General features: G+C 34.4%; 52 protein-coding genes (2 of these 52 cut by a window edge). 20 read left to right on the top strand and 32 right to left on the bottom strand.

The features are described from left to right. On the top strand, positions 1-756 hold the 3' portion of the coding sequence (locus AACZ41_RS05215) for a DUF481 domain-containing protein (RefSeq protein WP_339627295.1). Its footprint begins 15 nt before the window's first position; 756 of the gene's 771 nt are visible here — the last part of the coding sequence; the start codon falls outside the window, past its left edge; the stop codon is at positions 754-756. Positions 757-946: 190 nt separating this feature from the next. Next, on the top strand, positions 947-1,504 hold the full coding sequence (locus AACZ41_RS05210) for a DUF4494 domain-containing protein (protein WP_339627294.1): 558 nt from the start codon (positions 947-949) through the stop codon (positions 1,502-1,504). 2 nt (positions 1,505-1,506) lie between these two features. Here AACZ41_RS05210 and AACZ41_RS05205 read toward each other — a convergent pair whose 3' ends face one another. Continuing rightward, positions 1,507-2,340: an AraC family transcriptional regulator gene (locus tag AACZ41_RS05205; RefSeq protein WP_339627293.1), complete on the bottom strand. Its 834-nt coding sequence runs from the start codon at positions 2,338-2,340 to the stop codon at positions 1,507-1,509. A 131-nt stretch (positions 2,341-2,471) separates the two neighbouring features. On the opposite strand from AACZ41_RS05205, the gene AACZ41_RS05200 reads away from it, so the two are divergent. From AACZ41_RS05200 to AACZ41_RS05190, 3 genes are all read left to right on the top strand, one after another. Continuing rightward, positions 2,472-3,278, top strand: coding sequence for a phytanoyl-CoA dioxygenase family protein (locus tag AACZ41_RS05200; protein ID WP_339627292.1), 807 nt, complete (start codon positions 2,472-2,474; stop codon positions 3,276-3,278). Next, the gene (locus AACZ41_RS05195; RefSeq protein ID WP_339627291.1) at positions 3,279-4,109 is read left to right on the top strand and encodes a sugar phosphate isomerase/epimerase; all 831 of its coding nucleotides are present in this window, start codon (positions 3,279-3,281) and stop codon (positions 4,107-4,109) included. It abuts the gene before it with no gap. Between the two features lie 123 nt (positions 4,110-4,232). Then, on the top strand, positions 4,233-5,339 hold the full coding sequence (locus AACZ41_RS05190) for a Gfo/Idh/MocA family oxidoreductase (protein WP_339627290.1): 1,107 nt from the start codon (positions 4,233-4,235) through the stop codon (positions 5,337-5,339). A gap of 24 nt (positions 5,340-5,363) precedes the next feature. Here AACZ41_RS05190 and AACZ41_RS05185 read toward each other — a convergent pair whose 3' ends face one another. From AACZ41_RS05185 to AACZ41_RS05155, 7 genes are all read right to left on the bottom strand, one after another. Next, positions 5,364-6,164, bottom strand: a complete 801-nt coding sequence (locus tag AACZ41_RS05185) for a DUF1080 domain-containing protein (RefSeq protein WP_339627289.1) — start codon at positions 6,162-6,164, stop codon at positions 5,364-5,366. Between the two features lie 408 nt (positions 6,165-6,572). Then, positions 6,573-9,572, bottom strand: coding sequence for a hypothetical protein (locus tag AACZ41_RS05180; RefSeq protein ID WP_339627288.1), 3,000 nt, complete (start codon positions 9,570-9,572; stop codon positions 6,573-6,575). 195 nt (positions 9,573-9,767) lie between these two features. Then, on the bottom strand, positions 9,768-11,318 hold the full coding sequence (locus tag AACZ41_RS05175) for an SDR family oxidoreductase (RefSeq protein ID WP_339627287.1): 1,551 nt from the start codon (positions 11,316-11,318) through the stop codon (positions 9,768-9,770). 35 nt (positions 11,319-11,353) lie between these two features. Then, complete coding sequence (locus AACZ41_RS05170; RefSeq protein WP_339627285.1) at positions 11,354-12,655, bottom strand: DEAD/DEAH box helicase; 1,302 nt, start codon at positions 12,653-12,655, stop codon at positions 11,354-11,356. 34 nt (positions 12,656-12,689) lie between these two features. Further along, complete coding sequence (locus AACZ41_RS05165; protein ID WP_339627284.1) at positions 12,690-13,139, bottom strand: KTSC domain-containing protein; 450 nt, start codon at positions 13,137-13,139, stop codon at positions 12,690-12,692. A gap of 121 nt (positions 13,140-13,260) precedes the next feature. Continuing rightward, positions 13,261-13,452, bottom strand: coding sequence for a cold-shock protein (locus AACZ41_RS05160; protein WP_027067037.1), 192 nt, complete (start codon positions 13,450-13,452; stop codon positions 13,261-13,263). Between the two features lie 145 nt (positions 13,453-13,597). Next, positions 13,598-14,908, bottom strand: a complete 1,311-nt coding sequence (locus AACZ41_RS05155; protein WP_339627281.1) for a prolyl oligopeptidase family serine peptidase — start codon at positions 14,906-14,908, stop codon at positions 13,598-13,600. Between the two features lie 150 nt (positions 14,909-15,058). Here AACZ41_RS05155 and AACZ41_RS05150 point away from each other — a divergent pair, with 150 nt between their 5' ends. Both AACZ41_RS05150 and AACZ41_RS05145 read left to right on the top strand, forming a co-directional pair. Then, entirely contained in the window at positions 15,059-15,226 is a 168-nt protein-coding gene (locus tag AACZ41_RS05150; RefSeq protein WP_339627280.1) for a Lacal_2735 family protein, read from the top strand. Positions 15,227-15,296: 70 nt separating this feature from the next. Next, positions 15,297-16,154, top strand: a complete 858-nt coding sequence (locus tag AACZ41_RS05145; protein WP_339627279.1) for a hypothetical protein — start codon at positions 15,297-15,299, stop codon at positions 16,152-16,154. Here AACZ41_RS05145 and AACZ41_RS05140 read toward each other — a convergent pair. The 6 genes from AACZ41_RS05140 to AACZ41_RS05115 form a co-directional block, all read right to left on the bottom strand. Further along, entirely contained in the window at positions 16,141-16,995 is an 855-nt protein-coding gene (locus AACZ41_RS05140) for an aminotransferase class IV (protein ID WP_339627278.1), read from the bottom strand. The genes AACZ41_RS05145 and AACZ41_RS05140 overlap by 14 nt on opposite strands. A 3-nt stretch (positions 16,996-16,998) precedes the next feature. Beyond that, a complete protein-coding gene (locus AACZ41_RS05135) occupies positions 16,999-17,898 on the bottom strand; it encodes a sugar phosphate isomerase/epimerase (protein ID WP_339627277.1) in 900 nt (299 codons plus the stop codon). A 126-nt stretch (positions 17,899-18,024) separates the two neighbouring features. Continuing rightward, positions 18,025-19,215 carry a PQQ-dependent sugar dehydrogenase gene (locus tag AACZ41_RS05130; RefSeq protein ID WP_339627276.1) on the bottom strand — a complete coding sequence of 397 codons (1,191 nt, stop codon included), beginning with the start codon at positions 19,213-19,215 and terminating at the stop codon, positions 18,025-18,027. A 137-nt stretch (positions 19,216-19,352) separates the two neighbouring features. Beyond that, the gene (locus AACZ41_RS05125; RefSeq protein ID WP_339627275.1) at positions 19,353-19,982 is read right to left on the bottom strand and encodes an SDR family oxidoreductase; all 630 of its coding nucleotides are present in this window, start codon (positions 19,980-19,982) and stop codon (positions 19,353-19,355) included. Between the two features lie 203 nt (positions 19,983-20,185). Further along, positions 20,186-20,602 (bottom strand): OsmC family protein, encoded by a 417-nt coding sequence (locus AACZ41_RS05120; RefSeq protein WP_339627274.1) that lies wholly within the window; start codon positions 20,600-20,602, stop codon positions 20,186-20,188. A gap of 64 nt (positions 20,603-20,666) precedes the next feature. After that, a complete protein-coding gene (locus AACZ41_RS05115; protein ID WP_339627273.1) occupies positions 20,667-21,758 on the bottom strand; it encodes an alkene reductase in 1,092 nt (363 codons plus the stop codon). A 231-nt stretch (positions 21,759-21,989) separates the two neighbouring features. Here AACZ41_RS05115 and AACZ41_RS05110 point away from each other — a divergent pair, with 231 nt between their 5' ends. Beyond that, a complete protein-coding gene (locus AACZ41_RS05110; protein WP_339627272.1) occupies positions 21,990-24,242 on the top strand; it encodes a TonB-dependent receptor plug domain-containing protein in 2,253 nt (750 codons plus the stop codon). Positions 24,243-24,360: 118 nt separating this feature from the next. Next, positions 24,361-26,538 carry a DUF5916 domain-containing protein gene (locus AACZ41_RS05105; RefSeq protein ID WP_339627271.1) on the top strand — a complete coding sequence of 726 codons (2,178 nt, stop codon included), beginning with the start codon at positions 24,361-24,363 and terminating at the stop codon, positions 26,536-26,538. Positions 26,539-26,542: 4 nt separating this feature from the next. Here the strand turns inward: AACZ41_RS05105 and AACZ41_RS05100 are convergent, their stop codons facing one another. The 5 genes from AACZ41_RS05100 to AACZ41_RS05080 all read right to left on the bottom strand — a co-directional run bounded on the left by AACZ41_RS05100 (position 26,543) and on the right by AACZ41_RS05080 (position 35,539). Continuing rightward, positions 26,543-27,790 (bottom strand): NAD(P)/FAD-dependent oxidoreductase, encoded by a 1,248-nt coding sequence (locus AACZ41_RS05100; protein ID WP_339627270.1) that lies wholly within the window; start codon positions 27,788-27,790, stop codon positions 26,543-26,545. A gap of 54 nt (positions 27,791-27,844) precedes the next feature. After that, on the bottom strand, positions 27,845-28,546 hold the full coding sequence (locus AACZ41_RS05095; protein ID WP_339627269.1) for a hypothetical protein: 702 nt from the start codon (positions 28,544-28,546) through the stop codon (positions 27,845-27,847). Next, entirely contained in the window at positions 28,543-32,070 is a 3,528-nt protein-coding gene (locus tag AACZ41_RS05090) for a BspA family leucine-rich repeat surface protein (protein WP_339627268.1), read from the bottom strand. Before AACZ41_RS05090 ends, AACZ41_RS05095 begins: the two co-directional genes overlap by 4 nt. 163 nt (positions 32,071-32,233) lie before the next feature. Next, on the bottom strand, positions 32,234-33,871 hold the full coding sequence (locus AACZ41_RS05085) for a D-aminoacylase (RefSeq protein WP_339627267.1): 1,638 nt from the start codon (positions 33,869-33,871) through the stop codon (positions 32,234-32,236). 114 nt (positions 33,872-33,985) lie between these two features. Then, on the bottom strand, positions 33,986-35,539 hold the full coding sequence (locus AACZ41_RS05080) for a DEAD/DEAH box helicase family protein (RefSeq protein ID WP_091625547.1): 1,554 nt from the start codon (positions 35,537-35,539) through the stop codon (positions 33,986-33,988). Positions 35,540-35,658: 119 nt separating this feature from the next. Here AACZ41_RS05080 and AACZ41_RS05075 point away from each other — a divergent pair, with 119 nt between their 5' ends. After that, positions 35,659-36,243 (top strand): pseudouridine synthase, encoded by a 585-nt coding sequence (locus AACZ41_RS05075; RefSeq protein ID WP_339627266.1) that lies wholly within the window; start codon positions 35,659-35,661, stop codon positions 36,241-36,243. Here the strand turns inward: AACZ41_RS05075 and AACZ41_RS05070 are convergent. The 3 genes from AACZ41_RS05070 to AACZ41_RS05060 form a co-directional block, all read right to left on the bottom strand. Then, complete coding sequence (locus AACZ41_RS05070; protein WP_339627265.1) at positions 36,236-37,171, bottom strand: EamA family transporter; 936 nt, start codon at positions 37,169-37,171, stop codon at positions 36,236-36,238. The two genes, AACZ41_RS05075 and AACZ41_RS05070, sit on opposite strands and share 8 nt — an antisense overlap. A gap of 16 nt (positions 37,172-37,187) precedes the next feature. Then, complete coding sequence (locus AACZ41_RS05065; protein WP_339627263.1) at positions 37,188-37,646, bottom strand: cold shock domain-containing protein; 459 nt, start codon at positions 37,644-37,646, stop codon at positions 37,188-37,190. Positions 37,647-38,857: 1,211 nt separating this feature from the next. After that, positions 38,858-39,640 carry a hypothetical protein gene (locus AACZ41_RS05060; RefSeq protein ID WP_339627261.1) on the bottom strand — a complete coding sequence of 261 codons (783 nt, stop codon included), beginning with the start codon at positions 39,638-39,640 and terminating at the stop codon, positions 38,858-38,860. A gap of 154 nt (positions 39,641-39,794) precedes the next feature. Here AACZ41_RS05060 and AACZ41_RS05055 point away from each other — a divergent pair, with 154 nt between their 5' ends. After that, a complete protein-coding gene (locus AACZ41_RS05055; RefSeq protein WP_339627259.1) occupies positions 39,795-40,424 on the top strand; it encodes a GntR family transcriptional regulator in 630 nt (209 codons plus the stop codon). An 8-nt stretch (positions 40,425-40,432) separates the two neighbouring features. Here the strand turns inward: AACZ41_RS05055 and AACZ41_RS05050 are convergent, their stop codons facing one another. Continuing rightward, entirely contained in the window at positions 40,433-41,032 is a 600-nt protein-coding gene (locus tag AACZ41_RS05050; protein WP_339627257.1) for a hypothetical protein, read from the bottom strand. 3 nt (positions 41,033-41,035) lie between these two features. Continuing rightward, positions 41,036-41,524, bottom strand: coding sequence for a sigma-70 family RNA polymerase sigma factor (locus AACZ41_RS05045; RefSeq protein WP_339627255.1), 489 nt, complete (start codon positions 41,522-41,524; stop codon positions 41,036-41,038). Between the two features lie 143 nt (positions 41,525-41,667). On the opposite strand from AACZ41_RS05045, the gene AACZ41_RS05040 reads away from it, so the two are divergent. Further along, positions 41,668-41,814, top strand: a complete 147-nt coding sequence (locus AACZ41_RS05040; RefSeq protein WP_177170977.1) for a hypothetical protein — start codon at positions 41,668-41,670, stop codon at positions 41,812-41,814. 2 nt (positions 41,815-41,816) lie between these two features. Here AACZ41_RS05040 and AACZ41_RS05035 read toward each other — a convergent pair whose 3' ends face one another. Both AACZ41_RS05035 and AACZ41_RS05030 read right to left on the bottom strand, forming a co-directional pair. Next, a complete protein-coding gene (locus AACZ41_RS05035) occupies positions 41,817-42,920 on the bottom strand; it encodes an amidohydrolase family protein (protein ID WP_339627252.1) in 1,104 nt (367 codons plus the stop codon). Continuing rightward, entirely contained in the window at positions 42,910-43,536 is a 627-nt protein-coding gene (locus AACZ41_RS05030) for a nucleotidyltransferase family protein (protein ID WP_339627250.1), read from the bottom strand. Before AACZ41_RS05030 ends, AACZ41_RS05035 begins: the two co-directional genes overlap by 11 nt. A gap of 222 nt (positions 43,537-43,758) precedes the next feature. Here AACZ41_RS05030 and AACZ41_RS05025 point away from each other — a divergent pair, with 222 nt between their 5' ends. Next, positions 43,759-44,850: a VWA domain-containing protein gene (locus tag AACZ41_RS05025; protein WP_339627248.1), complete on the top strand. Its 1,092-nt coding sequence runs from the start codon at positions 43,759-43,761 to the stop codon at positions 44,848-44,850. A 205-nt stretch (positions 44,851-45,055) separates the two neighbouring features. Further along, positions 45,056-45,886, top strand: a complete 831-nt coding sequence (locus AACZ41_RS05020) for an OmpA family protein (RefSeq protein WP_339627246.1) — start codon at positions 45,056-45,058, stop codon at positions 45,884-45,886. A gap of 67 nt (positions 45,887-45,953) precedes the next feature. Here the strand turns inward: AACZ41_RS05020 and AACZ41_RS05015 are convergent, their stop codons facing one another. The 4 genes from AACZ41_RS05015 to AACZ41_RS05000 are packed head-to-tail and all read right to left on the bottom strand — an operon-like array spanning position 45,954 to position 50,049. Further along, positions 45,954-47,417, bottom strand: coding sequence for a M14 metallopeptidase family protein (locus AACZ41_RS05015; RefSeq protein ID WP_339627244.1), 1,464 nt, complete (start codon positions 47,415-47,417; stop codon positions 45,954-45,956). A gap of 22 nt (positions 47,418-47,439) precedes the next feature. Beyond that, positions 47,440-48,111 (bottom strand): peptidoglycan recognition family protein, encoded by a 672-nt coding sequence (locus AACZ41_RS05010; RefSeq protein WP_339627242.1) that lies wholly within the window; start codon positions 48,109-48,111, stop codon positions 47,440-47,442. Positions 48,112-48,121: 10 nt separating this feature from the next. Then, complete coding sequence (locus AACZ41_RS05005; RefSeq protein WP_339627240.1) at positions 48,122-48,505, bottom strand: hypothetical protein; 384 nt, start codon at positions 48,503-48,505, stop codon at positions 48,122-48,124. Between the two features lie 32 nt (positions 48,506-48,537). Next, a complete protein-coding gene (locus AACZ41_RS05000; protein WP_339627238.1) occupies positions 48,538-50,049 on the bottom strand; it encodes an FG-GAP-like repeat-containing protein in 1,512 nt (503 codons plus the stop codon). Positions 50,050-50,154: 105 nt separating this feature from the next. Here AACZ41_RS05000 and AACZ41_RS04995 point away from each other — a divergent pair, with 105 nt between their 5' ends. Continuing rightward, the gene (locus tag AACZ41_RS04995; protein ID WP_339627236.1) at positions 50,155-50,556 is read left to right on the top strand and encodes a DUF2452 domain-containing protein; all 402 of its coding nucleotides are present in this window, start codon (positions 50,155-50,157) and stop codon (positions 50,554-50,556) included. 85 nt (positions 50,557-50,641) lie between these two features. Continuing rightward, positions 50,642-51,976 carry a serine hydrolase gene (locus AACZ41_RS04990; RefSeq protein ID WP_339627234.1) on the top strand — a complete coding sequence of 445 codons (1,335 nt, stop codon included), beginning with the start codon at positions 50,642-50,644 and terminating at the stop codon, positions 51,974-51,976. 360 nt (positions 51,977-52,336) lie between these two features. On the opposite strand, the gene AACZ41_RS04985 is transcribed toward AACZ41_RS04990, so the two are convergent. Continuing rightward, complete coding sequence (locus tag AACZ41_RS04985; RefSeq protein ID WP_339627232.1) at positions 52,337-53,179, bottom strand: 1,4-dihydroxy-2-naphthoyl-CoA synthase; 843 nt, start codon at positions 53,177-53,179, stop codon at positions 52,337-52,339. 186 nt (positions 53,180-53,365) lie between these two features. Between AACZ41_RS04985 and AACZ41_RS04980 the strand changes: the two genes are divergently transcribed. The 4 genes from AACZ41_RS04980 to AACZ41_RS04965 all read left to right on the top strand — a co-directional run bounded on the left by AACZ41_RS04980 (position 53,366) and on the right by AACZ41_RS04965 (position 57,225). Further along, positions 53,366-54,094, top strand: coding sequence for a phosphatase PAP2 family protein (locus tag AACZ41_RS04980; RefSeq protein WP_339627230.1), 729 nt, complete (start codon positions 53,366-53,368; stop codon positions 54,092-54,094). 114 nt (positions 54,095-54,208) lie between these two features. Then, positions 54,209-54,973, top strand: coding sequence for an SDR family oxidoreductase (locus AACZ41_RS04975; protein ID WP_339627228.1), 765 nt, complete (start codon positions 54,209-54,211; stop codon positions 54,971-54,973). Between the two features lie 108 nt (positions 54,974-55,081). Beyond that, positions 55,082-55,636, top strand: coding sequence for a hypothetical protein (locus tag AACZ41_RS04970; RefSeq protein ID WP_339627227.1), 555 nt, complete (start codon positions 55,082-55,084; stop codon positions 55,634-55,636). A gap of 404 nt (positions 55,637-56,040) precedes the next feature. Then, the gene (locus tag AACZ41_RS04965; protein WP_339627226.1) at positions 56,041-57,225 is read left to right on the top strand and encodes an MFS transporter; all 1,185 of its coding nucleotides are present in this window, start codon (positions 56,041-56,043) and stop codon (positions 57,223-57,225) included. 186 nt (positions 57,226-57,411) lie between these two features. On the opposite strand, the gene AACZ41_RS04960 is transcribed toward AACZ41_RS04965, so the two are convergent. Then, positions 57,412-57,671, bottom strand: the final stretch of a protein-coding gene (locus AACZ41_RS04960) for a glycosyltransferase (protein ID WP_339627225.1). The gene runs 904 nt beyond the window's last position; only the last 260 of its 1,164 coding nucleotides appear in the window; its start codon lies beyond the right edge, outside the window — the gene reads right to left on this strand; its stop codon occupies positions 57,412-57,414.

Genomic DNA, 57,671 nt, shown 5'->3' with positions numbered 1-57,671 from the left:
ACCCTATTTTTCTTTTTCATTTTTCAAACGTTTAGTCAAAATACATATGGACAATTGGTGAATATTGAGTCGAAAAGAATGCAGAAAGATTCTACCCGGTTTGCACTAAAAAGTGATGTCTTAGCTAATTATACAGATAATAATGGAGACTATATTTTTCAAATAGGTTCAAACATTACCACTCAATTAAAGTCTAAAGATTTAAAGAAAATATACTTTTTCATTGGTAACTATAATCTTATTAGAAGTCAAGATCAAGATTTTCAGAACTCATGGTTTTTTCATTTTCGCTACAATCAAAAAATATCTGAACTATTTAGATTAGAAGCATTCATTCAAAACCAGAATAACAAATTATTGACTATTACCAGTAGAAATTTAATCGGTGCGGGCATTCGTTTAAAAATGATTTCAACTGAAAATACAAAGGCTTATTTTGGAAATGCATATATGTACGAAATTGAAAGGATTGATGTTAGCAATGAACTTTTTTATAATCACAGAAACAGTAGTTACCTATCAATAAATCAATCATTTAAAAAAACACGATTAGATCTAACGGGAACAATATACTTTCAACCGTTATATCAACAAATCGCTAATCATCGCATATTGTGTCAATTAAAGGCCGAATTACCAATAACAGAAGTAATAAGTTTATCTGCACTTTATAATTATTTCTATAGCAGTTTTTCGCCTACGGCGGAAAATGACCGCTCTTCTAACTTGAGTTTCGGCTTCACATTTACTATGTAAATTGATTTTTTCAATCAATTTTAGTATGATTAAAAGTAATCTTAAAATTGAAACTCACCATTAAGATTTATAACCCCCTAAGGATAAAAGTAATATGTATTTAATTGAAATTTTGTGAATATCTATCTTCTTTTTTAACCGTAAGAACTATGGCTAAAACTTATATTTGACACCCCTAAAACAAAATAAGATGAGCGCCACTTGGTACGAGTGTAAAGTAAAATATAGAAAACTTGATGAAGCTTCAGGTACACAAAAAGTAAAAACAGAACCTTTTTTGGTCGATGCAATTTCCTATACTGAGGCCGAAAGCAGAATTACCGAAGAAATGGCGGCTTATTTAAGCGATAGTGATGAAATTAAAATCACTAATATTAAAGTAGCTAACTATGCCGAAATTCATCCTTTTGAAAATTCAGACCGATGGTTTAAATCTAGAGTTTCTTTAATTGCCTTTGATGAAGAAAGCGGTAAAGAACGTAAGACGAATATGTATTTGCTGATACAGGCAAATGATGTTAAAGAAGCTTATGACAATACCATTAGTATTATGAAAGATACTATGGGTGAGTATACTGTACCTGCCATTTCAGAATCACCTATTATGGATGTATTTCCATATTTTTCAGGTGAAGAGGATGATATGGCACGTGTAGAAAAATTTAATAGTTTGAAAGATTCAGTACCTGCAGTGGCAGAAGTTATAGAAGAAGAACCTATTGAAGCTGAAACTGAGGCAGAAGTCTAAGCTTAAACTCTAAATTCTCTCGGACTTTTTCCTTTCAATTTTTTGAAAGTGCGATTAAAGTGAGACACACTTTCAAAACCACAGTCAAAAGCAATGGCCTGTATATATTTATCTGTAGTTGATAAATACATACAGGCCTGTTCAATTCTAGATGAATTTAAAAATGTGACGAATGAATGTCCTACAGCTTTTTTAAACCATCTACAAAAAGACTGTTCTACCATATTGGTTCTCTCTGCCATTTCTTTTACGGTAAGCTTTTTATCTAAATTTTCAAGTATATAACAGATAATAGTTTTTATTTTATCTTGAGATTCAGCACTTATTATTTGATGATCATATAATGAGGAAGCGAGATACTTTCTATTTTTATGATGAAATAATTGATCCAATATTTGAAGCAAAACCGCTACCTGTACTGTTGGGGTTACACTTTCAAAATCATGTATCAATTGAAGAGTAGTTGCTTTTGGTTCAATAAATTGAATTCCTCTTTCCGCTTCTTTGTATAAGATATGCAGTAGTTCACATTCCTTAATCGAATTAAATATATGGGATGGAAATTGAAGTACTATAGCTCCTTGCCGTTCCTGTCCATCATATTTTAAAGATGCGTAATTATGAGGAAGATTCGCTCCCATAAGAACCAAATCATTTTTAGAATAGGGAAGAATACTATTTCCAACAAAACGAGTACCACAACCTTTAGTAATAAGGGTAAGTTCTAACTCTGGATGATAATGCCAAAATGGTTTAAACTGAGTTTCTTCCAATTTAAAAAAACGGAAAGATATATTTGATTCTTGTAAACCGATATTTTCGACAACAGGCTTCATAATAACTTATATAAACATTTATTTATGATAAATTAAGTAATAAAAGTTTAGATATACATAGCATTGGTTAAAATCGAAAAACTTTTAACGAGGTTAACTTCCTAATTTTACATATCTAAATCGTATTTATTATGAAAAAGCATGAATTAATTGATAAACCATATATCCTAACCAAAGATCAGATTGATTTTTACAGTACATACCGTTACATTAAATTGAAAGATGTTTTTGATGCAGAAACGCTTTCATATTATAATGAGCATATTTCAAAAAAAGTGACAGAAATGAATGCAGATTCAAAACCTTTAGAAAAAAGAGATACCTATGGTAAGGCCTTTGTACAGTTATTCAATTTGTGGAAGGAAGACGGAGCCATAAAGACACTAATATTTTCAAAAAGATTGGCACAAATAGCCACAGACCTTATGCAAGTTAAGGGTGTGCGACTATACCATGATCAAGCTTTATTTAAGGAAGCAGGCGGCGGTATTACTCCTTGGCACGCCGATCAGTATTATTGGCCATTGCAAACTGATAAAACTGTTACCGCTTGGATACCTTTACAAGAAACCCCATTAACTATGGGGCCTTTAGAGTTTAGTGCTGGAAGCCATGAAATTATTGATGGTAGAGACCTTTCTATAAGTGATGAAAGTGAAAAGGCCATACAAAATAGATTGAGAGTAACCGATTTTAAACATGTTGTCGAGCCTTTTGATGTTGGTGAGGTCAGTTTTCATTCCGGTTGGGTATTTCACCGTGCAGGAGCGAATACAACTCAAGAAATGCGTAAGGTAATGACCGTCATTTATATGGATAAGGATATGAAATTAAAAAAGCCAAGTAATGATGGTCAACAGAATGATTGGGATACTTGGTGTCCTGGTGTCCAAATTGGAGAAACCATTAATTCACCCTTGAACCCTGTTCTATATTAAATGAAGAAAATTAACTATCTATATCCGCATTGGGGAAGTGATGATTTATCTGTCTCAGATTTTTTTGAACTTATACAGATTCAAGGTTTTCAAGGAGTTGAAATTAATCTTCCTAATAATAAAACCTTCGAAATAGAATTTTTGAGAGGTTTGGAAAAATCACGAGAACAAAATCCAAATTTTGTTTGCGTTTTACAGCAAGTATTACCTGTAAAATTGGAAACGGTGGAAGCATATATTATAGATGTTTTGACTCAGCTAGAACGTATGTTGCCTTACCATCCAAATTTTATTAATTCCCATACCGGAAAAGACCACTTTTCATTTAAAGATAATTGCTTGGTAATCGAAGCAATAGAAAGCTTTTCTAAGCTAAACAATATTCCTGTTTATCATGAAATTCACAGGGGTCGCTTTACTTTTCATTCCGCCACTACCCTTTGTTATTTAGATAAATATCCTCAATTACAGCTAGTAGGAGATTTATCTCATTGGTGTGTAGTTTCAGAAAGTATGCTACAAGATCAAGAACATATATTTGAAAAGATTATTCCACATATTAAACATATTCATGCACGAGTCGGTTTTGAACAGGCACCACAGGTTAACAATCCTTTTGCTCCAGAATGGAAAACGTATCTAGAACAATATCTGCACTGGTGGCAACGTGTAATAAATGAGCATTTAGCTTTGGATACTTTTTCGATAACTCCTGAATTTGGACCCTATCCTTATATGCCTCAAGCTCCATTTAGTAAAGAGCCACTGGCTAATCAACAAGAATTAAATGTAACTATGAAAGCCTATTTAGAAAGTCGATTGAAATTTTAAAGAACGAATTATAAATAGCCAAAGTTAGATTGCTAAGATTATATAAGGTAAAATGGATTCATGGATTTCAAAACAAGTTTACCTATATTTATATACAAATAAATCAACCTAATACACAATCTTATGTCTTCAAGAAGAGAATTTATAGAGAAACTTTCGATTACAGCTATCAGTGTGCCCTTAATATACAGTCCTGCACAACTGTTCGCCGCAAGTTCAGAACCTTATGAAGGACCTATTTTAAAAGTTGCCATTATGGGCTTAGGTAGCTATGGTACACGAGTGGCTGAGGCTATGCAATCATGTACACGTGCTAAATTAGTAGGTGTAATTAGTGGTACACCTAGCAAAATAAAAAAGTGGCAATCGAAATATGGCATTCCAGAAAAGAATTGCTACAACTACGAAAATTTTGATGCGATAAAAGATAATCCAGATATTGATGCCGTATATATTATTACCCCAAATGGATTGCACAAGGACCAAACTATTCAAGTAGCAAAAGCAGGTAAACATGTTATCAGTGAAAAGCCGATGGGTATCAACGCCCAAGAAGGGCAAGAAATGGTAGACGCCTGTAAAGCCGCCAATGTAAAGCTATTGATTGGCTATCGTATGCATTTTGAACCTAAAACTGTAGCCGTAATTCAAATGCGTAAAGATGGGGTATTCGGGGATACTAAATTCTTTCAAGGCCAATCTGGTTTTACCATCGGTGATCCTACTCAATGGCGTTTAAACAAAGAACTGTCTGGTGGTGGTGCCATGATGGACATCGGAATCTATTCTATTAATGGTGCACGCTATATGCTAGGTGAAGAACCAGTTTGGGTAACGGCACAAGAAACAAAGACCGACCCCGAAAAATTCAAAGAGGGCATCGATGAAACTATACAATTTCAAATGGGTTTCCCTAGTGGTGCAGTAGCCAATTGCCTTTCTACGTACAGTATGAATAATTTAGACAGATTTTATATGACTGGTTCTAAGGGATTTGTAGAAATGCAGCCTTCTACAGGTTATGGTCCAATTGAAGGGAGAACGCATAAAGGTCCTTTGACCCAACCTCACATCACACACCAAACCTTACAAATGGATGGTATGGCCGCACTCATTTTTGATGGTGTACAGCCCATTGTTCCTGTAGATGGCGAGGAAGGTGTAAAGGATATGAAAATTATTGATGCAATCTTTAAAGCTGCTAAAACCGGACAGAAAGTTACATTATAAAAGTATAATTGAACTACTAGAAACTTAATACTCTAGAAGTTCAATTTTTCTAAAATCTATGGGGTGGCTGTTGGACTGTAAGGAAATATAGCCGCCCTTTACTTTGGTATACTCACCATCCATCAGCATTTTAGCCATTTCATTCTCCGGATTGTATGTAGGATTTGCGTAGCTTAAAATTTCTTCCCCATTTACATAATGGGTAATCTTACCATTTTTCACTTCAATTTCAGCCGTGACCCATTGGTTTCCATGAAAGGTTCTGCCTACTTCTGCAGGGATACACGTAGTGGTATTCTTTTCTCCCATGTATTCTATAAACATACCGTTGGTACAGGCGGCACCTAATGGTCTTTCTTCTGTTCCATTACCACCATGGAAATTATATTCCAAACAAACGGGAAAGGCATCGTCTAGTTTTTGAGTAGTAGGGGGCTGTCCCTGAAATTGAATACCACTATCACGATAACCCCAAGTTGGTGCCCCTGGAGCCGTTTCACCTACAAACCTATATTCTACTTTTAATCTATAGTTAGTCAAATATTTATCAAAATAAACCGTACCGAAACGGTCATTGAAATTTGAACCATAGGCATCATATCGTATTTTTAAGATACTATCTTCAACTCGCAATGTATTCCCGAAATTCTCACCTAAGGGATAGCCTCTAATTTTTATGGTCCAACCTGTTAAATCGGTTCCATTAAAAATAGAGGTCCATTTTGGCTGATCATCAACTGAGACCACATCAGATAAAGTATCAGCACTTTTAACTGCTTTTATATTTCCGCAGGATACAAAGGTTACGAGTATTATAAAACTCATTACCATTATGGTTAGGGAGCGTGAATTCATTTTCGGGCAAATTTATAATGTTAGTCCTAATGTACACAAAAATTAAGAGAATAATACCTTTGCTAAGGTTAGCATCATTAACGGTAAAATTATTTATTATGGCATATCTAATACATTCTTGTAAAGACCATATTTTGTTTTCTGCTTTTGTTCCGAACTCTTGGGTTAAAGTAAGCTGAGCAAATAATATACTTACGATCAGGATATAAAGTTTCATTCCATACGTGTATTTTAATTAACGCGTATGGAATGAAACTTTATATCTAAATATTAAAAGAGAATAGAAGTCTGCTAATTATACCTTTACAGAAAGGGTAGTTTTATCGACGAGATTTTTAAGGCAAGTCGAAATAATAGTATATCAACTAGCCTAAATTTTTAACCATTGATTTTTTGCTTGATTTCATTTAATTGAACCCTAAGCTCTTTTAAACGTTCAATTTCTTCTTGACCTGGTTTTTTATCAGAACCACCTACTATGTATGATAAATAAGCTATTTGGGCTACAAGCATTTGTCGCGGATATGCACCATCATCATTTTTAAGTGCTTTTAAAAGTAACTCTAAATCTGATTTTTTTGAACCTTGTGCTTTCTTGATATCAGCTTCTATAGATGCTTGTAATTTTCTGGCCTCGGTCAATAAATCTAAAACTTCATCTTCCAAAATCAATTGCTCTTTAATGGTTGTGCTTGTAACCCCTTCCGATTCTAAACGAGGATCTATAAGAACTTCAAAAGATTGTTCTATAGTTTCATTGCCTGCAGTAAGTTTAACAGTGTATAAACCTGGTGGCACCATTGGTCCGTTTTTATAACTACGAGATTTCTTATCGCTCCATGCACCTTTTTGGTTTAAGTCCCAATGGAATCGATTTAATCCTTTTTTTGTTTCCAGTTTAGTGTCATTATATGAAAAGGTCATACTTAAGCCCATGTCTTCAACGGCTTCAGATGATGACTTTAATTGTGTAGAATCACTAACAATAGTAACAATAGATTTTTTGTTTGAATCTAATATTTCAAGCTGAACATTTTTTTTATAGTCCTTTGGAAGGTAATAATCGATAATGACACTAGTTGATGGGTAATTTGGAAAATCTGAAGATCTTCTTGGTGTTCGATAACGAATCGTATTATCTGGCTTAAACAATACAGCTTTATTATTTAATTTACCTACTTCTGGGTTTCTTAATGATGTAATATTGTCTAAAATCCAAAAACCACGGCCCATTGTACTCAATACCAAGTCGCCTCGATTTATAATTATATCCGTTATTGGTGTTACAGGTAAGTTTTGTTGAAATGTCTTCCAATTTTTACCATCATCAAAAGAAACGAACATTCCGTATTCTGTTCCGGCATATAGCAATCCAACTGTTTCGGGGTCTTCTCTTAATACCTTACTTGTATAATCTGAAGGAATTCCATTTGTTGCAGTACTTAATAGTTCCCAACTTTTCCCGAAATCTTCAGTTTTGTAGAAATAAGGTGTAGTATCACCTAATAGGTGTCTATCCACAGAAATGTATGCTTTAGCGGCATTGTATTGAGATGGTTCTATCGACTCTACCCTACCACCTTTCGGTAATTTTTTGGGTGTTACAATTTCCCAAGTTTGGCCACCATTTTTAGTAACTGAAATTACTCCGTCATTAGAGCCTGTCCATATTAAGTCTTTTTGAATTTTAGATTCTCTAATCGAGTATAATGTGCTGTAGTATTCTTCACCTGTAATATCACGTGTAATTATATCTCCGGAAATTACTTGCTTGTCTTCCTCAAAGGCAGTTAAGTCTGGCGATATTGTTTCCCAAATTTCACCATTATTTCTGGTTTTGTGCACATACTGTGACCCCATATATACCACGTCTGGGTCATGAGGAGATACGTGTACCGGTGCCACACGTTGAAACCTATACTTTAAGTCTTTTGGGTTATGTCCATAAATGTTAGATGCCCCAATAGAATACTCGCGATTAGTACCCGTTAGCTTACTGTAAACACTAAACCGCCCTTTACAGTTGTTGTAAACCGTATTATGGTCACCGGGCTTTGGTATTGCTGGTCCTGTTTCACAACCACCAACATCTATCATTACCTGTGTACCCTGAGCTAAAGTGGCACTTGGTGATGAACTAGGTATAGCAATCGTTGTGTTATCTTGTTGTGCACCGTATACCCAATAAGGATATTGGTCATCAACCGCGACTTGATAAATTTCTGCGGTAGGTTGATTGAATTGTGAAGACCAAGTTTTACCTCCATTATGTGAAATATTGGCACCACCATCGTTACACTGTATTAATAAATCGGGATTATTAGGATTCATCCATATATCATGGTTGTCTCCATGTGGTACATCCATTTCATTCCATGTTTTTCCACCATCTGTAGATTTCAATAAAGGATTTGCATTTGAATAAACAATATCACCATTGGTAGGATCTACTTCTATATTTGTATAATAAAATGGTCTGTTCACCAATCCTTTTTCGCTTGATGTTTGCGTAAATGAATTGCCTTGATCTACAGATTTGTAAACTCCGCCTTCGTCACCTGGTGCTTCAATTATAGCATATAAAATTTTCGAATCAGATGCCGTGACTCCTAAATCAATTTTTCCTATTAATCCTTCTGGTAATCCTTTTTCAAGTTTCACCCAATCTTTTCCGGCATTGACAGATTTGTAAATGCCACCATCTTTATTCTCGCCACCTGAATCTATAGTCCATGGTTTACGCTGTGCTTTCCAAGCTGCTGCAAAAACAACATTTGGGTTTCCAGGTAATAGTTCTAAATCTGCAAAGCCAGTTTTGTTTGAAACAAATAGAACCTTCTCCCAAGTTACACCACCATCAATAGTTTTATATACTCCACGCTCTTCATTGTCTTTAAAAGCATTACCAATTGCAGCTACCCATACGATATTACTGTTAGTTGGGTCTATTTCAACAGCACCTATTTGACCTACATTATCAAGGCCGATATGCGACCATGTTTTTCCTGCATCTATTGATTTATAGACTCCTTTACCATGGATGATATTACTACGAAGTCCGTCTGAACCTGTGCCGACATAAACAATATTTGGATCATTGGCCGCTATTTCTATAGCGCCAATTGATGGAGTATTGAAAAAACCATCGGAAACATTGTTCCAAGTGGTTCCATAATCTTCCGTTTTCCATACCCCTGCCCCGGAAGCTCCCAAATAAAAAGTGCCTGGTTCAGTTGGTGTTCCTGTTACCGTGGTTACACGACCACCTCTTAAGGGGCCAATAGTTCGGTATTCAAAAGCTGAAAAATCTTGAGAAAAAAGTGTTGTTGAAATAAATAAACAAGTGATAAAAGCAAGGTTCCGGAATAATCTATTCATTGGTATTTTATAATTGATTGGTCAGAACCTAAAGTTAGTTAAACCAAAAATTATAACATAGCTTTCGCTTCATTTTTGCAATTATCTTATTTTCATGAATATATATTACGTATTATAATAAAGAAGGTTAATTTAAACCTATTCTTATCAATACTTGATCATCAATTGTAGTTTTTGTATTAAGATTGAATACGTTTACCAATCTATAGGAAAGTAATCTTTTAAGAATTTTCCACACCAGTGCTTTCCTGTATTGATACCGTCAAATAAGGGGTCCATCACTCTTGCCGCTCCATCAACAATATCTAATGGTGGTTGAAAATCGTGTACTTCTTGCTTCTTTTTAGCTAATTCAGCAGGGTCTTCATCGGTAACCCAACCGGTATCGACAGCATTCATGAAAATTCCGTCTTTGGCCAATTCACCTGAAGCGGTATGCGTCAACATATTAAGTGCCGCCTTTGCCATATTGGTATGTGGGTGACGTGATTCTTTAAAAAAACGGTGAAATTTACCTTCCATTGCCGTAACGTTAATAATATGCTTTTGACCAGTGTTCTCTTTTTTCATGAGCTCGGCCAAACGGTTGCATAAAACGAACGGAGCAACAGAATTAACCAATTGAACCTCAATCATTTCAGTGGTTTCTATTTCGCCTAGTTTTAATCGCCAGCTATTTGTTTTACGCAAATCAACTTGTTGTAAATCTGCATCTAATTCTCCCGTTGGAAAAACCTCTTGAGCCACCAAAGCATTATCAAAACTATACGGAATTTGAGATAATTTGGCTGATTCTCGCAAACCGATACCAGGCTCTGGTCCGTGCCAAGTAACCGGCATATTTTGATTCGGGGAAGCTTTAGTGCTAAACGATTTCAATTCATCAAGACAACTTTCATGATCACTTAAAACCATTTGAGCAAACTTGGGCAATGAAGAAAATTCGCGTTCTTCATTCTCCATTAAATGATGGTAAAAACCTGCTGGTCTACGAACGGTTTGTGCAGCATTATTAATTAGAATATCTAGCTTGACATACTGCTGCTCAATAAAATTGCAGAAAATTTCAACACTGGGTATATGACGTAAGTCAAGTCCGTGAATTTTTAGTCGATGACCCCATTCCATAAAATCCTCTTCTTTAGAAAAGCGGAGAGCAGAATCGACAGGAAAACGTGTGGTTGCAATAACCGTAGCACCACCACGTAAAAGCATTAAAGTAATATGGTAACCTATTTTTAATCTAGATCCAGTAATAACAGCGATTTGACCTTTGACATTGGCGTTCTGAAATCGTTTAGCATAATTGAAATCGCCACAGTCAGAACACATGGTGTCATAAAAATGATGAAGTTTAGTAAACTCGGTCTTACATACATAGCAATTACGTGGTGTAGTAAGTTCTGGTAAATCCTTACTTTCTAATTCTGCTGCAGGTAATAATTTTGGGGCTACAAAAACATGGGCTTCCCGAGCACTTCTAATACCCGTTTCTTTTCTTGCATGCTTATCTCGAACAGCCTGCTTACGTTTTTCATTTCGTTTAGCATCCTTTACCCTTTTAGCAAATTCTTGTTTGTTAGGGCGCGATAGCTGACCAGCTACTTTAATAAGGGCTATTCTTCTATCTTCTGGAATTTCGAAAATTTGGTTCGTATCGGTAACTAAACGATTTAAAATTTCAATACAATTTTCAATCTCTAATAAATCTATATCAGACCCGTTTTCGTGTTGCTTCTCCTTCATTTTTACCTATAAAAACGCTAAAATACTAACAATGACTAAAGTACGGTAATGCGCACTTTTTTCTTTTTTAATCTCGAATTATTCAATTGAGTCGATAATTCAATTGCCTTGGTTTTTGGTACGGCAACAAATGCACAATCTTGCTTTAACTCAATATCGCCCAATTGGTCTTGGTTCAGTCCGCCTTGTTTAAAGAAAAGTCCTGCAATATCCCCTTTTGATATTTTATCTTTTCGTCCTCCTGATATGAATAACGTTTCCCAATACAGTTCACCAATAACTTTCTTTTTGGCAATATCAATTCCTTTTGATCTAGGGATAAATTCAGGCAAAGATTCTTTCTCCCATTTTAAAACATAAGCGGTACCGGATGCATTTACTCGAGCAGTTCTACCATTACGATGTGTAAATTCTTCTGAGTGATGTGGTAGCTCAAAATGAATAATAAATTTTAATTCAGGTATATCTATACCCCTAGCTGCCAAATCGGTGGCCACTAATACTCTACTACTACCATTTCTGAATTTTATCAGAGCACGTTCACGGTCTTTTTGTTCCATGCCACCAGAAAAGCATACATGCTGTAAACGATGTTTATCTAAGTAAGTGCTAATTTGCTCAATACTATCTTTATAATTACAGAAGATAATCCCTGGTTCTTCTCCGATAAATTTTAGGAGCTGAACTAACATATTCAGTTTGTCCTTATCTGGCGATACAACTGTCTTTATTGTTAATTGTGACTGTGTAGCTGCCTTTAAATAATTAATTCTCCTAGGATTTTCCATCCCAACGAACTTAGGGATTTTAACACCTTCGGTTGCCGAGGTTAATATCCGTTTCTTAAGGTTAGTCAATTCACTAAGAATTTCAGTCATTTCCTCTTCAAAGCCAACTTCTAACGATTTGTCAAACTCATCAAGTATTAAAGTAGTAATACTGTCTTTTGTAAATCGGTCCGCAATAAAATGGTCTAAAATTCTACCAGGAGTACCTACCAAAATTGCAGGAGTGTGTTTTAGTTCAATCTTATCTTTTGACATCGGTCTACCACCATAAATGGCGTTTACCTTGAAACCAGACCCCATATTGCGAATAACCTGTTCAATTTGAATAGCCAATTCTCGCGAAGGCACTAAAATCAGTACTTGAACCTCAAAATTATTGTAATCTAATGCCTCTAAAACAGGAAGTAAAAAAGCCAACGTTTTTCCAGTACCGGTTGGTGATAATAGAATTGTGTTGGCTGTAGATGAAATCACAGTTATCGCCTCCTCTTGCATAGGATTCAACGCATCAATATTCAATTTCGATAAAATCTCTTCTTGATTTTTCATGCGATATCTGTGATTCTTTATTTTATATAAAATTCTAAGCCTCTTGAAGGTCTCTTTTTGATTTTCTATAAATATAATTTGGATAGATACTTCTTTTTGCAAATCTGTTCAACTTGTTAGAGTTGATCATCTTTTGAAAAATAGGTTTAGTAACTCCGAAATACTCATAAGTAGAACCATCTAAAAATGTAATTTCTAGTACAAGACCGTTGTGTTGGTAATCTGATATACCAGAATTATTTATAGTTTCTTGGTAAACATCATTGTTTGCCTCTAAAGTTTCAGGAGCTATACTTACTAAAAAATGGTAACCGTCAATGATACGACGACTCTGTATTTCAGCCTCTTCACGTTTTTCATCACCTTCTTGAAATTTATCTGGATGCCATTCTTTTACCAAATTCCTATAAGTAGATTTTAGAGTTTTAAGCTCAATTTCCTTTTCAACCCCAAAGAGTTTTTTGTATTCATTGATACGCTTCATAATACGACTTTTTTGCGGGTGCAAAATTACGTCTTTATTTTGACCTAGAAGCTTGAAAATGAGTAATAAAAAAACCCTTCACTATGGAAGGGCTTTTTCTTAAACTTGAAAGTATATATGTTTAGATAACTTTTACGTTCACTGCGTTTAATCCTTTGTTACCTTCTTTTAGTTCGAATTCAACTTCATCGCCTTCACGAATTTCGTCGATTAAACCTGAAATGTGCACAAAGTGGTCTTTTTCAACACCTTCTTCAGTGATAAAACCGAAACCTTTTGTGTCGTTGAAAAATTTTACTGTTCCTTTACTCATTGTAATGTAATTTAATTTATAATACTATTTAGTAAGCAAAGATGACGCCAAAACTTGACAAACAAAGTATTAAGTACATTTAAATACATTTTTTTGGCAAACATTTAAGAGTTTTTAGACTTTTAAACCTAAATAAAGAAAAATTCTACCTTTTTTGAGAAGCTAACCACTCCATAATTGTAACTACTCTGCCATTTAATAGTACAGGTTTTTGGTTAAAATCAAAATTAGCATCATTTGCATGTGAATATATCCAAGACCAATGACCTGGGAAATAATAATCCTTTCCACCATAAAAACCCGTTAAATCAACGACATGTTCATAATAAGAGAAATGTACATTAGGTGAACCTGCAGCAATCAACCTATTATATAAGGGCACAACAGTCTCATCTGGTACTGTAGTAGTATCATCTTCGGAATGTACGAACCATATAGGCACATTTTTAATTCGTTCTATTTCTTTATCGGTTATGTATTTATTTTGATATGCCAAGGCACTTATATAACCCGCTGCAAAATAATTGGGATGTTCAAGTATTAATTTGAGGCTCATATAGCCACCATTTGAACAACCACCTATATAAATTCTATCAGTATCTATTTTTGGGTGTTTTGCTACATAACTTTCAATCAAATTAAATAAAGCTTTGTTATAAATATCATCAGTATCTCCCCTAGTATAATTTCCAGATTCGCTTTGCATCCAAAAAGTAGGTGTTTGTGGTACCAAAACATAAGCTTTACCAAAATACGCTTGTATTTCATCAGTAGCATAATTTGTGGCCTTGTTTGCAATTAAGGCTATGCTCGGATCAGTGCCACCTTCACCACCACCATGTAACCAAATGATCAGTGGCGTTTTACTAGAAATACTCTCAGGCTCAAAAGAACCATAAGATAAAGTTGAACCATTACTTGTATGTGTTCCTTTTAGATCAAACCTATCTAACTCCGGATAAATTCTACCGGCTTCTGTATCCCAAACCTTGGATGTTGGTGTATGTGTTATATTCAAACTATAGTCAATCCATTGATTACTACCTCTACCCTCTTTAAAAATATATTTGATAGGTGAATCTAATGGATTGTTAGGATGTACTAATAAAACTAAAGTAGCATGATTACCTTCAGTGAGTCTATTGCCGGTTTCATCAGATACATAAGCAAACAAGACTTCCCTGTCCCCTTTTGATTCTGCCGGTTGCATTTCTACACCTTCTTTACTGCGCATAACTGAAACCGTAAAATCAGATGTATTCACCTCGGTCACTAAATCGGCCATTGGTATTACAACTTTTTTAACCGTAGGTCCCCAATCGTACCCTTCTATAATTAGAGTATAGTTTCCTTCTGTATAACTAGATTCTTGCGAAACTTTAGCAACAGCAGCATTTATTGGTAATTGTTGTAATGTTAGTAAGATTAATAGTAATGGTAGGATAGTTTTTTTCATGGTACTATAAATTTAAATTTACCATAGTAAGGTACTAGTTTTTACTATAAATTCAAGACTATTAAAATTCATATTCTAATTACAGTTGTTATATTTTAATTAAAATAGATTCAAAAAATCTTCTAAAGTGGTAACTTCAAAATAAAAACTATGTTCGGTCTATTTAAAAAGAAAACACAAAAGGAAAAGCTACAAGAACAATATGAAAAATTGCTAAGGGAATCTTATGAATTGTCTACTCAAAATCGTTCAAAAAGTGATGATAAGGCTGCGGAAGCAGATAAAATTTTGAAACAAATAGAAGCTATGGACAATTAAGTTACCTACATATGATATTTATATGTTGGATAAATTTTATTTAATAGTTTAGTACTACCAATAAAAGAGTATGTTCGAAATACCTATTTTAAAAAGTTTTATTCATAGATTTAAGGCTTTAACAGTTATAGGTATATTGCTGTTAGGCATAAATATATATGCTCAAAAGCCCGATTTTAATATATCAAAAGATTTATTATTGGTTCAATTTGACTGTAAAACCGATATTGATGATTTACATACAGCTGCTGGTCTAAGAACACTTTTGCATCATCCAGATTATAAAGATTTGAACTATTTTGCTATTGCAGGCACCTATGGTGTACAAGAAGGATTATATGTGCCCCCCAATGAATTAATGAAATTGGCTTTCGGTATAAATTGGGCAAATGCTCATAATAAAAGAGATAAGTCGATAAAACAAGTTGTTAATAAGGTTGAGAAAACGATAAAAAGAGGTGGTTCTGTATGGGTTGCTGAAGCAGGTCAATCTGATTTCACTGCAGATTGGGTACAAAAATTAGTTGAAACAAATCAGTACTTAAATGTAAAAGAAAAAATTCATGTGGTTCAGCATAGCGATTGGAATGAATCGGTTACTGAACCGATCAAGCTTAAATATGCCCAATCAATTACTGATTATCACAAAATAGCTGACGGTAATGCAGTTGGTAATGGTACACCTGGCTTAAAATCTGACGGAATTGTAAATTGGGAGAGCAAATTGAACGATAATCATTTAACACTGGTATGGAATACTGCTATACGATTAGGAAATCAGTATAACGGAAAAGAGGGTCGATATATAAATGAAAGTGTAGCCGAAGGTGGGTTAGATTTTTCAGATTTATCTGAAGTTTGCTACATACTGAATCTTATGACCATAAAAGACGCAGATGACTTTTTTACTTATTTTAAGGTTGATTAATAGATTTAATTTTCAAAAAAGCCTCCTGTAATTTTTGAGTTACGGGTCCTATTTTATTCTCTTTATAAAGAATGTGATTATCTATTTGTTGAATAGATGCTATTTGGGTACTGGTGCCTGTTAAAAATGCTTCATCTATCTCAGAAATATCATTAATGGAGACCGGTGTTTCTCGAATTTCTATATCGAGAGATTTACAAAGTTCAAAAACTACTTGTCTAGTTATGCCATTTAAAATTAGCTCATTGGCAGGATGAGTTAAAACAACCCTGTCTTTTACAAAGAACACATTACAATGAGAAGCTTCAGTAAAAAAGCCATCACGATGTAAAATGGTTTCAAGGCACTGGTGTTGCATAGCCTCTTCATTCAACATAACATTTCCTAAAAGTGACGTCATTTTAATATCGCAACGAGACCATCTGAAATCTTCCCTTGTTATAACTTTTGCATTGACAGTATTAATTTGGGGTAATACTTTAGGTACCGCATACATCATTACCGTAGGTACTATATCTATTGGGTACGAATGTTGCCTTGGTGCGACACCTCGCGTTATTTGAATATATAGAAGACAATCCTTACCAACTAATTCGGTAACGTTTAATAGTTTTTCTATTTCAATCGGTAAGCTACTTGACTCAAAAGCGATATTTATCTTATTTAACCCTTCTTGCAAGCGATTTAAGTGTGCTTGTTCATAGAAGAATTTCCCGTCAATTTGTACCATAACTTCATAGATACCATCACCAAAAATAAAACCACGGTCAAAAACCGATATTTTAGCATCTTCGTGAGGTACTATGTTGCCATTTAAATAAACCTTTTCCGGGTATTTCATACCTTATAAATACCTTTGAAGATTTTTTTTAAAATATTCAGCGCTATCGGTAATACTCTTCATTGAGCTTTCGGCAAAATTTCCACCCTGCTCAATATAATAGTATTGCAAATCTTCTTTCGCGATTGTAGATAATAAAGTCTTATAATCTATGGAACCATTACCCATTTCAGAATAATCTCGGGTAACTTTGTCCATGTCTTTAATATGCCACATAACAAAACGGCCAGGGTTATCAGCAATCAACTCACTCGGACTTTTTTTAGAAGAATGTTCAACCCAATACATATCCATTTGTAATTTCACCAAGCTGGGGTCAGTACCTGCTAGAATAATATCATAGCCTTGTTGCCCATTGTGATCAGTAAATTCAAAATCATGATTATGATACGCAAATTCTAGTCCGGCATTGGTCACCTGTCCCCCTATTTTGTTCAATTTATCGGTTAATATTTTGAAATTTTCAATATCACGAAATTCTGGTGCTAACCATGGCCATGTAATATAATTGCTATCGATATTATGAGACCCTTCAATACATTGATCAACATAGCGCTCAAGATTTTCCATAGGTTCATTAAATCGACTTGAAAAATCATAATGCCCGCTTGAAATGGTAAAATCTAAATCAATTAAGTTCTTTTTAAATTCCTTTGATTTAATTCCGTAGTACCTATCATTATCTCCATCATAACCATAAATTTCTCCATCTTCATACCCTAAGCTTCTGGCATATTTAATGCTCTCTATTGGATCTTTGGCCATTGCATCACGTATAGTGAATAACTGTAAACCCATTTTAAATCGAGAATCTAGAGGTAATACCGACAAGGGTAACATTGAACTTACAGAAAGCACACCGGTCTGTTTTAGAAACGTTCTACGCGTAGTTGAATTAAACATGATTCTTAGAGATTGAATTGATATTTATGAAGTATAAATATAAGGTTTGGAAACTGAACTAATGAATTTAGAAACCAAAAAAAGCAGCCCGAATGAGCTGCTTTTTGAGAATATTTTATTTTTATATTAATTACTTGTAAGTGCAGTATCATCAAATGAAACACGATAAATAGCATCACCATAATCATCAGAAATAAGCATTGAACCATCTTTCAACCATAATATATCAACTGGTCTGCCAGATGCTTCTTGTGTCGATTCATTTAACCAGCCATCAATAAATGGTACGTAATCGATAACTTCTCCATCCTTAATATCTGCCATCATAATTCTATAACCAACCTTTTTACTTCTGTTCCAAGAACCATGCTCGGCAATAAATGCTTTGTCTTTGTAATTAGGAGGAAACATATCACCGGTATAAAATTTTATAGCCAAAGGTGCTACGTGAGCTCCTAATTGTAAGGCGGGAGAAACAAAATCTGAACACGGATGCTCTTCGCCAAACTCTGGGTCTTTTACTATACCACCATGGCAGAAAGGATATCCAAAATGCTGCCTTGCTTCAGTAATATGGTTTAACTCGCAAGGTGGTATGTCATCACCCAGCATGTCGCGGCCATTATCTGTAAACCACATATCACCAGTTTCTGGGTGCCATGTAAAACCTACGGTGTTTCTAATACCTCTAGCATAAATTTCACGATTGCTTCCGTCCGGGTCCATTCTAGAAATTGTAGCGAAACGTTCGTCTTCATTTGTACGATTACAAATATTACAAGGCGCACCCACGGGTACATACAATTTATCATCAGGTCCGAATGCGATATATTTCCATCCATGGTGAAACTCCGTTGGAAAATCATCATAAATCAACTCCTTATTTAGCGTACCACCCAATTGCTCTTCTATATTAGGATACTTCCATAAACTACCCACTTGGGCAACATATAAATCCCCATTCCTCATAGCAATTCCGTTAGGCACTTCCATCGTATCTAATACTATCACATTATCAGCCTTAAAATCACCATCAGTATCTTGAATGGCATAAACCGTGTTTTCTGTTCGGGTGCCTACAAATAAGGTTCCATTATCTCCCATAGCCATTGATCGTGCACCATCTACTCCCCTAGCATAGACTTCAATTTTAAATCCTTCAGGAAGATCAAGCTCCAATAATGCTAAATCCGTACTATCCAACTGTACATCATCTGATACATTTTCAGCATCTTTATTCTTTTGATTTTCTTTACAGGATATTGTGGAAATGACCAAAGCGAATACCAGGGACAATTTTAGTAATGAAATTTTCATATTCAATAGATTTAGTTTTTCACGAAGATACACAAGAACGGGTAGTTTTAAAACTACTTAAAAAGAGTAATAATTACTAAAGGCCAAATCTAATGAATACAGTATTCGGTTTTTAATCATGAGATTTTTAATGATATTTATGCAATTTTATCCATTGCTTTACCGATGAGAGTATCTCCTTGAATGATTTCAAAAGTTTGATTTATTGCTGCATTATCATGAAGTGAACGCACCAAAGTCTGAGCTACATCATCTCGGGTAATAGCTCCTTGTTTGCCTAACTTAGACTTAAGTTCAATTTTTCCTGTTCCCGCATCGTTTGTTAATGATCCTGGGCGTACAATAGCATAAGTCAACTCTGATGATTTTAAATACTCATCTGCATTATGTTTCGCCTCTAAATATTCCTGTAAATCTTTTGAGCTTTTAGGATTGTCAGCGCCCATTGAACTTAGCATTACAAATTTCTTGATATTTGCTTTTTTAGAAGCCTTCATTAAATTTTTAGCGCCCTCTTGATCTACAGCTATAACTTTTTTACCACCTGAACCAGCTGCGAAAATCACCTTATCTATATTCTCAACAGTATGGGACAAATCTTTTTCAAGGTCACCTAAAACTGTACTTATATTCTCTTTTTTAAACTGCTCTTTTTGCTCCTCTATACGAACCATTGCTATTGGGTTAAAGTACTGTGAAGCCTTTAAAAGATTTACTATTTTTTTTCCTGTGGTGCCATTCGCACCTACTACCAATACATTTTCCATAGTCATCATATTTTTTTAAAGATCATGATAAAGTGGGTATCTACTTAGTTCGTATCCTATAATAATTAACGCGAAACCACAATTATTATAACCATACTTATTGGCTATCATATTGCTATTATCAAACGAGATACAAACGATTATAAAACTGAAAAGCTGCCTGAGTAGGCAGCTTTTCCATTATAAATACTCTTCATTAAAATTTACAAAAGACTAGCATTCAATACGATTTCCGCATTCAGTAATTTTGAAACTGGACAAACTTCCTTTGCTTTTTGAGCAATTTTATTGAATTCATCAGCCTTAATGTTTGGCACATCTCCTTTTAAATCTAGAGTCACTTTTACGATTTCTCCATCCTTAAATTCAACCTTTGCATCTACATCTAAAGTCGTTGGCGTAAAACCTGCTTCGCCAAGTAAAAAACTAAGTTGCATTGAAAAACAACCGGCATGTGCTGCACCGATTAACTCCTCTGGGTTTGTACCTTTTCCATCTTCAAACCTTGTATTAAAAGAATATTGAGCATTTTGTAAAACGGTACTCTCGGTTGACATTGTTCCTTTACCATCTTTTCCACTTCCCTTCCATTGTGCTTTCGCGCTTCTTGTAAAATTCATATGTTTTCTTTTTTAATTAATAGTTATTTAATTACGTTTCTATTTTTTAGGCATGTTTAGCTTTCTATTTGTAAGTCGGATAATCTATATATCCTTCTTTACCAGGTGTATAAAACGTATCATTATCCCACTCTGCTAATTCATAATTATGTTCAAATCGCTCTACTAAATCAGGGTTTGAGATAAACAATTTGCCGAATGCTACTAAATCGGCATCACCTTCTTCAATAACTTTATTACCGGATTTTTGGTCAAATCCGCCATTTATCATCAATGTACCATTATATAATGGTCTAAAGTGTTTTGCAATATGTTGCACAGCAAAAGAGATTTCAGATACATCAGTAAAAGGTTCGGATAAATGAACGTAAGCTAAGTTGTAGTCATTCAATTTTTTAATGATGTATTCAAATGTAGGTATTGTATCCTTATCCATAGTAATTCCAAAAAGGCCATGTAATGAGGGGTTAAATCGTACTCCTATTTTTTCTTGAGGCATAACTTCTTTCATGGCATCTAAAACTTCAAAAAAGAAGCGAGTTCTATTTTCTATACTACCGCCATATTCATCTGTTCTTGTGTTTGATGTACCATTGAAAAATTGATGAAACAAATATCCATTTGATGAATGTATTTCAACACCATCGAAGCCGGCCTCAACCGCATTTTTTGCTGCATTTACAAAATCTTCAATCGTTTGTTCAATATCCTCCTTTGTCATTGCTTTCGGAGTCACGGTGTCTTTAAACCCCTCTGGAGTATATGATTGTGCATTGGGGTTAATGGCCGAGGGTGCTAAGGGTAATTCCCCATTATGAAAATCAGGATGAGACATTCGCCCTACGTGCCATAATTGGATAAAAATCTTCCCACCTTCATTATGTACAGCTTCAGTGACTTTTTTCCAACCTTCAACTTGAGCCTTTGAATAAATACCTGGTGTATTTACATAACCAACCGCATCTTTAGATACTTGCGAACCTTCTGTAATTATTAATCCTGCTGAAGCTCTCTGCTTATAGTATTCAACGTGCAATTCTTCAATAGGTTTATTCTCAGCATTCGCAGCACGACTTCGAGTCATCGGAGCCATAACGATACGGTTTTTTAATTGTAAATTTTTATGAAATGAAGTCAATAATGATTGCTTGCCCATTTATAGTAGAAATAAATTATTTTAATTTTCATTACAAAGTTCATACAATTAATGCTCAATAATTAACTCATCTAGTTAAAACATTGTTATAAATGCAAAAGGGAGTTATATAATAATACACTTATTATGTATCAAAACTGGAAATTAAGTTAATTTTTAAAATATCTAAAACCTTCAGCAGTTTTTACCGTAAGTACCGCCAAAGACATTCTATATTTTAAAATATTAATTATGAACTATAACTGTAAGTGGGCACTTAAGCTGTTAACAGGGTTTACATTTTTTTTCTGTATTAAAACGATCAATGCTCAAAACCTAAAGGGAATTATAACTGATGAAAGACTGGTTCCATTAGAAAACGTTGGTATTTTTAATCAAACTTCTGGGCAACATAGTCACACTAATTTATCAGGAGCTTTTTCATTACCTGCTACCAAAGTACATGATTCAGTATACTTTTCCAATTTGGGTTTTAAAACTTTTGTTTTAGTTGTTGAAGAAAAGCACTTCACAAATGGAATTAAAATTTCATTACAAGAATCTAGTATAAATTTGGACCAAGTTGTTGTAGTATCTAAAGTGGATGCTATGAGTAGGATTGTTAATGTTGATGTACAAAAAGACCCCGTCAAATCATCACAAGAAATTCTACGTAAAGTTCCCGGATTAATGATAGGTCAGCATGCTGGTGGCGGTAAAGCAGAACAAATATTTTTACGAGGTTTTGATATTGACCATGGTACAGATGTAGCTATAAGTGTTGACGGTATGCCAGTAAATATGGTTTCACATGCACATGGACAAGGTTATGCGGATTTACATTTTGTTATTCCAGAAACTATAGAGAATATAAATTTTGGTAAAGGTCCGTATTACGCCGATAAGGGAGATTTTAATACCGCAGGGTATGTTGATTTAAATCTTAAAAAGAAAGTTGACAAAAACATGATTTCATATGAAACAGGCCAGTTTAACACCAATAGGTTTGTTGGTTTATTCAATGTTTTGGAAACTGGAAAAAGTGATGCCTATATAGCGTCTGAAGTATACCTTACGGACGGACCTTTTCAATCTTCCCAGAATTTTAATCGTATCAACCTTTTAGGACGATATCATTATAAAGACATAGGTATAGAGGAATTAACTATTACAGCTTCACATTTTCAAAGTAAATGGGATGCATCTGGTCAAATTCCACAGCGCGCGGTAAGCCAAAATATAATAGGTCGTTTTGGAGCTATTGACGATACTGAAGGTGGCGAAACAAGCAGAACTAATCTTATGGTTGACCATATCTCATTTTTAGGTGAAGATCAGTTCATAAAAACAAGGGCATTTCTCAGTACATATGATTTTGAGCTATTCTCGAACTTTACATTCTTTTTGGATGACCCCGAAAATGGAGATCAAATTCGACAGTACGAAAACAGAACGGTTTTTGGTGCGGAAACTGTTTTTGAACAAATTGATATAAATGTAGGAACAGATGACCACTTAAAATATTCAGGCGGTGTTGGGTTTAGAAATGACAATAGCAATGATGTTTCGCTTGCACATACATTGAACAGAAAAACAATACTAGAACAATACGCCCTTGGAGATATAGATGAAACCAATATTTTCAGCTTTATTAATGCGGAATATAAAACAGGAAATTGGACATTTAATCCTTCTATTCGATTAGACTATTTTAAGTTTGATTATGAAAATAAATTATCTGCGAATTACGATCGTAAGAGTGAAAGCAAGTCAATAATAAGTCCCAAATTAAATACATTATTCACTGTAAACAGAAACTGGCAATTGTTTCTAAAAACAGGTATCGGCTTTCATTCTAATGATGCAAGGGTGGTAACGGCAAATGAAGGTCAAGATATTTTGCCAAAAGCTTATGGCATTGATTTCGGCACCATAATAAAACCAATGGATAAGATGGTATTAAACGCTACCCTTTGGAGTTTATTTTTAGACCAAGAATTTGTATACGTAGGCGATGCTGGTATTGTAGAACCAAGTGGTAAAACTAGAAGATTAGGTCTTGAACTAGGTGTTCGATATCAGGTTTGGGATTGGTTATATCTTAATACTGATGTCAATTATACCTACGGTAGAAGTATTGAAGAACTTGATGGTCAAGATTACATTCCGTTAGCTCCAGATTTTACGGCTGTAGGTGGTCTAGCATTTACAGATATAGGTGATTTTTCAGGAGGTTTAAATTGTAGATACCTTGGTGATAGGGCCGCAAATGAAGATTATAGCATTACCGCAGAGGGATATTTTGTAACTGATTTTAACATTAACTATAAGTATGAAAATTGGACTCTAGGAGTAATTATTGAAAACCTTTTTGACTCTCAATGGAATGAAACCCAATTTGCGACTGAAAGTAGATTGTTCAATGAGACAGCTTCAGTAGAAGAAATTCATTTTACACCTGGTACTCCTTTCTTTCTAAAAGGAAAAATCTCTGTACAGTTTTAGAGAATTGTAATATTTCAATAGCCGCTGAAAGGGTACGAAATTATTCTTTTGATTAAAGTTTAGACAATGATTGGTAACAATTTATTTTTTAAGTAAGTTGTGCTACCAATAAAGAACAATGAAGTCTTCTGTCCTGTTTTATATTTTTACTTTTCTATTAATAGTAAAAGCAAATTCTCAAAAAAAAAATCAAGATTATAAATTACATATTCACAAAGCCACCAGTTCAATTATAATAGACGGTATTGGTGATGACGAGGCTTGGAGCATGGCCGAAGAAGCGAATGATTTCTTTATGGTACTTCCTATGGATGACCGTAAAGCTACTGAGCCTACGACCATAAAAATGACCTATGATGATACTAATTTATACCTATTAGCTACCTTTTACAATGCAACTAAAGCCAACTATTTTGTGGAGTCTCTACGACGCGATTTTTCATTTGGCAAAAATGACAACTTCCTACTTTTTCTAGACCCTTTTAATAATCAAACAACAGGCTTTTCATTTGGTTCGAATGCATACGGTGCACAATGGGACGGTACTATGTATGATGGTTCAAAAATAGACTTGAATTGGGATAGTAAATGGATATCTAAAGTTACCCGTGATGACAAAAAATGGATTTTTGAAATGGCAGTACCTTTTAAATCAATTAGATATGAAGAGGGAGTAAAAGAATGGGGTATAAATTTCAGCCGTTTAGATTTAAAATCGAGTGAAAAATCTAGTTGGACACCTATTCCTCGTCAATTTCCAACTGCTTCCCTTGCTTATTCAGGTACTTTGGTATGGGACGCTCCACCACCAGCTCCAGGAACAAATTTCTCCATTATTCCTTATGTACTAGGCGATGTAAAACAAAATCAGGAAGTAGATGGAGATGTCAAAACTAACGGAAAAATTGGAGGGGATGTAAAGTTTAGCCTAACCTCTTCTTTAAATCTTGATTTAACCGTAAATCCCGATTTTTCACAAGTTGAAGTCGACCGCCAGGTAACCAATCTAGATCGTTTCGAATTGTTTTTTCCAGAACGTAGACAATTCTTTTTAGAAAACGGTGATTTGTTTGCCAATTTTGGATATGAGACCATAAGACCTTTCTTCTCACGTAGAATTGGGCTGAACGTACCTATTCAAGCAGGTGCCCGAATAAGTGGCAACCTTAATGATAAATGGCGTTTGGGCGTAATGGATATGCAAACAGCACCAATTGAAGAATCTGGGCAACCAAGTCAAAACTTTGCGGTAATGTCTTTGCAAAGGAAAATATTTGGCCGTAGTAGCATAGGTATGATGTTCGTGAACAAACAATCTATAAACTACCCACAAGAAAATGATTCTCTAACTGATATCTATTCTAAATACAATAGAAACCTTGGTGTAGAATACAATCTAGCCTCTGCCAATAATGCATGGAATGGTAAGGCGTTTTTTCTAAAATCTTTTGCCCCTACGGATGAGGATAGCGGTTTTACACAAGGTGCTCATTTAGCGTATACTAGTCGAAAATGGAATTTACGTTTACAACAAGAATGGGTAAGTAATGATTATTCTGCTGAAGTGGGTTTCGTAAGGAGAAGAGGCTATAAAAATTTGTCTGGAAAAGCAGGGCATTTATTTTTTCCGAAAGCGGGACCTATACTTAGCCACGGACCAGAATTAAACGGATTCTATTACTTCAATGAACAATTAAAAGAGACGGATCATACGGCCTATATGGCCTATAAATTTGATTTTAGAAAACGAAGCAGTTTGCTGTTTTTTTTATCGGATGATTATGTAGAATTACTTTCTCCATTCGACCCTAGTGGACTTGGAATTTCAAATTTAGCAGCTGGGAGTAAACACAATTGGAATGCGTTGGGTTGGGAATATCTTTCCAAGCCTCAAAGTTTAATAACCTACGCCCTAGAAGGTCGGTTAGGAGGTTATTATCAAGATGGTAGTAGAACTAGTTTAACCGGTGAAGTCGGTTATAGATTTCAACCTTATGTTAGTCTAAAAGCTAATCTTAACTACAATCATATTAATTTACCTGCACCATGGTATACCAATGAATTTTGGTTGATAGGTGCCGAGGCAGATATCACGTTGACCAATAAACTCTTTTTTGCCAACTTGCTGCAGTATAATGAACAAAGCAATAATTTTAATATCAATTCGCGGTTTCAATGGCGCTACAGTCCCGCTTCTGATTTGTTTATTGTCTATACCAACAATTATTTCATAGAACCCTACCAAAGTCGTAACTGGGGACTAACATTAAAATTCACCTATTGGTTGAATAATTGATATGCTAAGATTTTTCTATGGTATGAATTACACCAATAGCGGCCATTTCACCAGAAATCATTGCAGCATTCAAAGAACCATTTAGTAAATAATCGCCTGCTAAAAATATACGCTCTGTAAGTCTCGTTTCAGAAGGCATTAATGAATACCGAAGATTATTCAATTTTGGTAAAGCCATTTTAATAGGATAATGTTTTAAGTAGCGTTCAGTAGTAATACCGCAGAATGTTTTTAAATCCTCTTTTACTTTCTGTATGAGTTCGTACTCACTTAACTCATGTTCTTTTACCACAGTAACGGATAGAATTTCTTCAGACCCTCTACGTTCGGTATCAATAGACGTATGATAAAAGATATTATTGATTAGTGCTTCCTTATCTGAAATTAAACCGATTAAGGATTTTTCGATTTTCCTTGTTTTACAAGTGAAGTATAAGGTATCAGATGAATACCAGTCTAATTGCTGTTTTCGTAAGTTAGGTACTAATGGAGAAGCATCTGTGGCAATAATTACATAGTCTGGATGTACCTCCTTCTTATCAGTAAATCTAATTCCATTATCCGTTACACTTTCAACAGCAGTATTAAATTTTATTATAGTTCGTTTAAGTTGCTGTTCCAGTTGTTTCGGAATCGCCTCAATACCTGCTTTAGGTACTACTGCATTTCCTGTTCCGAACATTTTATAGACAAATTGAAACATTCTAGAAGAGGTTTCTAAGTTATGTTCTAAAAATATACCTGAAAAAAAAGGTCTAAAAAACTGTTCAATTATTTCATTAGAGAACCCTTTTGATTTTAAGAAATCAAGTGTTGTTGTTTCATCTTCGTTAAAAATGTCTTCAAGCGATTTTTTCTTTAAAGTTGAATTTAATTTGAAAATTTTCAACTTATCTGAAAAATCCCCGATAGTTGATAAAAGTGTGGGTAGTAAAAGTTGCAGGCTTCGCAACGGATCACCGAGAACGGTGCTTTTACCCTGATTAAAAATTTGTGCTCCTGGTAAAAATTGCTGAAGTTCTAAGTCCGTATAATCAAGATATTCTTGCGCCTTAGGGTAGGCCTCTAACAATACTTGAAATCCGCGGTCTAATTGATAACCATCAACAATATCTGTTTTTACTCGGCCTCCAGCCCTATCGCTTTTTTCGTAAATAATAGGTGAAAATCCATCTTTCTCAAGCCTTAAAGCAGCAATAAGTCCGCTTATTCCTGCTCCTATAATTGCAATTTTGGTATTTTTCTTTTCCATTAGCATAAAAATAGGAAAAGTAGATGGCTTATTCAGCTATGTCATTTTAAGAATCTATTCCGGAGAATTTACAATCACTTCGGATACTGAAAAATTACCTGTACCATCTTTAGAAATAATGTTTATCGTATAATTGGTATTATTAGTATATCCAATTCCGGATATGGATGTATTTACAACGTCTATTTCTTCTAAAATGACAGTTTCATTTTCGGTTATAATTACGTCATAGGTTAGACTATCACCATCTTCATCAGTTGCTGTCCAATTAACAGTTAGCAACTGTGCTACAGGTTCAAATTCAGTTAAAATTTCAGCTGAGTATGGGGCATAATTACCTTCTGAAAGACCGGGTGTAGTAAATGAATAGGTATCGCTTACCGTACTCCCAGATTCATTCTTAGAAGTCACGGTCCATGTATACGTTTTTCCTCTATCTAAGTTAACGGCAGCTTCTTGACCACCTACAGTAGTTGTCGCAGCTTGCTCGTTGCCTAACAAAACCTTCAGTTCATAATTAACTGTATTCTGAGCAGCATTCCATTTAAATAAGATAGAGACTTTAGTATCATCATTTGGTATTGGTTCAAATTCTGAGCAAGGTTCACCATTAGCAGGTAAAGTACCTGTTGCTTTAGTAGGAACCGGTTTGTCTACCTGTTTTTCTGTATCTGTGGGAGTACTTTTATCGCAGGAATTTAAGCATACAAAAACCAATGCAAGACCAGTAAAATATTTTAATGTTTTATATATCATTGTTTAATAATCTTAAAAGTTTTTGAAAGTTCTTTTGATTGAATTACTGTAGGATAAATTCCAGATTCTAATACTTGAAAGTCTATTGAATTTGAGCCTAGTTCTGAAAGTTCTTTAATTAATACAAGTCTACCTGATAAATCGTAGACCAATACTGTGCTTGATTCTTCAAAACCTTCTACAAATACTTCACCAGTAGTAATTGTGGGATACATAATTATTCTATCTGAAAAAGCAAATGAATCGGTAACCTTCCCTTGGCAATCACTTTCTCCGCTTATAGAAATAGCATTGAATTCTGCTAAATCTGTTAATTGTATTTCATTTTTTCCATTAGATGTAAAGTTGTAGTTTTTCAATTCCCCGTTTACATCAACAGTATACGTATAGCTTCCTTCTACATTGTAGGATGCCGTTTTAGTTGTGGTATTCAAACTTTCTCGCTTTCCTGAGATTGAGCCAACTTCGTTGATTTGGATGCCGTAGGTTTGAGAATACGAAATATCTGGAATGGAAACCGTAACTGTATAAAGACCCGTAGAAAGATTCGATACTTCTAGATTTTCATTTAACGAAATTCCATTAAAATCTGATGAAGCCGGACCTTCAATGGATACGTTAAAATAATAATCGCTTAGAGCACTCGAAATTGAGATGCTACCATTTGCTTCTCCCGGGCATGTTGGTGTAGCGCCATAAACCAAAATTGCATCTGCGGCAATTATTTCGCAACCATTGTCGTTCACTGTTACATTTGGTTTTGTCTCTAAACAAGTATCTAAATAGTCCAATACACCATCTAAATCATTGTCTTCGTTACAAAGTGGGGCTTTGCCACCATCGGTGATTGTCCAACCATATGTAGCTATAAGGTATTGACGCGCCTGTTCGGATTCACAATATTGGATAGTCTCAGCATTAAAGATTACATTACTTTGTAGAGAAGTTAAATTACTCCAACCTATTAGAGTTTTGTCGTAATTTTTTAAAGAAATCCCCGATTCATATAACATATTTACCATAGCTTCTACTTTAGAAATGTTCCAATCACCAATATTCTGGTCAAAAGATTCTGCTTTAAAAAACATTGCCCCCATATCTTGGACATTTGAGACGTCCCATTCAGATAGGTTTTGATTAAAGTCAGGTGTAAATGCAAACATGGTTAACATATTGTCAACATTTGAAACATCCCAAGAACCAATGTCTTGATTAAAATTTGAGGCCTGATAAAACATTTGAAGCATATTGGTGACATTTGAAACATTCCATGAACCAATATCTTGATTAAAAACTGATGTCTCGAACATACTGGACATATTGTTAACTTTACTTACATCCCAATTGATCAAAGGCTGGTTAAAGCTAAAAGTAGTGGAAAACATTCCGCTCATGTCAATTACGTTTGAGGTATTCCAATTATCCAAGGGTTGGTTAAATTCTTTGGTTCTTGCGAACATACCTGACATACTTTGAACATTTTCTGTATTCCATGAGTTAATAGATTGATTAAAATGTTCTGTATCAGCAAACAAAGCTGTCATATTAGTAACATTTTGAGTATCCCATCTATTTAATGGCTGGTTAAACAGCTTAGCATTATAAAACATAGTTCCAATATTTGTTACATTAGATATGTCCCATTGATTAATAGATTCGTTAAATTCAAGATTTATACAATCTACAAACATTGCTGCCATTGAACTTACATGACTTAAATCAGGAATATCTTGAGCACTAACATCAAGATTTGAACAACCAGTAAATGCTGTTACCATTGATGACCAATTTATTGAACCCCATTGCTCTATTGAAATGATTTTATCACTGTCATTATTTGTTTGATCGGCAAAATAATCATGGAAGTATATTCTAGGAAACTCACCCGAAATAGAAACTTGGTAAGTTCCAGAAGTTGAATACGTATGAGTAGCATCACCTGTAAAATTAGATTCTGTGATTCCATCACCCCAATCAACCGTATAGTCATAAATTTCCCCAGGGAACGTTGGTATAGTTATTTGATTATCTTCAGAAATGCCAGGGTTATCAGTTTTCCAAGTGGTGATAAATGGGCAGTTGGCCCTTCCTCCATCTGAAATTTCCCAACCATATTCGTTTATCAATTTTAACTTCGCAGATTCTCCAAAACAGTAAGTACTAACACCAGCGTCAAAAAGCACATTGTCTTGTATAAAGGGTAAATTTGCCCAACCAATTAAAGTTTCATCATAGTTTTCTTGTGAAATACCGGCATCATTAAACATATTAGCTAAAGTATTTACTTGACTAATATTCCAATTACCCAAATTTTGAGAAAAGCCAGTAGCTCGTTCAAACATAGATGACATATCAGTAACGTTCGACACATTCCAATTACCAATACTTTGATTGAACAAATCAGCCCCAAAAAACATTGCTCGTAAATTTGTGACGTTACTTATATCCCACTCTCCAATAGGCTGATTAAAACTATCAGCCTCAAAGAGCATTCCGTTCATATTATTAACACTACTTGTATCCCAAGAAGCTAAACTTTTATTAAATGCACTGCACCCCGCGAACATTCCTTGCATATTAGTGACATTACTTACATTCCAACTATTCAATTCTTGATTAAAAATTGAGCTTCCTGAAAACATTTCTTTCATATTAATGACATTCGAAACGTTCCAGTTTTCAAGAGGTAAGTTAAAATTTACCGTATTCCAGAACATCGATTCCATATTTACGACGTTTAAAACATTCCAATTACCGATGGGTTGATTGAAAAGCGTAGCGCTCGAAAAAGTTCTAAACATATTTTCAACGTTTCCGACATCCCAACTACCAATGTTCTGATTAAAACTGCTTGCTCCTTCGAACATTGCTTGCATATTATTAACCTGACTTACATTCCAATTCCCTATATTTTGATTGAATAAATAATTATATTGAAACATATTGGCCATATAGATCACAGAAGAAACATCCCAATCACTAATGTTAGCATTGAAATTATTGGCACCTGAAAACATCGCTGACGTATTAGTAACAGAACTAACATCCCAGTCATTAAAAGATGCTGTTCCAATAAGTGAAGAACATTTGTAAAACATTAGTTCCAAAGAAGAAACTTTAGATAGATTAGGCGTGTCTAATGCTAAAACATCTAAATTGTTACAACCTGAAAAAGCAGCTCCAAAGGAAACCCATTCTATACTTCCCCATTGGTCTACAGAAATAATTTTTTGTTTATCACCGTTATCATTAAAAACTATTCCTGGAAACTCTCCTGAAATTGATACTTGATAAATTCCGGGTATGTCATAAGTATGGATTGCATCTCCGCTAACATTTTGTTCTATCGTACCATCACCCCAATCAATTGTATAGTCATAAGTTTCCCCAGGGAATGTTGGTATTCTAATCTGATTATCCTCAGAAACCCCAGGATTATCAGTCTTCCACGTAGTTATAAATTCAGATTGAGCGTATGAAAATGAAAGGAATAAACAGAAAATACTGGTAAGTAGGTATCTCATTAAATAGTTCTAAAATTGAGTTTTTAAAACTACTATTTAAAATCAATGTTCAAAGAATTATTCGTTTAATTGTAATATTTTTCCTTCATACGTTTCCCTTTTAAATAACAGCACTTATAATGATAATACTTCTATTTGACATAACCACTTGTTTTCTAGGTAATTACTTAAAAATAAACCCTGGACCTTTCACAAACCGACCTGGTGTGGCACCGGTATGTTCACCATTCTCTAAAACGGCTGTACCATTTACAAATACATGAATCACCCCTTCTGCATATTGATGTGGATCGGTAAAGGTGGCTTTATCGGTTACTTGATCCGGATCAAAGACTACGATATCTGCAAAATTACCAGAAATTAAGCTTCCCCGTTTTTTAAGCTTTAAGTTTTCTGCGGGTAAGGCAGACAGTTTTCGTATACCTTCAGCCAAGGTGATGACTTGCTCGTCACGAGCGAATTTTCCTAATACACGAATAAAGGAACCATAGGCCCTAGGGTGTGTACTTTGCTTTAAGAAAACTCCTTCATTGGTATAAGAGCCCGCATCGGAACAAAAACTGATCCATGGTATGGCAATTTTTTTCTGTATGTTTTCTTCAGACATTGAAAAATAGACCACTTGAATGCGACTTCCATCTTCAATAATTAGATCAACCAAGGTTTCCTCCACACTTTTGCCCAATTCCTGAGCCACTTCAGGTAAGTACTTGCCCATATACTTACGTAACGCCTCATTTTTAAAACCTACAAAAAGAATGGTTTCTGGTGCATTTCTAAATTCCAGTTCTTTAATAGCTCGTTTTCTATTCTCAGAATCTTGTAATCGCTCTAACATAGCATCGATACCGCCTTCTCGGACCCAATCGGGTAATTGCACGTGTAAACCTGTTGAACTGGCATTATAGGTGTAGATATCAGCGGTAATAGGGAGTCCGGCATTGCGAGCAGAGTCAATTTTCGCCAATGCCAAATCTAATTTGTACCAGTTAGGCTTGGCAGAAGCTTTTAGATGATAAACCTCTGCAGCAATGTTGGCTTCTTTACTTATTTGAATTAACTCATCAAGACTTTCCAATAATTTATTTCCTTCATCACGAATATGGGAAATATACATACCATTATATTTGCCTGCTATTTTAGCAAGCTCAATTAACTCTTCCGTATTCGCATAACTGCTGGGAGCATATAGTAAGGAACTAGAAATACCTACGGCACCTTGTTCCATTGCTTCCTGCGTCAATTGCTTCATCTGTTCCAATTCACTTGATGTCGCGGGTCTATTTTCAAAACCAATAACATGTTGTCGTAGGGTACCATTACCTACAAATGAAGCTACATTAGTAGAAACTCCTTTTTGTTCCAAATATGTTAAATACTCCCCTAGTGTAGTCCACGGAATATCAAAATTTATATCCACCTGGCCCTCTTTCATAGCCTCTTTCATTTCTTCCGTTAAAGGGCCCATTGAACTACCTTCACCCATAACTTCCAGTGTAACCCCTTGGCGTATGTCGCTTTGAGATGTTCCGTCCTCCAGTAAGGCTACATTGGCCCAACTTAGCATGTTGATAAAACCGGGAGCCGTTGCCAATCCATCAAGGACTACATGTTTTTTACCTTTTAAACTATTTGGTTTTCCAATGGCGGCAATTGTATCGGCATTTATACCTATATCACCTAGATAGGGTACTTCTCCACTTCCATCGTAGATGGTGGTGTTTTGAAGTACAACATCATATGCTATGGGTGATTGGCAATTTAGTAATGGTAGCAAAAAAAATAGGCATAGGTATCTCATCTTAAGGTGGTTTTGAAGGTCTTACTGGTTAAATATATAATAATATTTAAACCAATGTTAGCATCAAAGCCTAACTAGTGCGAGATAAAAAATAAATATTTAGTTTGTGATAATTTAGTCTTCTGGTGGATGCCCATGAATTTCTTCAAAAACGGTATCGAAGTTTTCACGTAAATAGGCATTTAATTTCTTTTGGTAATCATCTTTTAACCAGCTTAAGAAATTATAAGTGCTCTTGCTGATACATTTACCATAGACATGTATACGGTTGTCAATATCCTCTTTTAATAATTTGGCCAGTGCCAAAGCATCATAAACATCTTCACTGTTCTCAATACAAATATATGCATGATGTGCAATTGATCGTTCTAACACCACTTTAGAAGATTCACCAGCAAATGTTGCGGTTTCATAAATGTCTTTAATGTCAAAATATGTTTCCTTCGAATTTTTAAATTCCTCTTTTACTTCGTCGGATAAATCAAGTTTAAAATCGCTTTCGATATCCTCATCATCACGAATACGGTCCATATAGAAATTAGGCGACTTAAAGATAGCGCCCCAGTCTAAATCGGCACCCCATGGTCCAAAACGATATTTATTGTTACCTAAATCGATTACAGTAAATTTCGATTTGTTATTTAAAACCCTAGAACCTCTACCTATCATTTGATAATACAGAGTAAGAGATTTTGTTGCTCTATTTAGAATTATAGTATCGATAGTAGGTTCATCGAAACCCGTAGTTAAGATACTTACCGATGTTAAAATAGCATCTGGCGTTTCTTTAAACCACTTTAATATTTGCTTACGCTGTTTTTTAGTAGCTGTATTATCAAGGTGCATTATCGGGAGACCCGCTGCTTGAAATGTATGATAAACCTGTATCGATGTTTCAATGCCATTATTAAAAATCAAGGTCTTTTTACCTTTAGAGTGCTTTGTATAAGCTTCTAAAAGTTTGTTCAACATCGCTGGGCTCGTATACAAATCTGAAGATGATTTTACAGTATAATCACCGTTAGAGCCTATTTCTAAAGAGGTTAGACCCATGTCATATTGAAAAACTTCTGCCCTTGCCAAGAAATCATTTGCAATTAAATTCTCTATAGACTCACCTGGTATAAGCTCATCATAGTTTTTGTTCATTGGCAAATCTTTGTTCGAACTTAACGGAGTTGCCGTTACACCTAAAACAAAGGAATTTTCAAAAAATTTAAATAGTTTGGTAAATGAGTTATAATGTGCTTCATCAATAATTACGAGTCCGACATCAGAAATATCCAAATGGCCATCGTTCAACCTATTATTCAATGTTTCAACCATGGCTACATAGCAGCTATAGCGCTCTTGATCATCTAAATTGGCTTTGCTGTTCACCACCTTATTTACAACTCCAAAGCTCGTAAGCATCTTTGATGTTTGGTTGCAAAGTTCAATACGGTGAGTCATAACCAGAACCTTTTTATTATGGTTCTTTAAATATTGCCGTACCATTTCAGAAAAAATCACTGTTTTACCACCACCTGTAGGTAATTGGTATAAAAGGTGGTAATCATCTCGTTCTGAATCGAACTTGTCAAAAATTTGTTGAATTGCTCCTTGTTGATAACTATAAAGTTCCTTATCGGTCTTTCTATCCTGTAATTCAAAAACAGTCTCTTGCATAAAATCTTTTCTGGATTTGCAAAGGTAACATTCTCCGTAGTACATTACTAATACATGGGTTAAAAAGGGTATCTTTTGCGACCATTGGTAACCGATTATAGACAGATTATAGCATAATAATGAAACATTGCCATTTTATTGTAAACAAACCATTTGGCATGTTGAGTCAAATGACCTCAGGGGAAGATCGCCAATTACGAAGAAAACGGTTTTTAAGTGAGCTTTATGATTTTCCTGAAGGAATAATGCCAATAGGTAGATTGGATGAAAAATCGGAAGGTCTTTTACTAATGACTACAGATGGAAAATTAAGTGATACCATAAATAGTTCAGGAATTGAAAAGGAATATTTAGTACAGCTAGATGGATTAATTTCTTCTCAGGAATTAAAGAAGATATCTGAAGGAGTAAGCATAGGAATTTTTGGTGATAAATATATCACTAAACCATGTTTTGTCAGGTTTTTAAAAATTGCTCCCACCTTACCTGATGCTCATTCATCTTTACGAATAGGAAGGCACAGACCAACCTCTTGGATTAGTATAACTTTAAAGGAAGGAAAATTTAGGCAAATCAGAAAAATGACCGCTGCAGTGGGTTTTCCAACGTTACGATTAGTTAGAATTCGTATTGGAAAAATTAATATGCCAACGATGATAACCGGAGAGGTAATACCAACAACTTTAAATTTAGAATCTATTTAGGGATTCTTTTCCCTGAGAAACGTGAAAATATGGTTAGACTCTTTTTGGTATTAATAAAATAGACTCCCGTCAACAAGATTACAGAAGCAATAGCAGACTGAAAGGTAATAGCTTCATTCAAAAAATACCATCCTAAGAGCATTGCAATTATCGGATTTACGTAAGATGAAGTAGCCACCTTTTCTGGCGATACAATTCTTAACAAATAATTGAATGCGGTAAAAGTTACGATACTTCCAAAAATAATTAATAGTAACATAGACCAGATTACAGGTGTGCTCCATTGTGTAGGTGAAGACCAAATGTCACCCAATAAAGTACTTATTACCAGTAATGATAGTCCACTTGAAAGCATTTGGTATCCTGTGTTTACAAAGAAATTAGCTGGTAAATCAGCTTTACCGACAAAAAGGCTACCGTAAGACCAACTTAACATACATATAAAAATAAGGACCATTCCTAAAATTGCTCCATCTTGAGCAATAATTTCCTGCTGACCTACCAAAAGAAAAATACCGGTTATGCCTAAAATTACACCGATGACAGACATAGGCTGTATTTTTTTTCCTTGTAACACTCGCATCATTAACAAAACTACTAGAGGTTGTGCTGACACTTCTAGAGCTGCAAAGCCACTATCAACATATTTTAAGGCCCAAACTACTACTCCATTACCAAAGGTTAGGAACAAAAAACCTGCAATAAATGTATTTTTAAATTGCTTTTTGGTGATTTTTAAAGGAAGTCCTAAAATTTTAGATAGTATGAAAATTAAACTACCGGCTACCACAAAACGAATACCCGCCAACATAAAAGCAGGTAATTCGGTAACTGCAATTTTATTCCATAAATATGTAGATCCCCAAATGAAGTAAATGGCAAAAAATGACAATACGACCAAAATGGTGTTGCGTTGCATTTTTGCCATTAGAAATCTTTATAGACTATATCTTCTTAACACGAACTGCATTCATGCCTTTCATACCTCTTTCAAGCTCGTAAGCTACTTTGTCATTTTCCATAATCTCATCAATAAGACCACTAACATGAACAAAATATTTTTCGTTGTTTTCAGAATCAATAATGAATCCGAAACCTTTTGAAGTATCGAAAAATGAAACTTTACCGTTTCTTACTGGATCAAATTCTTCAACATCTCCTTCTTCCTTTTTAGGAATACCTAGGATAATATCTTCAGCATCAACTTCAACTTTCATTGAAGGATCTGGCGGAGTGTCTACCAAATTACCATTGTAATCAACATAAGCAAGTGGAATACCAGAAGTACCACTTTCTTTTGATGCTGCTTTACGGGCAAGCATTTTTTTCTTTTTTTCTTCACGCTTCTTTAAGCGTTTTTTTTCTTTTTCAGTTTTATTAAAAGTCTGTTGTGATTTTGCCATTCGAAATTTTAATGATAATACTTGATTTTACTGTAAAGGAATTGAAATACGTGGTGACTTGTATAACGAATGGTAGGTTTCTTGAGTAATCTATGACTTCATTCGTTGTAAGGCCATTGCAAGAATCATCTGCATCCCTTTATAAGTTCTACAAAGATAAGATTTGTATTCGGAATATGAAGTATATCAATGAATCAAACTATCAATGTAATGATAGAAATATCTTATTCCTTAAAGATGCTTTAGATTACAACTGATAGTAAGGTTGAAAATCATGTTGTTTTATGTACAATTAGCTTCACAATTTCTCTACTCCTTCACACCATAATTAGTATAACGCTGTCAATTCACAAAGCATAACTGTTAAATTTAAAATTTTCAAAATACCTATACACCTCTATAAATCAATAACTTAACGATAATCTCATCTAAACAAATAATAAAATATGTTAAAAATAGTACCTTTTTATGCATAGTACTGTAACAAAATTCATTTGCCGTCGTCTAGTTAGTATAAGAAAATTATTAATCATCAATTAAAAATAAATATCATGAGAACTTTTATCAGAAATACACCGACAGAATCAAGAAGAAATACATTTTTTTCTAGTTTCAAGGATAGTAAAAGGGTGCAATGGGCAGCCTCTAGAAACCATACCCATTAAAACAGCAATCAAAAAACAATCATTAACCATTCGGCCAATCACCGATATAAAAACGGACATCATGAGAACTTTTATCAGAAACACACCGACAGAATCGAGAAGAAATACATTTTTTTCAAGTTTCAAGGATAGTAAAAGGGTGCAATGGGCAGCCTCTAGAAGCCATACCCATTAAAGCAGCAATCAAAAAACAATCATTAATCTTTCGGCCAATCACCGATATAAAAACGGACATCATGATAACTTTTATCAGAAACACACCGACTGAATCGAGAAGAAATACATTCTTTTCAAGTTTCAAGAATAGTAAAAGGGTGCAATGGGTAGCTTCAAGACACCATACGCATTAAACCATATTACGACCAAAATTGGGCGCCAACCTATTAACAACTCAAAATATTTCTGCTAATTTATTTTAGTAATTAAAGGATTGGAATTGGAATTGGGAAACAACAGTATAAGTTTCCAATAATTCATAAAAAAAAGGATAAGATTCAACGATCTTATCCTTTCTATTGTTTATCTAAATTCGATTTTTTTTACTTTTTAGTCCCTAATGATAATTTCTTCCTCTACTCCATTTGGATAGGTTAGCATAGCTAGGTCATCACAAGTGCCATCTCCAAAATCAACATTTACAGAAAGTCCATTCTTTGATATATTCATATCTCCGCTAGAAATATAGTTACAGCCAATATCACTTGTTAAAGAAGAGTTAACCGTAACATTATAAGTATTTCCTTCATAAACAACTGTCCAAGTACCATCGATACTATAGGTAAGTGTATCTTCAAATGTTATTGTAATAGATTTGGTGCCGTTATCAGATATAATAGAACCATCTTCCATTTCTACCATCATATTACTTGTTACCTCAAAAGTGATAGAACTTTGGTCTGTGTTCGTGCTGAAAACATATGACCTTGATCCATTAATTTTAGTCTCGCCAACATAAAAATCAACATAACTTGCAGTAAAAGAACCCGCTTCTCCTTGTTGGTCATACATAACAGTCAATGTTCCGTTTACACTTGCGGTTCCGTTTAAAACACAATTATTAAAGGTTGCCGTATAGCCAGTATCAGAATATACAGCGCTATAGCATTCTTCATTCGTAGATTTTCCAGTAGAATATTGATTCGAGAATAAATTGTACAGCGCAATATCAACGCCACCGGTAATATCATCGGTTTCTAAAACGGCTTTTAATTCCGTTTCGGTAAAAACAACTTCTTCATTTGCACTTTCATCATCACTACAACTATATGTGAGAAATAATACGGGTAAGACAAAACATAACTTTTTAAAAATTAATTTTAAATTTTTCATATTAATTACTTGTAGGGTTGAGTCTTTTAAACGAAAAATAGTTTTTTTAAGTATTGACCTTAGAATATTTAACAATAGTAATCGATAAGGATTATTTTATACTAAAGCATTTAGAATTATAGTTATAATCGTATATGATATATTATATTTGATTATGCTGACAAAGATAAATTTAAGGGACCAAGTACGTGATTATCTATTAGCTGAAATGATTACGGGAAATCTAAGAACAGGCAAAACCATTAATTTAGCTGCACTTTCAAGAGATTTAAATATTAGCGTTACGCCTATTCGAGAAGCATTGACACAGTTACAGCAGGCACATATAATAAAGGCCGTACCCAATAGAGGTTTTATCATTGCTGAATTAGATGTCAAAGAAGCGGAAGATTTATATGACTTAGTAGCCAATATAGAGGTAATGGCTATTGAAAATTCAGAGTTCAATGAAGAGCATATAGCCAACTTAAGAAAACAGCAAGAGGTTTTTGAAAATGCGAAAGACGCAATTACCAGAATTCAAGCAGATTTAGAGTTTCATAGATTGCTTACTAAGGGGTATAAAAATGATTTGGCACTTCAAATTTTAAATGATTTAAAAACTCGTATTTTCTTTTATGAAAAGGCTTTTACCAATGATGATTCATTCTATAATAAATCTAACAATCAACATGAATCAATAATTGCTGCAATAGCCGACGATAATGTGCCAACAGCCTCACTGCTATTAAAAATGAATTGGATGTTGATTTTGAATTATATTCAAAAAAAGCTTACCGAGTAAAATTGTCATTATTCCAAATCCTTTAGTAATTCTTGTGCAGACAATGTCAATCTTTTATATCCTTTATATGCCCCTTTTGATACAAAATATACAAATATCAAGGCGACCCCAATTGCTACAATTTGTTCTGTTTTAAGACTTGTAAGAAAAACATCTTTATTTGAGATAATTTTAGTTGCGACGGGCACAATAAAAAAAAGTCCAAAAAAACCAGTACCGATTGCTAATTTTTGCAATATTAAAAGTCTATTTTTTGTTTTTAAGAATTGACTTAAATTTTCTTTATATGAACCTTTAGAAATATCAATCATCTTCAATTTATTTAAGGTTTTTAATATAAGAACAGGTAGCACAATCAAAAATGTAAGTGTTAAAAGTCCGCAAATTTTTAAATACCAGGTATCTAAGCTTTTAAATTTAATTAGCACTAATAATGCAACACTAAAACATACAATTGCACCTATAGCTTCATAAGTACTTATCTTTTTAAATTTATTTTGATATTTTTCCTTAGTCATACTCAATATGATATCATCGGTTAATTTTTTTTGTTTTTTTAACTCAGTACTCATTTGTAACCAAGCAGCTTGTAATTCTTCTATTTCCATGATTTAATTTTTAGTCATGTTAGTTCTTAATTTCTTCTTTATCCTTGAGATACGGGTTCCTACATTACTAGATTGCAACCCAGTTATCACGGCTATTTCATTATAACTTTTCCCTTCTAGTAGTAGAAAAATCAATCCTTTGTCCAGGGTGTTTAAATGATGTAAATGCTTATAAAGAAGACGTAAACGTTCTTCATAAACTTCATCAATAGAATCAATTTGTTTTATAAGCACCTCTGCAATAGGCAGTACATCGGGTCTTCTCTTTTTCTTTTTCAAGTGGGTTATTGCTGTATTCATCGCCACACGATACATCCAAGTAGTGATTTTTGAATCTTGCCGAAAAGAATCGAAGTATTTCCAGAGTTGATAGACCACTTCTTGAAATAAGTCTTCTTGATCTTGTTTGTTGTCGGTATAAACAGAAGTCACTTTGTACAATAGTGCTTGGTGCTCGCGAATTAAATTAGTAAAGACTGTTTCTTTTGACATATTTAATCTACTCGTTTATCCATTAGTATAAGACAATTCAATTTCGTCACACTATTTGTGTATAGTTTTTAACTTACGGTAAAAAATATATAACTCATACAACATGAGGTATTTATATACGTTTGATTAAAAAATATTCTGATATGCAATTTTTAAACAAAGAGATCGAGGCATTGACTAAAAGAAAAAATACCCCAGCACTTGCTAAAAAGCAAGTATCATGCGGTATTTTTCAAGATATTAAAGATATTCCGGTCGTTGAAGAACCAGTTGTCATTAAAACGGTATAGTTCTAACTTTTAAAGAGCGAAGTATCTAAACCAGGAATTAGGTTCAAAGCATTTTGATAATATAGTTTTTTCAACACATTGTCAGGCAGGTTTAGTCCGTACATAGACCAAAATGCATGGTATTTTTTATAATAAGGAAAGTATTCATCATTACTTTCTAGAACCCTGAAATAGGTGGGAAACTCTTCTGGTTTCCAACTATCCTTTCCAAAAAGTACTCTATCTTGATATTTTATAAAGAACGCCCTAGCGTTTTGTGGTTGTCTACCCAATTCTGCAATTACAGCAGAAATACCCACATTCATATTTGGCATTTCATCTAATAGTTCTCCTAATTTTTTAAGGTTATTAGCGTGCCATCCCATATGAGCATTAATGAATTTTGTATTAGGGTGCTTTTTAAACACATTATGTTGCTCTTGTATAATCTGTTCAAACGGTGCTGGGTCTGTAGCGGTTCGCTTTCTACGTGGGTGAGTCTTTAATTCTAACCAACGCTCGTTATCAGAATCCATTTTATCCCAAAAAGATTTTGGATCTGCAGCATGTATCAATACAGGCACACCCATTTCGGCACATTTCGCCCAAATAGGATCTAGCCGTGGGTCGTCGATAGCCAAGCGCTTTCCATCTGCATCCTTATTTCTTAGTCCTAGACTTTTAAAAATTTTTAATCCCTTTGCGCCATTATTAATATCTTCTTCTAATTGTGAAGCGGCCTTTCTACCCCATTCTAAATCTTTAGCTCCTTCAAAATCTACATTAGCAAAAACTGCAAATCTATTCGGATAACTTTTATTAATGTTATCAATTTTCTCTTTAAGACTTTGGCCCGATCCACCACTTAAGTTTACCATAATAGCTTCGTTCATCACATCCATATCTGCGACTAAATCGGTAAGTGCTTGAATTGACATATCTCTCTGATGGCTATGAACATCTATAAATGGAAACTTTGCGCTAGTTATTTCTTCCCCGGGAACTACAAGTGTTGAAGTAGGATTATATTCTTCAAAACCCATTTCTTGTGCCATAATTGGTAGGGCCGTTAAAAATAGTACTGCAGTGAATATTACAAGTTGAACTTTATTTAGGCTATTCTTCATTCTTAATTTTGGTTTGTATAATTAATTTATGGTATTCTTCTTCAGTATCGATATCTATTTGTTGATTTTCTGCGTCTAAAGAAATGATATTTTTTATATGATTTTTTAAAAGGTCCCTTGCGCCTTGATCTCCATTTAAACACTCTAATTCATTAAATAGAAATTTAGGAAATAATGCGGGCACTCCTACCCGTTTCCCATAGTTTGTTGCCACTATTTTAGAGGTATCTTTTTTAAATTGGTATATAAGGGAATCGAAATAATCTGAGGTCAAAAGTGGTTGGTCTGCAAGACAGATTAAAATACCATCAAGGTCATGAATTTTTTTAAGTATTTCTTTTACACCTATCGCGATACTATTACCCAATCCTTCATCCCAATTGGGATTCAATATCACGTCTACCCCTATTTGAGTTAAATTGCACTCCCTTTTTATTCTTTCGGCATGGGAGCCTAATACAACTGAAACTGTTCTTGCTTTACTTTTTTGAACCGTTTTAATGGTTTCCGTCAAAAAGTTGGAGTTTTTCCAGGGTAGTAATTGTTTTACCCCCTTCATACGTCTAGAAGCTCCCGCAGCCATTATAAGCACCACTACATGTAGATTTTCGTTCAATGAGAGATGCTTTTTCTTTAATTATTTAATCTAACGGTATCAGTTTTGGATTTAAAAATAGGTATTGTAATAAACATATAAATCCTAAGGAAATATAATGCTTTTAGCCCTTTCAACATCTGTGAAACATCTGCTTTAACAATCTTTAACATTAATTTTTTTAATCCCTATAATTTAAATAAACTTTGTCCGTTCTGCTAGTTGAACCTATAATTAATGAATATGAAAAATTTTTTAAAGACCTTCAGTGTGTTTTTTGTACTGTCGCTACTTGTTTCTTGTGGTAATGCAGATGATGATGTAAATCTAGATTTGAACATTGGTGATGGTCTAGGAAAAGGTCAGGAAGTAGATGATTGTTTAGGCTTAGAACAAGGAGATTTGGTTTTATCTATACAAGAACAGTTTACAACTTTACCAGGCAAGGTCTCTGTATTCTTTAGAGTATCAGATACAAGCGGAAATCCTGTACCCGGTTTAACTGCTAATCAATTTACTATTTACGAACAAGGAAGAAATGATGATTGTTTCAATACAATTTCAACTTCAGAATCTTCAGCTCGTATTTCACCGAATTCACAGATTTTTTCCAATAATACCTTATTAGTATTAGATTTAAGTAATAGTGTACTTAGTAGTAGCCTTGATGAATTGAAGTTGGCATCTACCAGCTTTATTGAGGCTGTAATGCCCAGTACTTCTCAAGAGTCTGTTAAGATGGCTATTTACTGGTTCGATGGTGAAGATAATTTGCATTTATTGAATGAATTGACTTCGTCAAAAGCGGAATTAGCAGCAGCAGTTGATGGTATTACCGATACTATCAGTAATGACCCATCTACCGATTTATATGGTGCAGTAATTAAGTCTACCGATATTGCTTCAGATTTAGTGAAAAAGTCCACTGCTGGTGGAAAAATTGGAGCTGCCTCTGTTGTGATTTTTACAGATGGTACAGACCAAGCTTCACGTTACACTGAAGATGCCGCCTTAAAGAAGGTAAACGAAGCTAATGCGAATATTTCATTCTTTAGTATCGGGTTAGGTGCTGAAATTGATACGCAAGTTTTAACAGCAATAGGTAAAACAGCAAGTGTATTTGCCCAAAACAAAGATGAGTTAGAAAGAACTTTTAGAGACATTTCTGAGAAAGTATCAGAACGGGCTAATAGTTATTACTTATTCGAATACTGTAGTCCTAAACGTGATGGTAGTGGTGAAAACAATTTGGCTATCGAATTAAATACTGGTTCTAGACAAGGTGCAGTACAAACCAAGTTTAATGCTAGTGGCTTCACAGGAGGTTGCGAATAACCATTTCACTTTTAAAATATCGAAAGAAGCGTATTTACGCTTCTTTTTTTTTGCTTTATCATTTAGCAAATAACTAATTGATTCTCATTTTGTTGAAAGCTACAATCTTAATTTTTGAGCTGGTCGGTAAAAAATTATAACGTCCGTTTATCGATTTGTCCCGTATATAAAACCGATTACACTAATATTAATTTAAAAGTATAAAATGAAAAGATTATCCTTAGTTACTTTATTATCAGTAGCACTTCTTACATCATGTATTTCTAAAAAGAAATATGTAGCCTTAGAAGATAACTTATCTCAAACACAGAGTTCACTTCAAAAGACTCAGGTTGAAAAAGAAGAATTGGAAGCCCAAATGGCGAAAATAGAAGCTCGTGTTGAAGAATATAATTCTAAAATCAACTCATTAAAAGAAATGAACGATAGCCAGTTCACTAGTGTTGATGATGTTGCTGTTATGAGTAACAACACAAAAGCTAAAATGAGAAATACATTGAAGAATGTTGATCCAGCTAAACTGGCCGAAGCTAAAACGTTACAAGATTCAATGAATTTAGCCGTATCGTACAAATTGAAGCAATCTATATCTGAAGAGGGTGAAGATATCGATGTAAGTATTGACAAGACGGTAGTTATGATTAATATTTCTGATGAATTACTATTCAACACCGCTAGCTACAATGTAAGCAGCAAGGCAAATAATATTTTGAAAAAATTATCTGAAGTTATCAAGTCTGAGCCAAGCATGGAAGTTATGGTAGAGGGTCATACAGATTCTAGAACCATAAACACACCGATGGTTTCTGATAACTGGGATTTAAGTGTAAAACGTGCAACTTCTATTGTTCGTAAATTACAGAAAGAATATGGTGTTGATCCTTCCCAATTGATTGCTTCTGGTAGAAGTAGTTATTTACCTTTAGTAGAAAATGATTCTAAAGAGAACATGGCAATGAATAGAAGAACAAAAATTATTATCCTACCTAACTTGGATAAATTCTTTGCCCTTTTAGATGCAGAAGATAATTTATAAGAACGACTATTCTTAAAGAAAAAGGGGAAGCATATGCTTCCCCTTTTTTATGTTTTTTAGTTTACCATTAATTATAAATCATGCCGTTTGGCACCTTAATGGTTCCCGTTTTCAAATCCACCAAAAAACCGTTAATTACCGCATATTCCACTTTTCCTTCCTTTTCTAAAAAAAATGTAGGGTTAATTCCTGGTTCTAATTTAAGCTCCGGCATTTTATATTTAGGTCCTATTAAATGAATGGGAAAGGGAGAATTAATTTCACTACTAGGTATCTTGGCCATTCTCACAAAGCCATAGCCTTGTAACAATAAATCTTTGAAATTTAAGGCCTTTACCTCTTCTAATGTATTTAAAGTCTTCGGATACGCCTTAGCCTGTTTAATGGTATATTCAGAAGCATCTAAGGTTTCATAACCATAATACGTAGAAAGGTCACCTTGGTCTAAAACACGACTGCTATACCAAAATGTATTGTGTTCAGGATAGTCTACTTCAACTTGATTTATTCCTAAATCGATTGTGTAGTTATTGCCCATTAAATTATAATTTACACCTGTAATCTTAAGGTCAAATAATTTTCTATCGTTCTCAGGAATCTTTTCATATTCTTCAATAGAAATAGTTTCGTACGATTTTTTAGCGATGGTATATATTGCCGATAAAATAGACGTGTAATTTAATTTCCTAATTTCTTGTTTTTCAATATCCTCAGGATATCCGCCAGATTCAATTAGTATGGTGCTTGTGCCCCATTTCTGAATATTATCTCCGAATGCCCTTGGCTCGAAATCATCATTATATCGACCAACTTGACCAGGAGCATATTTCTGAAGAATATCATTCATAAATACTATAATTTTCATAGCATTACCACGTGTTTCATTAATGTCCTTTTCATAATTATAGGCTGGTGCTAGATACGATATGGTTGCTGGCTTTTCGGTACGTTCAGCATTATAGTATGTACTTTGATCATGTAAGTTAAATCCGAAATCGGCATTGAGACTATCACGAACCCTTTTTAAGGTTTTTGACTCTGGTGATTGTAATCGCAAGGCATCTCGATTAATATCGACTCCTAATAAGTTTCTACGTTGAAAAAGTTCTGCTCCATCAGGATTTAGCATGGGTAAAAAATGTACCGTTAAATTGGCTAAAATGGCTTCCTTTTCAACCTTAAAATCAGGACTATTAAAGAAATTTAGAATATCAAAAATAGCTTGTGTAGCTGTAGGCTCATCACCATGCATTTGCGACCACAGAAAAACATTTGTTTTTCCAGAACCAATACTTATTAGGCTTAAATCTTTTCCTCCAATAGATTTGCCAACCGTTGCTACTTTGAACTTTTCATTAGAAGCATAGTTATCTATTAAGGGTTGTATATCAGCTCTCTTAATACGTCTTTCACCAATCGATGTTTCATTATAATTCGCGTAGGTGTCATATAATTGGGAGGTTAAATCTGTTGATTGACTCATTCCTATCAAAGAGAATGAACATACTATGGCAAAAACTATTTGCTTCATAATTATTCTGTTTAAGTTGTAATTAATTTTCAGGTGTATTTTCAGGCAATTCTTTAAAATCTAAATCCTTCACGGCCTTTCTAACTTCGAACATAAAATCTGATCCTGGATCCGTCTTTTTGGTACGGTAGCCAGCATCTTTCTCTAACCATAAAGGATGATTTTCAAAAAGAGTATATTCGTAATGTCCTATTAAATAGTCGATATTATATTTTTCCTTAAGATATCGAACCAACCAAATATTCGATTTCAACTGTGCTTTCGTTAGTGGTAATTCATCAGTGCCCCCAACATTTTCAACACCTATTGCACAGTGATTCAGTCCAATAACATGACGCGCCATAGTAGTTTCAGGTAAAAGTCTATAAATGGAACCGTCACGGTCAACCATAAATTGAGAGGATACATTTAGACCACTTACATCTTTAATATCGGGTCTCCAATTTGGTAAGGTAGCAGGATCGAATGCTTCGAAAGATTTTTCAAAAGTAGGAATGACCGTCCAATGCAAAACTATCATTTTAGGAATAATCTGAGGAGTATCTTGCACTAGGCCATATCTATTTTCAAGATATTCCAAGGTTAATATTTTCCGTTCATCATTAAATGTAATAGGATGTTCTATAATCGCTTTTGTAGTAGTACAGGAAACGAATAGTATAATTAACAAAATATAATATGAAATGATTCTCATTGACCGATATTTATAAACTATCCTTTAATACAGCATATTTAATGGTTACTTTTCTTCTACCCCATTCTTTAGCCTTATCGACATTCTCTCCCATGTAGATATCGATTCTGTTTTTCCATCTAGAATGCATTTTATCTTTTACTAGATATACCCCTTCGAAAGTATCAATTTTGACCATGGTATTGTAAACAAGTCCTTTATTTAATAAATCTCGAGATACGGCGATCCATTTTAAACCAGGTTTTATTGAATCACCCCATGCTGTAATGGCCGGGTGTTCATAAGATGTTTGATAGGGAAGTGAATTATAGGCCGTAGCGGTTACTTGTATAGGAACCCAATCATATTTTTCATCTAAGCTTTTATCTTCACAGCAAATTACTGATAAGCTCATGAATAGTATGATTATCCTTTTTATCATACCTACTAATGTAGTTTATTTTCTAAAATTAAAAGGTCGGTATAACTTGCACCCCATGCCTCTTCCAATTCTTTAGGTACAGGCGTGAATGAATAAGTCAATGCGCTTAAAACTATATCTTCGTCACCATCGCCATCAATATCTGCCGAATCCATTAAGAACCATCTAGCCATTTTCGTGTCTGTCAAATGCCCTTGTTTAAAAGTATAATTTTTACTGTTTTCATTCTCGAGATACACAAAATTATATTCAGGGTGATTTTCGTAATCAGGAAAAGTAGCCAAGAGAGCAAAATCCAAATCTCCATCCTGATCAAAATCTTTAGCTATTACTCGAGTTGCCCCATTTAATGGGTGAAAGAAAGTTTCTTTAAAGTTATTCTTGCCATCATTTAAATGAATACGCATTCCATGATAAGGCTTACTTACATATGATTCATCTGCATTGTCACCGTTAACCGTAATTATATCATCATAACCATCGCCATTATAATCTACCAGTTCAAACCAACTAGAGCCATATACGGGACTAAACCTAAGTACTTTTTCAATGGCAAATTCCAAATTTTCTTTCTGATATAAAATATAGACCGCTTCATCACCTTGAGCTGCTAAAACGACTAAATCATCTTTACCATCGGCATTCATATCTTTTGGTATCACCCTTAGTGTTCCTGGGATGTTCAAAATAGATTTTTCAATATAAAAACCATAGGAATCTTTTTCGAGCAAAGTCAACTTTCCCTGTAAATCCCCAAATTCGCTTACCACTATCTCTTCAGTACCATTTTTATCAAGATCTATATAAAGGGTATGAACAGGTCGATGGAGAGAATCCATTAACGATGCCGAGGTATTATTATTTTTTAATATTATTTTTCCACTCGGTATCTCCGAAGGCACTAATAAGCCCATACTCGTAACATAAGTACTATCACCAATAATCATTGCATCTGTAATTGCACGATTAAAATACCCTTTAAGTTTATTCTCTTTCGTTATCAAATCAAAAGATGTTAGTTCCCCTTTTCTTGTGCCTGTTAAAATGGTACTGTTTGCTGTATCGATTTTTAAAAAGGTGTATAAACTTCCAACGGCACTATCCAAAGAAATAGGATTACTGTTAAACTGAGATAGCGGTGAACTTTTTATTCGGTCATTTATTTTGGTAATACTATCAGGTGCCAAATCAATAATATAATTTTTTAAAAGCTCCCAATCTTCTGTTTCAATAATTGGTTTACTAGGAAAGATACCCGTTTTTATTATGGCCATCTGTTCAGGGAAAGATAGATTATGATAGGGATGATTTTCCGAAGTTAAAACACCCATGCGGGCCGCCATTGCTGGGAGTACATTATTTTTCCAAATATCTTTTGGTAAATCTTGAATTTTAGGTGCTATATGACAACTGGCACAATAATTTTCATACAATACAACTTCCCTAGGACGATTTTCTGTAGTACATGAAATAAATAGAAACAAAAAAGAAATATAAAAAGCTGTTTTCAAATCCATAGAAATTATTATGATTTACTTATTATTTAATAAGTTTGGAAGATACCTATACCATTAAAATCTTGCAAGTGATAAATGAAGGCTTTTCTTTAAATTTGCAGGGCTATGAAAAAAGAAAAAAAACCGGATAATATTGTATTCAATGAAGAAACCCAAGAGTATCATGGGAAGCTATCACCTTTTGCTACAGGTGTATCTGCTCCAAAAATAACTCCGCCAGATGTTACTTCATGGAAAAACACACATATTGTAACTGCCAACAACCAATTTAAGGCCCATTACGAAGAACTACAGAATTCGTATAAAAAATTGATGGACAATTTTGAGTACAACAATTTAGTCTACAGTGCTAAGTTTAGTTTTGAGCCTATTGTAGGCAAGGAATATCATTTGTACAAAGCTAAGGACGAGAGCACATTTCTGTCCTTGATTTTACCTCAAGAATGTAACTTTGACCATGTAGGCAGTTTTAGACTTACTGCGGATAAAACTTGGGAGAAGTTATAGTTGGTCTAACCTATTTCATTGACTTTAGCTGTTCTAAAAACGAATCTCATTATATTTTAAAAATTTAAATAAAATTACATTACGAATGAGGAAAATTAAACTATTTCTAGGTATTGCCTTGGTTGGGATTATTACTGCCGCTTATTTCAACTATCCGAAGTTAAATCTTATGTCCGGGTTTGCTTCTAAAAATATGGCTTCTAGCGTATTTATTGCTGATAGAGAGCCAGTAGATGTTTCATTGTACGATAATGATATACCACTAGTGAATTTATCTGACTGTACAGTTTCCGAAGCAGATGAATCGGCTACGGCAACAGTGTACGGGCTCATGCCAAGAATGGCGGTGTACAAAGAAGGTGTAGGTGCCGTGCTTATCAATAAAGAGTTTTCTAAACATAATTTTGAACTAATTCCTAATAGGTTTGTAACTATGGATAGTTTGCCTTTCCCATACGGCAACAACGGAGTTATGGACACCGTTTTAGAAAATGTTGATTATGATAAGTTAGAAGTGGCATTCTCAAATGCATTCAAAGATCCGGAGCAAAAAACAAGGACTCTTTTAGTGGTGTACAAAAATCAGATTATTGGGGAACGTTACATTCGTGGGTTTTCTAAGGATACTAAAATACTAGGCTGGTCTATGACTAAAAGTATATTAGCTACACTATATGGTATTTTGGAATACCAAGGTAAAATGAAGATGGATGACACCCCTTTTTCTGAGGAGATTAACATGAAAAACCCCAAGACGAATATCACTATCAATAACCTATTACGCATGCAAAGCGGGTTAGCTTGGGATGAAAACTATTTTAAAATTTCTGATGTTACACGTATGCTTTTTTTGGATTCTGACATGACCTTGGCACAAAGAAATAAAGACGTCATTGCAGCTCCTACAGAAGTATGGAACTATTCTTCTGGTACTACCAATTTATTGTCCGGTATACTGAGGGAACAATTTAATACCCATCAAGAATATTTAGATTTTCCTTATAAAACATTGATCGATAAAATAGGGATGCATTCAATGCTTTTAGAAACCGATTTAAACGGAAACTATGTATTATCATCTTATGGATGGGCCACTACTCGAGATTGGGCAAAGTTTGGACTTTTATATTTGAACAATGGCGATTGGAACGGTAAACGAATCTTTTCTGAATCTTGGGTAGACTATGTTGCTGAACCCACACAACATTCTAACGGAACTTATGGTGCGCACTTCTGGTTGAACGCTGAGGGTAAATATGTCGATATACCAACAGATTTATATTCGGTTAATGGATTTCAAGGTCAGCGCATTTTTATTATTCCCTCAAAAGACTTGGTCGTGGTACGTACAGGTTTAGAGGAGCAGACCGATGAACAGTTCAATACCTTACTGAAAGAAATCATTCAATCTATTCGATAAATGGGTTGAATTTTTAACCAATCTAATACAATACCACATTTTTACTGTCATACACCACAGATTCTTCTTGTGTGGCAACAATAGTTTCTAGAAACTAGGCAACCTTCCTATATTTACAGTGTTATAAAAAACGAATTAAAAATTTTTCATTTTCATATAGTGTTCTCGTAAAAGAGTCTGTTCTTCACTGATCGGACTCTTTTTAGTTTGAGCAAATTTCAGTTTCCAAGTCTACGATTTTTAGTTCACAGCAATCAATATCCAGTATTCAATTTTTAAAAAAATGCCAACAGCTAAAAGCAATTGGCTAAGTACTGAATAAAGGCCATAGAGCAAAGCCAAAGTGAACTAACAATCTATTTACGGCAGCCAATTATCCTTCCCAAAATTCGGTTTACGCTTTTCAAGGAAAGCATTCCTACCTTCTTTAGCTTCCTCGGTCATATAAGCTAACCGTGTAGCTTCACCAGCGAAAACCTGTTGCCCTACCATGCCATCATCTGTAAGGTTCATTGAGAACTTCAACATTTTAATAGAGATAGGAGATTTCTCTAAAACCTCTTGTGCCCATTGAAAAGCAGTGTCTTCTAATTCATCATGTGGAATCACAGCATTGACCATTCCCATATCAAAAGCATCTTGTGCAGAATAGTTTCTACCCAAGAAGAATATCTCACGCGCTTTTTTCTGTCCCACCATTTTAGCTAGGTATGCAGAACCATACCCACCATCAAAACTGGTAACATCGGCATCCGTTTGCTTAAAAATAGCATGTTCTTTACTAGCCAGTGTCATATCACAAACTACGTGTAAACTATGTCCGCCACCTACGGCCCAACCTGGTACAACGGCAATGACCACCTTAGGCATAAAACGTATCATGCGTTGAACCTCTAAAATATTTAGTCTATGCTGGCCATCTTGCCCAACATACCCTTTCTCTCCCCTAGCCTTTTGATCACCACCACTACAAAAAGACCATATTCCGTCTTTGGTAGAAGGGCCCTCAGCTGACAACAATACCACTCCTATAGAAGTATCTTCTTGTGCATCATAAAATGCCTTTATTAATTCACTGGTTGTGTGCGGTCTGAAAGCATTTCGAACATTAGGTCGGTTAAAAGCGATACGTGCCACACCATCGCATTTTTTATAGGTTATATCTTTAAATTCAATGGCCGTTTGCCAGTCAGTTGATTTCATAATTTCTAATGATTCAATTAGGGTATAAAGATAAGGGTTCACTAACCAGCTTACCAAATATGCAGACAGAACAAGCAACACGTAAAATTAAATCCATTAACTCAAACGAGTTATTTATCGATGCGTTTGAAACAGTGTTTTCATCTAAATTCATATAAGTTTGGGGCTTTCATTAGTATTCTAAATATGAGACAAATTCTTTCTTCTTTTATTAAAACCATTCGCCGAATTTTGGCAGATAAATTAAATCAATACAACACCACGTTACCGTATTTAATTACCGTGATTATTGCTTTAATTGTGGTTGTTGGAGGTATAAATTTGTTTATAGAACTTACCGAGACCCTAAAAACAGAAATTTTGGCTAGTTATGATACGGCTATAACCGATTACATAATTTCGTATCGCACACCTACCCTAACTTCTTACTTCAAATTTGTTACCAATGTAGGAGATACTTATGGGTATTTAATTGTTTTAGGTATGTTCTTTCTCGTTTCTCTATTCGTAATAAAACGTTGGAAATATGTTGCCCAAGCAACATTAGTACTCGCATTGGCAACAATTTCAAATATGATGTTAAAACGATTTATTGATCGTGCACGACCAGGTATAGAACACTTAGTTTCAGTTGAAACCCTTAGTTACCCCAGCGGACATGCCATGAGTGCCATGGCTTTTTATGGATTTTTGATCTTTCTCGTCACTAAATTCAATACTCATAAGGTAACTAAGTTTTTATTGATTGTTATTTTGGTAGTTTTGGTTTTAAGTATTGGTATTAGTCGAATATATTTAGGAGTACATTTTCCATCGGATGTTGCTGGTGGTTTCATTGCCGGTTTCATCTGGATCGTTTTCTGTGTGTTGGTTTTCGACTTAATTGAACTTTTTAGACGAGATCCAAAAACCTAATGTTCAACAGTAATTTTAATATAAAAATAACGTCGTCAAAGATGTTTCATTTAGGGGTTTTGCTACTTTTAGTCTGAAAATATTGCTACGTTAAAAATAATAAACCTTAATTGAATGATGTCTTCAAACAAAATTGCATTGGTAACGGGCGGTGGTCGCGGATTAGGTAAAAATATGGCGCTAAGTATAGCTAAAAAAGGTTTAGATGTAATATTGACCTATCACGCTAACAAAGAGGCAGCTGACGATGTGGTAGCCGAAATTAAAAATCTTCGGCAACAAGCAGTTGCTTTTCAATTGGATACAAGTGATACTTCAGGATTTAAAGCATTTTTTGAAGGGATATCTTCCTATTTAAAGCAAAAGTATAATACAGAATCTTTCGATTATTTAATAAACAATGCCGGAACCGGAATTTACAAACCCTTTCTGGAAACTACGGAAAGTGATTTTGATGAGATGATGAATATTCATATCAAGGGAGTATATTTTCTGAGTCAACAAGCAGTTCCATTACTATCCGATGGTGGCGGAATTATTAATATATCTTCTGGACTCGCCCGTTTTTCATTACCTGGTTCGTCCGCATACGCAAGTATGAAAGGTGCCGTTGATGTATTTACTAGATATTTGGCAAAAGAATTAGGCGATAGAAAAATAAGAGCCAATGTCGTTGCCCCTGGTGCGGTTGCAACCGATTTCGGTGGCGGTGAGAATAAGGATAATGATAAAAAGAGAGCTTTAATAAGTCAAAACACAGCATTGGGCCGTGTTGGTGAACCCGAAGACATTGGTGGTATTGTTGCCTTTTTATGTACAGAAGACGCTCGTTGGATCAATGGTCAACGTATCGAGGCCTCTGGTGGTATTATGCTTTAATTCTAACAAATGAACAAAATTCATAATTTTAGATTCTGCAGTAATTTCGATTCCTTGTTTGAAAGAATAATAGCATAAGCTTAAAAGAAACACAATTACATAAATTTTATGGAACAAATTAAAATAGTATTTTTCCTTTTAGGTTCTTTTTTCGGAATGGAAGATGGTCTAATAGCTGCTAATGAAACTGTAGTTACGGTTTACCCTAAAGAGCATAAAATAGAAATTATACAGAATAATCTATTCGCTATCGTTCAGTTAGAAAAGGACACTATTCTTGTGTCAGAGCAATGGAATAAAATTACTAAGTGGAATGAGCAAAAAACTGGTTGGTCGAATGATCTTGAAGATTTTTCTGAAAAAAATATATCCTTTCGAATAATAGATAATGATTCCATACAGCCACATTTATCTCTTACCTATTCCAATGAAAAAGATTTACGTAAATTGGGTATTTGGTATGATGCAGAAAAAAATCAATTTTCAATAAATCACATCCCTAATGACAATATAACATCGAATGACGGACAACTGGTAGGTAATTATTATATTTTTGATGGAAATAAACCCTTTACCTTCACTATTCAACCATTCTTACAAATGCTCGATGTTTATAAGTCATATAAACGACCTTTAAACGAAGTAATACATAGTAATAATTAATACCGATTATTTATTAAAAAACACGTTAATAATTACATATCGTTTTTTTAGCCCGTATTTTAAACAAAATGGTTAATTTCTAAAGCAAGGGTATTTACCTAATTAAAATACCCCCTATTCTTCATCTCAATTCATTTACAACTCAACTTCAAACTTTTTAAGTGAATGAAACTTAGCAAAATCCAAGTAAAGCCTTTATCTATATAGTTTCAATATTTTTATTTTGTAATGCCTCGATTGTTTTTCGTTAATAACTTCTTGCAAGTCTCTTTGTAAGTATTTGCTTTCAATATTGGAAAAAACGAACTTCGTTATCATCCGCTAAAAGGATTTAAAACTTCTTTTAGCTCACTGTTGGCGGTAATTTGAAAAATTCATGTGTGACAAAAACAGAAATCAAAACTATGAAGAAAAGATTGTTATTGCTGGTTATTTATCTGGCGTTCATAAGCCTCGGATTACCAGATTCACTGCTTGGTTCGGGTTGGCCTTCAATGTTCAAAAGCTTAAACGTACCAATACATTTTGCCGGTATTATATCAATGATTGTCGCTTCGGGAACCGTTATATCCAGTTTATTTAGTGGAAGGTTAATACAACGTTTCGGTGTTGCAACCATAACGACCATAAGTGTTCTTATGACCGCTCTTGCCCTTTTAGGGTTCGCACATTCGGAAAATTTCATTTTTATCTGCTTGCTATCTATTCCTTTGGGTTTAGGTGCCGGATGTGTGGACGTGGCGTTGAATAATTATGTGGCCCTCCACTTTAGGGCGATTCACATGAACTGGTTGCACTGTTTTTGGGGCGTTGGGGCCGCAATTGGTCCTATCCTAATGGCAAGATATTTAACAATGGGGCAATCATGGACAAACGGATATAATACGGTAGGATGGATTCAAATGGGGTTGGTCTTTATATTGCTATTGTCTATTCCATTATGGGTCAGAAAACAGAAAAATCAAGACGAACCCGACGATTCAAAATCTAAGTTATCCTTAATAAAACTACTTTCGATACCTGGTATCAAATCAGCCTTGACCGTTTTCTTTTGCTATTGTACGATTGAAGCAACCTTTGGTCTATGGGGTGCGAGTTACCTTGTTTTGGTAAGGGATCTTAAGGCTGAGGATGCAGCAAAATTTGTGGCAATATACTATGCAGGCATTACAATTGGGAGATTCATTTCTGGCTTCGTTTCATTAAAACTGGACAATCAAACTTTGGTTAAAATAGGGCAGGGATTGATCTTATTAGGGATATTCACCCTGATATTACCATTTCAAGCCACCATCTTACCAGGCTTCTTCCTTATAGGTTTTGGTTGTGCTCCTATATTCCCAAGCTTATTGCATAATACTCCTCACAATTTTGGAGAAACAAATTCGGAATCGATTATGGGTTTGCAAATGGCTTCCGCCTACACTGGAATTACATTAATGCCGTTTGCCTTTGGAAAACTTGCTTCATATATAGGATTTTCATCTTTGATCTGGTTTTTGATCATAGTTTTAGCCATAAAAATTTATATGAATATGGACCTAAATAAAAGAGTTTTAAATAAAAACTACCGCCAACACCGTATATAAACCATAGCTATTACAGGCTTTTCTAGAAGTTTTTGTGTATTTGAGAAGACCGCCAAATTTTTAAATTTGGCTTTTAAGATTGATAAGTTAAAAACAAAATATAAAAATTCGGCTCTGTGTTTATCCGAAAAGTTAGCGTCTTTTTACACGCTACGTTTCATACACAAACCGATAACGAAACCCCAACTACCCCTTATTCTTCTCCTCAATCCATCTCCCCATAAACTTCGTAGCCGTCAAGGTTTGGTACTGTAATAGGTTACCTATAAAATTTTGCGTACGGTGCTTTGTCAGTTCGTTTTGAAGCTGTTCCAGTTTTTGCTCCAAAATAAGGGTTAAACTAATTTTTGAATATAAGGTGTTGATCAGGGTTCTTCCTTGTTCTTGGGCCATTTTCCATGTCTGTGGATCTGTATATAAACGAACTGCAGCTTCAACGAATGCAG

The sequence above is a fragment of the uncultured Maribacter sp. genome (genome assembly GCF_963974015.1).
Classification (GTDB): Bacteria; Bacteroidota; Bacteroidia; order Flavobacteriales; family Flavobacteriaceae; genus Maribacter.
This window is presented reverse-complemented; position numbering and strand designations above follow the sequence as displayed.

Bases quoted from the DNA above. Each gene is read 5' to 3' on its own strand.
- AACZ41_RS05055 (WP_339627259.1), top strand. From the start codon at position 39,795: ATGCTGACAAAGATAAATTTAAGGGACCAAGTACGTGATTATCTATTA.
- AACZ41_RS04965 (WP_339627226.1), top strand. From the start codon at position 56,041: ATGAAGAAAAGATTGTTATTGCTGGTTATTTATCTGGCGTTCATAAGC.
- AACZ41_RS05040 (WP_177170977.1), top strand. From the start codon at position 41,668: ATGCAATTTTTAAACAAAGAGATCGAGGCATTGACTAAAAGAAAAAAT.
- AACZ41_RS05100 (WP_339627270.1), bottom strand. From the start codon at position 27,790: ATGGAAAAGAAAAATACCAAAATTGCAATTATAGGAGCAGGAATAAGC.
- AACZ41_RS04995 (WP_339627236.1), top strand. From the start codon at position 50,155: ATGAAAAAAGAAAAAAAACCGGATAATATTGTATTCAATGAAGAAACC.
- AACZ41_RS05195 (WP_339627291.1), top strand. From the start codon at position 3,279: ATGAAGAAAATTAACTATCTATATCCGCATTGGGGAAGTGATGATTTA.
- AACZ41_RS05025 (WP_339627248.1), top strand. From the start codon at position 43,759: ATGAAAAATTTTTTAAAGACCTTCAGTGTGTTTTTTGTACTGTCGCTA.
- AACZ41_RS05145 (WP_339627279.1), top strand. From the start codon at position 15,297: ATGTTCGAAATACCTATTTTAAAAAGTTTTATTCATAGATTTAAGGCT.
- AACZ41_RS05175 (WP_339627287.1), bottom strand. From the start codon at position 11,318: ATGAAGGAGAAGCAACACGAAAACGGGTCTGATATAGATTTATTAGAG.
- AACZ41_RS05165 (WP_339627284.1), bottom strand. From the start codon at position 13,139: ATGAAGCGTATCAATGAATACAAAAAACTCTTTGGGGTTGAAAAGGAA.
- AACZ41_RS05010 (WP_339627242.1), bottom strand. From the start codon at position 48,111: ATGAGAATCATTTCATATTATATTTTGTTAATTATACTATTCGTTTCC.
- AACZ41_RS05035 (WP_339627252.1), bottom strand. From the start codon at position 42,920: ATGAAGAATAGCCTAAATAAAGTTCAACTTGTAATATTCACTGCAGTA.
- AACZ41_RS05185 (WP_339627289.1), bottom strand. From the start codon at position 6,164: ATGAGTTTTATAATACTCGTAACCTTTGTATCCTGCGGAAATATAAAA.
- AACZ41_RS05095 (WP_339627269.1), bottom strand. From the start codon at position 28,546: ATGATATATAAAACATTAAAATATTTTACTGGTCTTGCATTGGTTTTT.
- AACZ41_RS05005 (WP_339627240.1), bottom strand. From the start codon at position 48,505: ATGAGCTTATCAGTAATTTGCTGTGAAGATAAAAGCTTAGATGAAAAA.
- AACZ41_RS05090 (WP_339627268.1), bottom strand. From the start codon at position 32,070: ATGAGATACCTACTTACCAGTATTTTCTGTTTATTCCTTTCATTTTCA.
- AACZ41_RS05020 (WP_339627246.1), top strand. From the start codon at position 45,056: ATGAAAAGATTATCCTTAGTTACTTTATTATCAGTAGCACTTCTTACA.
- AACZ41_RS05155 (WP_339627281.1), bottom strand. From the start codon at position 14,908: ATGAAAAAAACTATCCTACCATTACTATTAATCTTACTAACATTACAA.
- AACZ41_RS05190 (WP_339627290.1), top strand. From the start codon at position 4,233: ATGTCTTCAAGAAGAGAATTTATAGAGAAACTTTCGATTACAGCTATC.
- AACZ41_RS05000 (WP_339627238.1), bottom strand. From the start codon at position 50,049: ATGGATTTGAAAACAGCTTTTTATATTTCTTTTTTGTTTCTATTTATT.
- AACZ41_RS05070 (WP_339627265.1), bottom strand. From the start codon at position 37,171: ATGGCAAAAATGCAACGCAACACCATTTTGGTCGTATTGTCATTTTTT.
- AACZ41_RS04985 (WP_339627232.1), bottom strand. From the start codon at position 53,179: ATGAAATCAACTGACTGGCAAACGGCCATTGAATTTAAAGATATAACC.
- AACZ41_RS05150 (WP_339627280.1), top strand. From the start codon at position 15,059: ATGTTCGGTCTATTTAAAAAGAAAACACAAAAGGAAAAGCTACAAGAA.
- AACZ41_RS05110 (WP_339627272.1), top strand. From the start codon at position 21,990: ATGAACTATAACTGTAAGTGGGCACTTAAGCTGTTAACAGGGTTTACA.
- AACZ41_RS05045 (WP_339627255.1), bottom strand. From the start codon at position 41,524: ATGTCAAAAGAAACAGTCTTTACTAATTTAATTCGCGAGCACCAAGCA.
- AACZ41_RS05205 (WP_339627293.1), bottom strand. From the start codon at position 2,340: ATGAAGCCTGTTGTCGAAAATATCGGTTTACAAGAATCAAATATATCT.
- AACZ41_RS05180 (WP_339627288.1), bottom strand. From the start codon at position 9,572: ATGAATAGATTATTCCGGAACCTTGCTTTTATCACTTGTTTATTTATT.
- AACZ41_RS04980 (WP_339627230.1), top strand. From the start codon at position 53,366: ATGAGACAAATTCTTTCTTCTTTTATTAAAACCATTCGCCGAATTTTG.
- AACZ41_RS05130 (WP_339627276.1), bottom strand. From the start codon at position 19,215: ATGAAAATTTCATTACTAAAATTGTCCCTGGTATTCGCTTTGGTCATT.
- AACZ41_RS05115 (WP_339627273.1), bottom strand. From the start codon at position 21,758: ATGGGCAAGCAATCATTATTGACTTCATTTCATAAAAATTTACAATTA.
- AACZ41_RS04990 (WP_339627234.1), top strand. From the start codon at position 50,642: ATGAGGAAAATTAAACTATTTCTAGGTATTGCCTTGGTTGGGATTATT.
- AACZ41_RS05105 (WP_339627271.1), top strand. From the start codon at position 24,361: ATGAAGTCTTCTGTCCTGTTTTATATTTTTACTTTTCTATTAATAGTA.
- AACZ41_RS05085 (WP_339627267.1), bottom strand. From the start codon at position 33,871: ATGAGATACCTATGCCTATTTTTTTTGCTACCATTACTAAATTGCCAA.
- AACZ41_RS05140 (WP_339627278.1), bottom strand. From the start codon at position 16,995: ATGAAATACCCGGAAAAGGTTTATTTAAATGGCAACATAGTACCTCAC.
- AACZ41_RS05075 (WP_339627266.1), top strand. From the start codon at position 35,659: ATGAAACATTGCCATTTTATTGTAAACAAACCATTTGGCATGTTGAGT.
- AACZ41_RS05060 (WP_339627261.1), bottom strand. From the start codon at position 39,640: ATGAAAAATTTAAAATTAATTTTTAAAAAGTTATGTTTTGTCTTACCC.
- AACZ41_RS05050 (WP_339627257.1), bottom strand. From the start codon at position 41,032: ATGGAAATAGAAGAATTACAAGCTGCTTGGTTACAAATGAGTACTGAG.
- AACZ41_RS05125 (WP_339627275.1), bottom strand. From the start codon at position 19,982: ATGGAAAATGTATTGGTAGTAGGTGCGAATGGCACCACAGGAAAAAAA.
- AACZ41_RS05200 (WP_339627292.1), top strand. From the start codon at position 2,472: ATGAAAAAGCATGAATTAATTGATAAACCATATATCCTAACCAAAGAT.
- AACZ41_RS05135 (WP_339627277.1), bottom strand. From the start codon at position 17,898: ATGTTTAATTCAACTACGCGTAGAACGTTTCTAAAACAGACCGGTGTG.
- AACZ41_RS05120 (WP_339627274.1), bottom strand. From the start codon at position 20,602: ATGAATTTTACAAGAAGCGCGAAAGCACAATGGAAGGGAAGTGGAAAA.
- AACZ41_RS05210 (WP_339627294.1), top strand. From the start codon at position 947: ATGAGCGCCACTTGGTACGAGTGTAAAGTAAAATATAGAAAACTTGAT.
- AACZ41_RS05015 (WP_339627244.1), bottom strand. From the start codon at position 47,417: ATGAAGCAAATAGTTTTTGCCATAGTATGTTCATTCTCTTTGATAGGA.
- AACZ41_RS04970 (WP_339627227.1), top strand. From the start codon at position 55,082: ATGGAACAAATTAAAATAGTATTTTTCCTTTTAGGTTCTTTTTTCGGA.
- AACZ41_RS04975 (WP_339627228.1), top strand. From the start codon at position 54,209: ATGATGTCTTCAAACAAAATTGCATTGGTAACGGGCGGTGGTCGCGGA.
- AACZ41_RS05065 (WP_339627263.1), bottom strand. From the start codon at position 37,646: ATGGCAAAATCACAACAGACTTTTAATAAAACTGAAAAAGAAAAAAAA.
- AACZ41_RS05160 (WP_027067037.1), bottom strand. From the start codon at position 13,452: ATGAGTAAAGGAACAGTAAAATTTTTCAACGACACAAAAGGTTTCGGT.
- AACZ41_RS05170 (WP_339627285.1), bottom strand. From the start codon at position 12,655: ATGAAAAATCAAGAAGAGATTTTATCGAAATTGAATATTGATGCGTTG.
- AACZ41_RS05080 (WP_091625547.1), bottom strand. From the start codon at position 35,539: ATGCAAGAGACTGTTTTTGAATTACAGGATAGAAAGACCGATAAGGAA.